Genomic DNA, 55697 nt, shown 5'->3' with positions numbered 1-55697 from the left:
CCGGCAGAGCCCCGCCGTAGACGCGCTGGCACAGCCCCTCGGAGGCGAGCTCGCGCAGGTCGCGCCGCACGCTGTCCTCGGAAATGCCCAGTTCGGCGGCGACATCCTTGGCGACGATCTTGCCCTCGCGGGCGAGCAGACCGAGCAGATGGTCACGCCGTTCAGCAGCCAGCATCCGCACTCTCTCCTGTTCTTGCACGTTTCTGCATGTATCTTAGCGCCCATGAACGACAAGCCCAAGCTCATCCTCATCGCAGGCCCCTACCGTTCCGGCACCGACGGCGACCCGCAGGCCATGGCCGCCAACCTGGCCCGCCTGGAAGCCGCCGCCTGGCCCGTCTTCGCCGCCGGTCACCTCCCCGTGATCGGCGAGTGGATAGCCCTGCCCGTCCTGCACTCGGCGGGCGCCGGCCCCACCGACCCCCTCGCCGACCAGGTGCTCTACCCGACCGCCGACCGCCTGCTCGCCCACTGCGACGCCGTACTGCGCCTCCCCGGCGACTCCGCCGGAGCCGACCAGGACGTGGCCACCGCCCGCCGCCGCGGCCTGCCCGTCTACCACGACGTGGCCGAGATCCCCCGCCGCACCCCGCATGAGTCCGCGTGAGCGGCCGCCCCGGCGCAGACACCACGGCCGACAACTGGACACGCCCCGGCGTAGACACCACGGCCGGCTCCCGCGCCCGCCCCGGCGTCGACATCCCCGACCACCGCGGCCGTACCGCCCTCGACCGGGCCGGACGCGGACTCGACCGCAACCCCGGTGTCCGGGTCCGCGACGTCGAACTCACCTCCCAGGGCTGGCACGTCCTGCGGCGCACCACCTTCGACTACCGCCGCCGCGACGGAAGCTGGGAGACCCAGCAGCGCGAGACCTACGACCGCGGCGACGGCGTCGTCGTCCTGCCCTACGACACGGAGCGCGGCCGCGTTCTGCTCACCCGCCAGTTCCGCTACCCGGCCTACGTCAACGACCACCCCGACGGCATGCTCGTCGAGGCGGCGGCCGGCCTGCTCGACGCGGACGACCCGGCCGCCGCCGTCCGCCGCGAGAGCGCCGAGGAACTCGGCGTCACCCTCGGCCCGCTCACCCACGTCCTCGACGCCTACATGAGCCCCGGCTCCGTCACCGAACGCCTCCACTTCTTCGCCGCCCCCTACACCCCGGCCGACCGCACGGGCGCCGGCGGCGGACTCGAGGAGGACGGCGAGGACATCGAGGTCCTCGAACTGCCCTTCACCGAGGCCCTGGCCATGACCCGCGACGGCCGTATCACCGACGGCAAGACGATCCTGCTCCTGCAGTGGGCGGCCCTGGAGGGGCCCTTCGCCGCCACGGCGGTCGCCGGCCCTCGAACGGCGGGAACCTGATCCGTCGTCCACGGGCGGGACCGCCTGCGCCCGGGAAGATCCGGGGCCGCGACAGAGACGGAGACGTCGGGCGTGCAACCGTTCGAGATCGGCAGGAGTCTAGCCACCGACGAACCGTTCTCACGTACGTCGCCGCCCGTTCACGCGCGTCCCCCAAGAGGATCTCCCCATGCCGAAGTCCCCACGCAGTCGTCCAGCCGCCCGTGCCGCCGTCGCCGCACTCGGCGCGTCCGGCCTGATAGCGCTGGCCGCGGCCCCTGCCGCCTTCGGCCAGGAGGCGCCCGAGCTGGTCGTCGGCGGCATCGGGCCGGTCGACGGGCTGAAGCCCGGGAGCAGCTTCGAGCTGCCCGTCACGGTGGCGAACAAGGGGTCGGTGGCCGCCGAGGACGTGTGGGTCGCCTACACCGTCACCCGTGGCCTGGACTACGCCGAGGTTCCCTCCAACTGCGCGGTCCAGCACATCCGCCCCTACGACGAAATGCCCGAGAGGTGGCGGGCCGTGTGCTCCTACGACCAGGTGGTGGAGCCCGGCGTCGTCTACACGCCCGAGAAGCCGCTCCGGGTGACGGCTCTGGACCGGGCGCTCTACGACGAGGTGGGCGTGCGTGTGCAGAGGGGAACCTTCGGGGCTGACGAGAACGGTGACACGCCGGTGCAGGGAACCGCGCCGGCGGTGGACCTGGTCGAGGCGCCGGCCGGTGGCGAAGGGGCCGCGCGCTATCTCTTCGCGTCCGTCACCACCGACAACACGGCGGACTACCAGGTCACGGGCGCCGCGTTGAAGGGGAGCGTCGGTGACACGGTGACGATGAAGGCGAAGTTCACCAACGCCGGGCCCGCCTGGGTGAGGTACCGGGAAGGGGACCGGTCCGCCAACGTCAGGATCAAGATTCCCGCGGGCATGTCGGTCGTCAAGCATGCCTATTACTGCCACGCCGACGGCGACACGTACAGCTGCGGTATACGGCCGTTCAACGAGGGTGGCGGAGAGACCTACACCTTCGAGCTGAAGATCGACAAGCGGGTGCCGGACGCCAAGGGCTACGTGGCCCTGAGCACCGAACCGCGACCGTTCGACCCCGAGAAGTCCAACGACAAGGCCGACATCACGCTGGAGGTCACGGGAGGGGACACGACCGGCTCGACGGGCGGCTCCGGCGGCTCCGGTACCTCGGGCGGCACGGGCGGCTCGTCGGCAGGCTCGACCGGCGGCTCGTCCGGCTCGGCGGGTGGCTCCACGGGCGGCTCGACCGGCTCCACGGGCAGTACCGGCAGCGGCACGTCCGGCTCGGTCGGCGGCAACGGGTCGACGACGAGCGGCGGCAACCTGGCGGCGACCGGCTCCTCGGCCCTGCCGCTCGCGGGCGTCGCCGCTGCGGCCGTGGTCGCGGGGGCGGGCGCAGTCGTCATCGTACGCCGCCGCAGGGCTCAGCGCCTGGGCTGACGATGCTCCGAGTGCGGCGGTGGTACCGGCGCCGGGTTTCCGGGGCGAGTGGGGGTGACCGAACAGCGTCGTCCCGACCGAGTGTTACCACCGCGCACCGGGTTCACTCCGTGCGAGCGGGCACACCTCACCGATCATGCCCATGGCCGTCTCGCGATGCCGGCGTCGGCCGCTGGGCGCCCGCCCGTCAGACGGTTCTGACGTCGACGCCGGCGTTCCGCAGGGCGGTGACTTCGTCCTCGGGGGCTGCCGTGTCGGTGACGAGGGTGTGGAGGAGCGCGGCCGATCCGACGTGGGCGTGCGCGGTGCGGCCGAGTTTGCCGCTGTCGGTGGCTGCGATGATCCGCCGCGCCGAGGCGATGCCCGCCTTCTTCACCGCCGCGTCGTCGAGGTCGTAGGCGGTGATTCCCTCGGCCTGACTGAGGCCGCAGCAGCCGATGACCGCGGTGTCGAAGCGCAGGGCTGCCAGGGAGGCGAGGGCGAGCGGGCCGGTGAGGGCTCCCTCGCCGTCGCGGGGGCGCCCGCCGGGCACCATGAGCGTGGTCGGGCCGGGCGTGTCACTGAGGGCGTGGATGGCCTGGAGGGACAGGGGCATCACGGTGACGGGCCGTCCGCGCAGCAGGCCGGCGACTTCCAGGCATGTGGTGCCGCTGTCCAGAAGTACGCTCTCGCCGTCCTTGACGAGCGCGTTGACCTCGGCCGCGATGCGGCGCTTCGCCTCCGTCGCCTCATGGGCGCGCAGTACGAACGGCGGTTCCTCACCTCTGAGCTGGAGGGTGCGGGCGCCGCCGCGAACACGTTCCAGGACGCCGTGGGAGGCGAGCGCGTCGAGGTCCCGCCGGATGGTCATCTCCGAAGCTCCGGTCAGCTTCGCGAGGTCGCCCACTGTGGCCCTGCCGGACTCCTTGACTGCTTGAGCGATCAAGCGATGGCGATCAGCGTTATTCATACGTTGGATTGAAGCACCCCCCTGGCGAACACTCTATCTGTTCGAAAATGCGACTTCCGAACAGTCAATCTGTTCGTTATGGTCTTCGGCATGGCACCTTCGCTCAGCGCCGCCCGAGTGGCGACGTTCGTCTACTTCGTACTCAATGGCACGCTCCTCGGGATGTGGGTCGTGCAGATCCCCGCCGTCGAGGAGCGCGTCGGCATCAGTCACGCGACCCTGGGCGGCCTTCTCGTGCTGCTCGGCGGTGGAGCCTTCCTCGGCATGCAGGTGTCGGGGCGCCTGGTCGACCGCCTGGGGACGGGCGTCGTGGTTCCCGCCGCAGGCGTGCTGTGCAGCGCCACCCTGGCCCTGCCGGGGCTCGCGCCGGAACCCTGGACGCTCGGCGCCGCACTGCTGATCTTCGGCTTCGGTAACGGCTGCTTGGACGTGAGCATGAACGCCCACGCCGTGCACGTCGAGAAGGCGTACGCCCGGCCCGTCATGTCGGCCTTCCACGCGACCTTCTCCGTCGGCGGTGTCCTCGCGGCGCTCCTCGGCGCCGGAGCGGCAGGCGTCGGGATGACCACGGCCGCGACGCTCGGCACGGTGGCGGTCCTGGGTGTCGTGACCGCCCTGGTGGCCGCGCGCGGCCTGCTGCCGGGCGCTCCCGTCGACGACGCGGAAGTCCATGCCGCGAGTCCCGTCGGCAAGCGCGCGGTTCCGGCCCGGATCTGGGTCCTGGCCGGCCTTGCGCTGGTGATCATGCTGTGTGAAGGGGCCGCCAACGACTGGAGCGCGCTGCATCTCAAGAGCGTCCTGGGTGCACCGGAGGCCACCGCCGCCCTCGGCTACGGTGCGTTCGCTGCGGCCATGACCGTCGGCCGCCTGCTCGCCGACCGCCTGACGGCCCGGTTCGGTCCCATGGCCGTCCTGCGCTACGGATCGGCGATGGCCGCCGTCGGTATCACCATCGTGGCTCTCCTGCCCTGGGTGTGGGCCGCCCTCGCGGGCTGGGCGCTGTTCGGCCTGGGTCTGTCGGGATGTGTTCCGCAGCTCTTCAGCGCGGCCGGACACGCCGATCCTGCGGCTGCCGGCGCCAATGTCTCCCGTGTCGCCGGTCTCGGCTACCTGGGCATGCTCGCGGGCCCCGCCGTGATCGGCTGGCTCACCCATCTGGTGCCCCTCAACCAGACGTTCCTGCTGATGACCCTGCTGTGCGCCGTCGCGGCCGTGGCCGCCGGAGTGCTGCGCGCTCCCGGCCAGGACCGCACACGGGAAGCCGCGCCCAGCACCCCCTGACCGCCTGTGCAGCGTCGGCCTGACCCCGTGCTGCACAGGCCCTGGGGCCCGCCATGTGCCGCTGCGATCCGGCTCAGTCCGAGCCTGGGGCCGGTAGCGCGGCCGATGCCCCGGGGCAGGGGGCACGGAACGGCCGATAATGGGCCACCACGATACTCAGCAGCCCTGCAAATCCGTGAGGTGCCTGAGGTCGTCGCGTGCGAACTCCGCTTCCTCCGCGGTGAGGTGGACCGAGGCGGCCTCGGCGAGCGTGGACGCCGCCGTGTTCCGGTCGCCGAGACGGACGGCCACGTCAGCGCGCAGGACGAGAAGTCGGAGCAGTTGCAGGGGTGTGGGCCGCTCGTCCGTGAGGCCCAGCGCCCGGTCGATGATCTTCGCGGCGCCCGCCGGGTCGTTTTTGGAGTCCGCGAAGAGGGCGGCGTGGTGCAGGGCCCGGGCGAAGGTCTCCTTGGGGGCGGGCCGGTGGTGCTGGTCATCGCTCGTCGGCTGCCCCACGCGGATGCAGTTGCCGCCCGGATCGGTCATGAGGAACTGCCTCACGCCGTGCGAGGTGTTCTTCGGTTGCCCGAGTCGGGGCAGCCCCCGATTCGGCACTTTCCCGTATGCCGCCCTGAGTCCGGCGCGGAAGCTCTCGTACAGCGCGTCGACATCATCGGTCTGCACGATGCACGTACTGAACGACTGGGACGGTTCGTACTGCTTCAGCCCGAAGAAGTGCAGCTGTATGCCCCCGCGTTGGACGATCCCGTAGGGGTTGGGGCTCTTCTGCTGAAAGGTCACCTCGAAACCGAGGGCCGTGTAGAAGTCGAGAACCGGCTGGATCGTCCGGCACGGCAGGATCGGAACGGTCTTCTCATCCATACCACCCACTCTAGTCAAAGTTGAATAGATGTGTCAGGAGTGCGGCAGATGAAGCGACGTCCGTGTGGTGTCGACCTCGATGTCGTCTGTGAACGCGCCACCGAACGATGCCCCACCCAGGAGGGCGGCGGCCAACGCCGCTGCTGCGGCGAGTGCCCATCGAGGCCGCCGGAGCCTCCTGCGGTGCGGCATGGACGCGGAGCCGGCCGAAGGCCCACCGCACGCGATGGTCGACCGTGCCGTCAACCATGCCTCGGCCTCGTCCGCCTCCACCCCACAGGCCGTGACGAATGCGATGACCAGTTCCGCGCGGGGCAGCCGGTCCCTGCCGAGCATGGTGGCCGCGGTGGAGTACGGCAGATGGTGCCCGGTCCGAGTGGCGCGGCGCTCCAGTGCGCGGTAGCTGAGTCCCGACCATTCCTTGAGGCGGCGGAGTGCCGCCACGTAGGCGGCCGGGTCGGTGTCGGCCGGTGTGGGCGACGGAGTGGTCATGTGGGTCCCCCTGTTGACCTGGACGTACACGGTCTCGCACAAGCTCGAACACCATAGTGGCTTGAGCGGCGGTGGGCGTGGTGGTCAACCTCGGTGCGAGTTGCCGATGTTGGAGGTCACATGAGCAAGCCCCGGTCCCGCCGTCACCGCGACTGGTCCGCCCTCGCCGCTGTCGCCGCCGTCCTGATGGTCGGCGGGTGCACCACGGCACCCGATACCGGGGCGGCGGCGGTGCGCTCCCCGAAGGCGCAGCCCCGTGGCGGGGAGTCGGTCGCCGACTTCCTCGACCGGGTCCTGCCCGCCGGGCCCGGCGGCACGGTCGTCGCCGCCCACGGAGACCGGCTGGCGTACTGCGGCGGCTTCGGGAGCGCGGACCGGGCCGCGGGCACACCCGCGAGCTGCGGGACCGTCTACGACGTCATGTCGATGACGAAACAGTTCACCGCGGCGGCGATCGTGAAGCTGGAGTCGACGGGCCGGCTGAAGGTGAGCGATCCGATCGGCCGCCACCTCGGCGGGGAACGGCCGGTGCCGCGGGACAAGCGCGCCATCACGATCGAGCACCTCCTCACGCACACCTCGGGCCTCGTCGAGTCCCTCGGTGACGACTACGACCCGGTGTCGCGGGCGGAGTTGATACACGGAGCGCTGGCCTCGGAGCTGCGGTCCGCGCCGGGGAAGGAGTTCCACTACTCCAACACCGGCTACAGCCTCCTCGCCGCGATCGTGGAGGAGGCGTCGGGGGAGACGTACGAAGGGTTCCTGGCCCGGCACCTGTTCGCCCCGGCCGGCATGGAGCGGACCGGGTACGTGCTGCCCCGCTGGCCACGGCACCTGGTCGCGGTCGAGTACGACAGCGAGGGGCGCGCCAAGGGCAGGCCCTACGACCACCCCTGGGCCGCCGACGGGCCGTACTGGAACCTGCGCGGCAACGGCGGCATGCTCTCCACCGCCGAGGACATCTTCCGCTGGCACCGCGCACTCCTGGGGGACGACATCCTCCCGGCGCCGGCCAGGGACAAGCTCTTCGAACCCCGCGTCACGGAGCCGGAGTCGGAGAACTCCTACGGTTACGGCTGGACCGTCGGGGACACCCCGCACGGCCCCCTCGCCTGGCACGACGGAGGCAACGACTGGTCCCTGGGCCTCCTGAGCCGCTCCCTGACCGACGGCGTCCTCGTCTTCTGGATCAGCAACCACGCCTACCGCGACGGGAGATGGAACCTCGAGGAGCAGGCGGAAGCCCTGACGGTGGGCATCGCGGACCGAGTACGAGCGGAGGGCGACGACACGGCGACCCCTTGAACGCACCCACACTCCGGGGGATCCCTCAAAAGCGTAACCGATGGGTTACGCTTCAAGCGTGGACGGTCTGAGTGAGGTGGCGGACGCCATCGCCGATCCGGTGCGCCGGGAGATCCTGACCCTGCTGCGCCGCACCCCGCTGACCGCGGGCGACATCGCCGCCCGGTTCGCCATCAGCCGGCCCGCGGTCAGCAGGCATCTGCGCGTGCTGCGGGAGAGCGGGCTGGTCAGGGACGAGCCGGTGGGCCGCCACCGGCGCTACTCGCTCGTTCCCGCCCGGATGGCCGACCTCGCCGAGTGGGTCGCCCAATTCGACGCGGAGAGCCCCGTCTGGACGCAGCGGCTGGCGGCGCTGGACACCGAGGTCCACCGCACGAGACGGGACCGAGCCCGCACGCAGCCCGACGACATCCACCACTCCACGGAGGACACGGCATGACCCCCGACCCCAGCACACAACTCGTCCCCACCCCCACGGGATACGACCTGGTCCTCACCCGCACCTACCGCGCGGGCGCCGAGGACGTCTGGGCGAGCGTCACCGAACCGGAGCGCACCGCCCGCTGGTTCGGCCCGTGGCGCGGCGAGGCGGCACCCGGCCGGACCATCGAGGTCCAGCTGGCGTTCGAGGACTCGGCGCCCTGGTCCCCGATGCGGATCGACGCCTGCGAGGCGCCGCGCCGGCTCGCCGTCTCGACCAAGGACGAGGCCGGAGAATGGCTGCTGGAACTCCTGCTGACCGAAGCCGACGGCACCACCGAACTCCGCCTGGTCCAGCACCTCACCTCGGCGGAACAGATCGGCGAGATCGGCCCGGGCTGGGAGTACTACCTGGACATGCTCACCGCGGCCCGCACGGACGCCCCACGCCCGGACTTCGAGGACTACTACCCCGCGCAGAAGGCGTACTTCGAAGCCTTGGCCTGAGCCGCTCCACCAGCCGCGCGGAGGGCCGCCCCGTCTCGTGGCGCGGGCCTGCCGGGGCCGCCCTCAGTGGAGGCCCGCTGCCTTCATGACCCTCAGCGCGCCGGTCAGGAGGCCGGCCCAGGTCTTGGGGGAGACGCGGGCCGGCGGGTAGAAGCCCTGGAGGCGTTGGTGGGCCACCGTCTGGGGCTCGGTGTACTTGAGGATGCCCTCGGCGCCGTGGCGGCGGCCGAGTCCGGAGTCGCCCATGCCGCCCATGGGTGCGTCGATGCTGCCCCAGGCGGCGGCGAACGCCTCGTTGACGTTCACGGTGCCGGCGTGGACCCGGGCGGCTACGGCCCGGCCGCGTGCTCCGTTGCCGGTCCAGACGCTGGCGTTGAGCCCGTACGGCGTGGAGTTGGCGAGCGCGACCGCCTCGTCGACGTCGCGGTAGGAGTAGACGGACACGACCGGGCCGAAGGTCTCGTGGGCGTGCAGGGTCATGTCGGGCGTGACGTCGGTGAGGACGGTCGGCTCGTAGAAGAGCGGGCCGAGATCCGGGCGCGCCCTCCCGCCGGCGAGGACGGTGGCGCCCTTGCCGACCGCGTCGTCGACGTGTGCGCTGACGGTCCTGAGCTGGGACGGCGTGGTGAGGCTGCCGACGTCGACGCTGTAGTCGTACGCGGCGCCGATCTTGAGAGCCCGGGTACGGGCGACGAACGCGGCGACGAACCGGTCGCGGACGGACTCGGCGACGTACAGGCGCTCGACCGAGACGCACAGCTGCCCCGCCGAGGGGAAGCAGGCGTGCACGGCGCCCTCGGCGGCCTTGTCGATGTCGGCGTCGTCGAGGACGATCATGGCGTTCTTGCCGCCGAGTTCGAGGGACGCGCCGATCAGGCGCTTGCCGGCGTCGCTCGCGATGGTCCGTCCGGTGGTGGTGGAGCCGGTGAACATCATGTAGTCGGCGTTGTCCATCAGCGCGTCGCCGATGGAACTGCCCCGGCCGATCACCATCTGCCATACGTCGGCGGGCAGTCCGGCCTCGTACATCAGCTCCATGGACCACAGCGCGGTGAGCGCGGTCTGCGTGTCGGGCTTCTGCACGACGGCGTTGCCCGCCATGAGCGCGGCGATCGTGTCGCCGGCGGCCATGCTGAGCGGGTAGTTCCAGGGGGAGATGACGGTGACGACCCCCTTGGGGTGGCGCAGTTCGGTGGTGTGGGTGAGCAGCGGGATCGCCCCGCGGCGGCGCTTGGGTCCGAGGTGCTTGGCGGCGTTGCGGGCGTAGTAGCGGGAGACGATGCCGATGTCGACGACTTCGAGGAACGCGTCGCGGCGCGTCTTGCCGTTCTCGGCCTGCATGAGGTCGAGGACTTCTTCCCGGCGGGCGAGGACGAGGTCGTGGTAGCGCAGCAGGATCCTTTTGCGGTCCGGGATCGGCGTGGCCGCCCAGGTCCGCTGCGCCGTCCGGGCGCGGGTGAACGCGGCCTCGACCTCGGCGGGCGTCGAGACGGGCAGGTCGGCCAGGGGCGCACCGGTGTAGGGGGCGGTGGTGGTGACCCGCTCGGCGTCCGGCGCGGCCGAGACGCGTGCGGTGAGCCGCTGGAGCAGGGCCGGGGTGAGGGACGCGGGCAGTGCCGGGCCGCTGGTGGCAGCGGGGCGGACGGCGTGGTCGGCGTGGTCGGTGACCATGTCGGAGGGCTCCTTGCTGCTTACTTGTTCCGGCTCGGGACCGAGGTGGGGACCGGCATGTGCAGGGCGACCTGGCCCTGGGTCATCACGTCGAACCGGAGGGTCCGGCGGGGCTTGAGGGAGCGCAGGTCGTCGGCCATGCGGCCTTCGCCGATCTCCAGGCTGACCCCGCGGGCCGAGCGCGTCGCCCCGGCGCGGAGCACGTTGGTCTGGCTCAGGGTGGAGTGCCAGGCGCCGCCGATCGTCGTGTAGGAGGTGAGGGAGGTGACGCGCTTGCCGCTGGGGTGGGCGGACTGCTTCGGGGTGGCCGCCAGGAGCGCGAGGTCGACTCCGCCGGCGTCGTTGGTGACGCGGGCGGAGGTGCGGTCGACGTCGATGTCGACGTCGAGGCCGGTGACCCACTTGGGGAAGCCGTAGCCGTCGTGGCCGCGCACCTGGGCGATCTCCGAACTGACCGGCAGGGACAGGACGTAGGAGTCCAGGTGCTCGTTCTTGAGGCCGGAGACGAGGTCGAAGAAGCCGAGCCCGCCGTGGCGTGCGGGCTTCACGGCGATGCCGACGGCGGCCTCGGTGTAGAAGTCGATGTCGCACACGTCGTAGCGGAAGAACATCACGGAGACCAGTCCCAGGCCCGGGGCGAGCTCCAGCGGCGCGAGCTCCTCGGGCAGACGGGCGCGGATCGCCCGGGACGGGGCGAGCATCGTGAGCCGGGCGGTCGAGACGCTGTAGTAGAAGTTCGGGGTCAGGGTCGGGCCGATGGGCGAGTCGACCTTGGTCTTGGGCAGTCGGCGGAAGAAGTCGACGCCGCCGACCCGGGGGTCGCGGGCGATGGCGTCCAGATCGGGGTCCATGCGGTAGCGGTCGTACAGGCCGCCCCTGGGGACGGTGACCGCGCGGCCGCCCAGGTCGACCTTGACCGTGTCCTGCTGCGACGAAGACATACGAGGGCTCCCCACCTTCATGTAAGCGATGTATACATGACTGTAGAGCGGCAATGTAAGCACCGTCAACAATGAAGGTGGGTTCCCCCGGGGCGGCGCCGGGCGTCAGCCGCGTGAAGGCGCGTTCAGGCCCGCGAACTGCGCCGCCGCCTCCAGCAGGCGGGGGACCCCCGCCTCCAGGGACGGCCCGAACACCGTGTCGTGCGGGCGCTCACCCCGCAGCCAGCGCGTGTGGATCGCCTCGCAGAAGATGGCCGCCTTCCACAGCGCGAGCGTCTGGTACCAGGGCAGCGGAGTGAGATCGAGACCCGTACGCCCCTGGTACCGCCGCGCCAGTTCCTCCCGGGTGGGGAACCCGGGCGCCCGGGTCACCGGAGTCAGCTCCAGAGGGGTGCCGGGGACGCCCGCCTGGGAGTAGGTGGCGGTGAGATAGCCCAGGTCGGCAAGGGGGTCGCCCAGCGTGGCCATCTCCCAGTCCAGGATCGCGAGAATCCTGGCGGGCGCCTGCCGGGCGAACATCAGGTTGCCCATGCGGTAGTCGCCGTGCACCACCGACGCCGCCTGGCTCGCCGGCAGGTTACGGCCCAGCCAGTCCGCGATCCGCTCCACCTCGGGCAGTCTCCGCGCGCTGTTGACCTCCCACAGTCCACGGAACCGCTCCACCTGCCGCCGCAGATACCCCTCCGGCGAGCCCAGCGCGGCGAGTTCACCCGTGGACACGTCGATGGAGTGCAGGGCCACGAGCGCGTCGACGACCGCCTCACCGGTCGCCCGCCGCTGCCCGGCGGGGGAGAGGTGCGCCGGGACGGTGTCGGTGACGACGGTCCCGTCGAGGCGGGACATGACGTAGAAGGGCACGCCCAGGAGCGTCTCGTCCTCGCAGACGGCGATGATCTCCGGCACCGGCACCCCGCGCCCCTGGAGAGCCCGCTGGATACGGGCCTCCCGGACCATGTCGTGCGTCGACCTCGGCAGCGGCGGGCGCGGGCCGCGCCGCAGCACGACGGCGTCCTCGCCCCGCTCGATGAGATAGGTGACGTTGGAGTGGCCGTCGCCGATGCGCCGCCAGGCGAGCGGGCCGCGCCCGACGCCGTGCGCGTCCAGGAAGCCGGTGACCGCGTCGAGCACCAGCAGCGGAGCGCTCGTGCCGGCCCGGTCCCGGCTCGCGACGACCTCCACCCCGTCGGGGACGGTGTGCATCACACGCCCCCGTTCCGGCCCGTGACGGCGTGGCCCCGGTACGGCTCACCGGCTCGCACCGCCGCGCTCCGGCCGGCCGAGGCGCGACGGGCGATGGCCCACCGGTGGGTCTCGTTGGGGCCGTCGTAGATGCGGAACGGCCGGACCTCGTTGAGGTACTGGGCCAGCGGGAGCCCGTCGGACACACCGTCCCCGCCGCAGATCTGGACGGCCCGGTCGATGATCCGGAACACCGCCTCGGAACAGTGCACCTTCGCGATCGAGGACATCGCGGAGCCCGCCCTGGGATCGGAGTGCAGCAGCGCCGCGGTCTTGGTGATGATCGCGTCGGACGTCTCGACGTCGATCACCGACTCGGCGATCAGATGCTGCGCCAGCCCCAGCGACTCCAGCCGCCCGCCGAACAACTCCCGCTCCCCGGAGCGGTCCAGTGCGATGTCGAGCGCCCGCCGGGCCAGCCCCAGCCACCGCATGCAATGCGTCAGGCGCGCCGGACCCAGCCGCACCTGGGCGTACCGGAAGCCGAGCCCGACCTCCCCGAGCACCGCCTCGTCGGGGACGAAACAGTCCTCGAAGTACAGATGCGGGTGACCGCCGTCGATGGCCCGGTCGACGGTGTGGATCGCCTCGCCGACCCGGACGCCGGGGTTGTCCATGTCGACGAGGAACATGGTGGCGCCCTCGGGGGCGCCGTCCGCGGCCGGCGTCCGTGCCATCACGATGCAGAACCCGGCGCCGACGGCACCGCTGGTGAACCGCTTGTGCCCGTCGACGGTCCAGCCGCCCGCGGTGCGTACGGCCGCGGTCCGCAGGGCCGCCGGGTCGGAGCCCGCACCCGGGTGCGGCTCGGTCATCCCGAAGCAGGACCGGACCTCCCCCGCGGCCAGCGGCACCAGATAGCGGTGCTTCTGTTCCTCCGTCGCGATCAGGTTGAGCATGTGCATGTTTCCCTCGTCGGGAGCCATGCAGTTGAGCGCGCTGGGGCCGATCGGCGAGTACCCGGCCTCCTGGAGGATGGGGGACCAGTGCTCGATGGGCACGCCCTGGCCGCCGTACTCCTTCGGCACATGCGGAGCGAAGACGCCGGCCTCCTTGGCGGCCGCCTGGAGCCGTGCACGGGTGGCCGGTTCGAGCCGGCCACCCGGAGCGGGTTCGGCGTCGATGACGACCTCGCGGATGAACCGGCGGGTGCGCTCCCGCAGTTCGGCGACGTCGGGAGGCAGAGGGGTGAAGGTCATGACGGTCCTGTTCTTCTGGGTGAGGTGATCGGACCCGGTCGTCCAGCCCGGGAGGCGGCAGGCCGACGGCTCAGCCGGTGGACGGGGCGGGGCCCGCACCGCGGAGTTCGGCGCGCCGGATCTTGCCGCTCTGCGTCTTGGGCAGGTCGGCGACGAAGTGGATGCTCCGGGGGGGCACTTGTAGGCCGCCAGCCGCTCACGGGTGAACGCGATCAGCTCCCCCGACGTGGCACTCGGCCCCGCCTTGCACGACACATGGGCGACGACGATCTCGCCCCGGTAGTCGTCCGGCTCCCCGATGACGGCGACCTCCAGCACGGACGGATGCTCGTACAGGGCGTCCTCGACCTCACGCGGCCAGACCTTGTACCCGGAGACGTTGATCTGGTCCTTGAGCCGGTCCACCAGATACACCCAGCCCTGCTCGTCGATGACGGCGACGTCACCCGTACGCAGCCGGCCGTGCGGCATCGCCTGTTCGGTGGCCTCGGGACCGCCCCAGTACCCCGGCACCAACTGCGGTCCCGTCAGCTCCAGTTCGCCCTGCTCCCCGCTGGGCACCGGGTCGCCGTGGGCGTCCACGACCCGCGCGGTGAGATGCGGCAGCGGCAGTCCGACGGACAGCGTCCCGCTCGGCCCGTGCACCGGCGCCCGGCGCCCCACGGGCACGGCGATCACGGCGGAGGTCGTCTCCGTCATCCCGTAGGCGTTGTGGAGGTAGACGCCGAACCGCTCCTCGAACCGCTCGACGGTCGCCGGCGGAATCGGCGCGCCCCCGGAGTACAGGGCCTTCACCGAAGCGAAATGCTCCGCCCGCGCCTGCGGCAGTTCGTGGAGCGCGTTGTACGCCGTGATCGACCCGATGGTGAAGGTGACCCCGTGCTCGGCGAACGCCTCCAGGACCACCTCGGGGTGGAAACGGCCCGTCAGGACGAGGGTGGTGTCCCCGAGCAGGGAGATCGCCGCGCTGATCACCGCACCGGTGATGTGGAACAGCGGGGCGACGGCGAGTACGACGTCCCCGTCGCCCACACCGGTCCACGCCGCGCAGGACGTCACCACGGAGAGGACGTTGCCGTGGGTGTGCATGGCACCCTTCGGCGGCCCGGTCGTGCCGGAGGTGTAGGTCAGGAACGCGATGTCCTCGCGGTTCAGCCGCCTCGGCGCGGGCCGCCGGCCGGCGAACTCCTCGATCAGGGCGACGAGATCGCCGTCCGGTGCGGGGGCGGCACGCGTGGTCGTGGCGAAGACCCGCGGATCGTCGCGGGACTGGAGGTCCAGCGCCGACGTGCTGACCAGCCACCGGACCGTGCCGCCCGACAGGGTGCCGAGCGTCTCCTCGACGTCGGTGTCGGCGCAGACGACGCCGACCGCGCCGGCGTCGTCGACGATGCGGCGCAGCTCGTCGCGCCGGTACATCGGGTTGAGGCCGAGCGCGGTGGCGCCCAGCTTCCACAGGGCCAGCAGCACCAGCGCGTACTGCGGCACGTTCTGCAGGTACACGCCGACCCGGTCACCCCGCACCGTCCCACGGGCCTCGAACGCGGCGGCGAGGGCGTCCGAGGCCGCGTCCGCCTCCCGTGCGGTCAGGGAGCCGTCGAAGTACCGGAGCGCCGTTCCCTCCGGATTCCCCGCCACCCGCGACGCCCAGGCCGCGACGAGTGAGTCGTGTCCGGCGGCCGGCCCGGCAGGGGAGTGCGTGGGCCCCGAGTGCTCCTCGTCCACCGTCAAGTGCCGTCCTTCCCGCCCGCGTCAGTCCTCGGGCGCCACGGATACCGAGCGGTTGCTCGGTTACCGAGCGGCCGCTCGGTAAAGTGAAGAGGTGGGCCCGGGACATGTCAAGAGGTCCGCCCGCCGCACGGGCGGACCGAGGCCGCATACTGTGCCGACGCGACGAAGATCCGGGGGCGGCCGGGGAAAAGGGGAGCGCAGTGACGAAGACCGACGCCGGGGCGGACTGGAGGACGTACACCGGCACTGGGCTGCCGCCGATCCTCGAGACCGCGCTGGCCTGCTTCATGGAGCACGGCTACCACGGGACCACCATCCGGACCGTGGCCGCGCGCGCCGAACTCTCGGTGCCCGGGCTGTACTACCACTACCCCTCCAAGCAGGCCCTGCTCGTCGCGCTCGTCTCCCACGCCATGGACGACCTCTGGCGGCGCAGCGCCGCGGCCCTGGAGGAGGCCGGCGACGACGTCCGCGGGCGGCTGGACCTGCTCGTGGAGTGCCTCGTGCTGTTCCACGCCCACCAGCGCGACCTCGCGTTCATCGCCTACAGCGAGATCCGCAGCCTCGTCGGGGAGACCCGGACCACCTACATCGGAGCGCGTGACCGGCAGCAGCGTCTGATGGACCGCGTCATCGAGGACGGCGTCGCCCGGAAGGTGTTCACGGCCCCGTATCCGCGCGACGCCAGCAGGGCGATCGTCACCATGTGCACCGGGGTGGCCCAGTGGTACCGCGCCGACGGCGAACACTCCCCGCGCGAACTGGCGGACCGCTACCGCGCGATGACGCGCATGACCGCGGGAGCCGTGTGAGCCGTGTGAGCTTTGCGATGTGACGGTCGCCCCCGGGCGTGCGCGGGGTGGGCGTGCGCGGATGGGTGTGCGAGCCCTTGTGGTGTCGTTTTATCCACATATCGAACCTTCTGGGTCGCCAGTGCCGCACGCTCCCCTTCGGGTGCGCAGTGCGATGCAAGTTTGCTACTCGCGGCTAATTTACAGCGCACTGCAAAAATGCCGTATGGTGCAGGCAGTGGTGAGGTGTGCGTTCCGCGATCCACCACGCATCCCTTGGCTCTCCCTCGGTCATGGCTCTGACCAGTTAGGAATGCTCCGATGGCCTCACGCCTGTATGCCTGGGCGCGCTGGATGGTGCGCCACCGCCGCCTGGTGATAGCGACCTGGATCCTCCTCCTCGCCGTCGTCGGCGGCCTCGGAGCGACTCTGCACGGCAAGACCTCCACCGAGTTCACCGTCCCCGGCGTGGAGTCCCAGAAGGCCCAGGACCTGCTGAAGGAGAAGTTCCCCCCGGCCGCCGGCGGCGTCGTCCGCGTGGTGATCGCGGCCCCCGAGGGCCGGACCGTCACGGACCCGGCGCAGCGCGAGGTCATCGACGGCGTCCTGCGCGACGCGGCGAAGGTGGAGGGTGTCGTCGACGTCTCCCAGCCGTCGTCGTCCGGCGCGGTGTCGGCGGACCGGACCATCGCCTTCTCCGACGTCCGGTTCTCCGAGGAGGCCTCCGAGGTCCCGGAGGAGGCCAGGGAGGAACTGGCGGCCACGGTGGAGCCCCTGCGTGACGCGGGGATGCAGGTCGAGCTGGGCGGCTCGGCCATGCTGCCGCAGACCGAGGCGGGTGGCCCGGCCGAGGTGGTCGGCGTCGTCCTCGCCTTCGTGATCCTCGCCGTCGCGCTCGGTTCCGTCGTCGCGGCCGGACTGCCGCTGCTGACCGCGCTGTTGGGCGTCGCCGTCGGTGTGCTCGGCACGATGTTCGTCTCCGGCTTCGTGGAGATGACCGGTACGGCGACCACGCTGGCGCTGATGATCGGCCTGGCGGTCGGTATCGACTACGCCCTGTTCGTCATCTCCCGCCATCGAGAGCAGCTCGCCGACCCGGAGGCCGACTGGGAGGAGTCGATCGCACGCGCCACGGCCACGGCCGGCAGCGCGGTCGTCTTCGCCGGCGCCACCGTCGTCATCGCCCTGGCAGCCCTGGCCATCACCGGCATCCCGTTCCTCACGATCATGGGGCTCGCCGGCGCGGCGACCGTACTGATCGCCGTCCTGGTCGCCATCAGCCTCCTCCCGGCCGTCCTCGGCGTCTTCGGGGAGCGGATGCGCCCGCGCAAGCGCGGGACCAAGGCCGAACGCCCGCAGCGCACCGCCGGGTCCTGGGGCCTCGCCTGGGCGCGTACGGTCACCCGCGCGCCGGCGATCGTCCTGCTGGCCGGAGTCCTCGGGCTGCTGGCCATCGCGCTGCCCGCCCGCGACCTCCGTCTCGGCCTGCCCAGTTACGCCTCCCAGCCCGAGGCCACCACCCAGCACAAGAGCTACGACCTGCTCACCGAGGGCTTCGGCCCCGGTTTCAACGCCACCCTCATCACCGTGGTGGACACCGAAGGCATCGCGCGGGACGAGCGGCAGACCACCGTCACGGAACTACGTGACGAGCTGGCCGCAGACAAGAACGTGGCTGCCGTCTCACCGCCGGTGGCCGGCCCCTCCGGCGGCCTCGTGGTCATGTCCGTGGTGCCCAGGTCGAGCCCGGACGCACAGGCCACCACCGACCTGGTCCACCGCATACGCGACCAGGCTCCGACCGTCACCGATGCCGGCGGTTCCCTCTACGTCACCGGCCAGACGGCCATGGCGATCGACGTGGCGGGCAAACTCAGCTCCGCACTGCCCCTGTTCATCGGCGTGATCGTCATTCTGGCCCTGTTCCTGCTGGCCATCGCCTTCCGCTCGGTGCTGGTGCCGCTCAAGGCGGCTCTGGGCTTCCTGCTCTCGGTCGGCGCCAGCCTCGGCGCCTCGGTCTGGGTGTTCCAACAGGGTCATCTCAACGGCGTCCTGGACGTCGCGGCCGTCGGACCGGTCACCAGCTTCCTTCCGGTCCTGCTGACCGGCGTCCTCTTCGGACTCGCCATGGACTACGAGGTGTTCCTCGTCAGCCGGATGCGCGAACACTACGAGCACAGCAAGGACCCGGCCGAAGCCATCGCCGAGGGCGTCTCGCGCAGCGCACGGGTCGTCGTGGCGGCAGCGCTGATCATGGTCGCGGTGTTCGGCGGGTTCATCTTCAACGACGACCCGATCGTCAAGTCCATCGGCTTCGCCCTGGCCTTCGGCGTGTTCGTCGACGCGTTCGTCGTCCGCATGATGCTCGTGCCGGCCGCCATGTCCCTGCTGGGGCGCCGCGCCTGGAGCATGCCCCGGTGGCTCGACCGCGTCCTGCCGGACGTGGACATCGAGGGCGCACGCCTGCCGGCCGCGGCCGGCCCGGCCGCCGAGGCGGAGGTCGACCTGAAGAAGGGCGACTCCCCGACGAAGGGCGACCGGACGACGGACGACGACCCGACGAAGGACGACGACAGAACGGCCGTACGGGCCTGACGCGTCCGTCGGGACGACGACCGTGAGGAGGGGAACCGCCGCCGAGGCGGTTCCCCTCCTCCGTCTCCAGATCCCGGTCAGACCGCCCGAGCGGGCTCGCGGGACGTGCGCGAACCCCTGGTCATCAGCATCCCCGCGAGTGCCGCGACGGGATACATGAGCACCCCGTAGACAGCGGCCGGCACCGCCAGACCGACGCTCCCGAGCACACTGATCGCCAGCGTCATGGCCACGGCACTGTTGTGCACGCCTATCTCCATGGAGCAGGCGATGGACTGCGGCTTGTCCAGCCTGACCAGGCGCGGCACGAAGTACCCGGTCGTCAGGCTCAGTACGCAGAAGACCACCGCCACCGGCCCCACATCAGTGAGGTAGTCGACGATGTTGTCCCGCTCCGACACCAGGGCGCCGACGATGACCGCGAGCAGCACCGCGACGGACAACAGCCGGACCGGACGGTCCATGCGCAGCGCGAACGCCTCCGAGCGGCGGCGCACCGCCATGCCGATCGCCACCGGCACGAGCACCAGGGCGAAGACCTGGAGCACCTTGCCGAACTGCAGCCCCATCCCGCTCTCCCCGATGTCCGGTTCGAAGTGGTGCAGCGCGAGATTGGTGATGACCGGCAACGTCACGATGGCCAGCACCGCGTTGACCGCGGTGAGCGTGACGTTCAACGCCACGTCGCCGCCGAAGAGATGACTGAAGAGGTTCGCCGTCGTCCCGCCGGGCGAGGCGGCCAGCAGCATCATGCCGACGGCCAGGACGGGGGAGAGGTCAAAGGAGAGGACGAGGCCCAGACAGACAACGGGCAGGAGCAGGAGCTGGCAGAGCATCGCCACGATGACCGCGCGGGGATGGCGTCGCACCCGGCGGAAGTCGTCGACGGTCAGGGACAGGCCCAGCCCGAACATGATGATCGCGAGCGCTAGCGGGAGGAACACGGTGGCGAGGGGAGTGTCCATGCGCGGCTTCGTCTCCAAGGGCGTGGATGACGTCGAGGGATGCGCAGGGCGACTCCCGCGTGAAGGCCGTACGTCGGACCGATGACGGCTGCGCTTGAGTGGCCGCTGCATCGCGCACAGTAGGTGCACGCGTGAGCACTGTCAACATCCCAGGTCGGGCCGGTTTTCCCGACGGGACGAACTCGTCGCGCGCCGGTACGGCGACCCGCACGCCCCCATGCCGAACAGCTCCCGCCACGCGCGGTGACGGGAGCTGTGTGCGGGCCGGGGTTCAGTCGTTCACGAGGAGGATCTTGCCGGTGTGGCCGCCCGCCTCCATCAGGCGGTGGCCCTCGGCGGCCTCGGCCATGGGGAGTGTGCGGTCGACGACCAGCCGCACGGTGCCGTTCTCGATGAGGGGCCAGACGTGGTGCTGGACCTCGGCGACGATGGTGGCCTTGTCCGCCCCGGAGCGGGTGCGCAGGGTGGTGCCGTGCACGGAGAGCCGCTTGAACACCAGTTCCGCGAGGTTGAGTTGGGCCTCCAGGCTCTTCTGGAGGCCGATGACGACGAGGCGGCCGTCGGCGGCGAGCGAGCGGATGTTGCGTTCGAGGTAGTCGCCGCCCACGACGTCCAGGACGACGTCGTACGGGCCGTGCTCGGTGAAGTCCTCGGTGCGGTAGTCGATCGCCGCGTCGGCACCCAGTTCCAGGGCCCGGGCGGCCTTCTCCGGGCCGCCGACGGTGGTGACGACACGGGCGCCGAGCGCCTTGGCGACCTGGATCGCCATGGTGCCCACGCCACCGGCGCCGCCGTGCACGAGGAGGGTCTCGCCCGCCTTCAGCCGGGCGGTCATGACGAGGTTGGACCACACCGTGGCGGTGATCTCGGGCAGCCCGGCCGCCTCGACCAGGCCGATCCCCTGGGGAATCGTGAGGAGTTGCCCGGCGGGCACCGCGACCTTCTGGGCGTATCCGCCGCCGGTCAGCAGCGCGCAGACCTCGTCGCCGACCTGCCAGCCGGTGACCCCCTCGCCGAGTGCGCTGATCCGGCCGGAGACCTCCAGGCCCGGGTAGGGCGACCAGTCGGGTTGCAGGGGGTAGAGGCCCCAACGCTGCATGACGTCGGCGCGGTTGAGGGCGCCGGCCACGACGTCGACGACCACTTCGCCCGCTGCGGGAACCGGGTCCTCGACGTCGGTCCACTCCAGGACCTCGGGGCCGCCGTGTTCCGTGATCGATACAGCCTTCATGGCACTTCCTGTTTCTGGCCGAGTGAAGGGTTCTCCCGCTTTCGAGGCAAACACGATGACCAGCGCCTGGCAAAAGGTGCGGCACCTGTCGCGAGGGCTGCGCCGATGGGTGTGGGTCGCAGCGGTCGAGCGGGCCGGGGCCGTAGGCGGAGGTGCTCGGAACCCGGGTCGGAGCTGAGGAGAACCCAATGTGTGCAGCGTTTACATTACGCCGGGAAGTGGACGGCGTCAACATGAAGAGGCGGCTCGCGGAGTGCTGTTGCAGTCGGGTGCCGCCCCCTCCGCAGGGCCCGCCGAAGTGCGCAGTAACAACTCATATTGCGCATATCGGGCAGTTCGCGAAGGATGGGGACCGGTCCTGCGCCGCGCGGGGGCTGGGGGGAGGCAGCGGTCGCGGCCGATGGGGCCCGGACCAAGGGCACGCACACACTCGCTACATGGAGCGGACATGACTGAGCTTCCCCCTCCGATCACTCCGTACCTCGAACCCGCCGCGAAGGAGCTGTGCGAGGCGACGGACCCGCACCCCCGCATCTACGAGGTCCCGCCGGAGAAGGGCCGGGACATCCTGCTCAGCCTCCAGGTCGACCCCAGCGTGCCGCGGCCGGACGTCGACGAGGAATGGGTGGACGTCGACGCCGGCGAGTGGGGGACGGTCCGCACCCGCATCATCCGCCCCAAGGGGGCGACGGGCGCGCTGCCGGTGCTGTTCTACATCCACGGCGCGGGATGGGTCTTCGGTGACGACCGGACACACGACCGGCTGTTCCGCGAACTCGCCGTCGGCGCGGGCGCGGCGGGCGTCTTCCCGGTCTACGACCGGGCGCCCGAGGCCAAGTACCCGACCCAGGTCGAGCAGAACTACGCGGTGGGCCAGTGGGTCCTGAAGCACGGCGCCGAGCACGGCCTGGACGCCTCGCGCGTCGCCGTCACCGGAGAGTCGGTCGGCGGGTGCATGTCGGCGGTGTTCGCGCTGATGAACAAGGAGCGCGGCGGCATTGACCTCAAGGCCCAGTGCCTGCTCTACCCGGTCGCCGACGCAGACTTCGACACGCCGTCCTACCTGCAGTTCGCCGAGGGCTACTACCTCACGCGGGACGGCATGAAGTGGTTCTGGGACGCGTACACCACCGACCCGGCCCAGCGCGCCGAGCACCACGCCTCCCCGTTGCGGGCGAGCCTCGACCAGCTCAAGGGCCTGCCCGTCACGCTGGTCATCACCGACGAGGCCGACGTCCTGCGCGACGAGGGCGAGAAGTACGCCAACAGGCTGCGCGAGGCGGGCGTGGACGTGACCTCGGTCCGGGTGGCGGGCATGGTCCACGACTTCCTGCTGCTGGACAGCCTGCGTGACACGCGCGCCGCCAACGTCGCACGCAAGCTCGCCGTCGACTTCCTCGGAACGGCACTGCAGGACGGCTGAGTCGGGCGCCCGCCCGTTCCCTCGGGAAACGGGCGGACCTGGCTGCCGTCCCGGCTACGCGGCGCGCCGGGACGGCAGCCAGGCCCGGTAGCGCCGCAGGGCCTTGCGCTGCCTGCGCTGCTCGGAGATCAGCGCGATCGCGGGGTGAGTACCCGGCTTGGACACGCGACCGCGGGCGATACGGCGCAGCTGCAGGCGGACCTGCGCCATGCCGGCGGCGGAGGCCAGCGCCTTGTCGGACCAGGTCACGGCCCGCATCTGCCGATCGGCCTCCAGCCCGCGGAGCCAGCGGTCGGGCAGATCGGGGGTGACCGCGAGCGCGGTGCCCATGCCGATGACCGCCACACCGCTGTCGAGGACCCGGTCCGCGGTCTCGCGCCGGGTGATCCCGCCGGTGAGCATGAGCGGCAGCGGGCTCGTCCCGACCAGGTCCTTCGCCAGGTCCAGGAAGTACGCCTCGCGGGCCTGCGTACGGGAGTCCGTGCGGCGGCCGGTCATCGCCGGGCTCTCGTAGCTGCCGCCGGAGAGTTCGACCAGGTCCACACCGAGGGGTTCGAGCATGCCGATGACCTGCCGTGCGTCGTCGGCGTCGAAGCCGCCTCGCTGGAAGTCGGCCGAGTTGAGCTTCACGGCGACGGCGAAGGACGCGGAGACGGCGGCGCGGACGGCCCGTACGACGTCCAGCAGCATCCGGGCCCGGTTCTCCAGCGAGCCGCCCCAGGCGTCGGCGCGCGTGTTGACCAGGGGAGACAGGAACTGCGAGAGCAGGTACCCGTGCGCGGCGTGGATCTCCACCCCGTCGAAGCCCGCCTCCTCGGCGCGCCGGGCGGTGACCGCGTACCGGGCCACGGTGGCCCCGATCTGCTCGGCCGTCATGGCGACCGGACGGCCGAACCGGCTGCTGTGCCTGCCCAGGTCGACGCCGACGTCGGAGGGGCCCCACACCACGCCCGGCATGTCGGACCCGATCTGGCGGCCGGGGTGGTTGATCTGCATCCAGATCGCCCCGCCGCCGGACTTGCCTGCCCTGGCCCACTCGGCGAACGGCTCCAGCGGGGCGTTCTCGTCGAGTACGACGCCTGCGGGACCCGTCAGCGCCTCGGCGTGGACCATGACGTTGCCGGTGATCAGCAGCCCGGTGCCGCCCTCGGCCCAGCGCCGGTACAGCCCGAACAGCTCCTGGTCCGGGAGCTGGCCCTCACCGGCCATGTTCTCCTCCATGGCCGCCTTGGCGATCCTGTTGCGCAGTACCTGCCCGGAGCGCAGGGACAACGGCGAGAACAGCTCGCTGGTCATCCGGCTTCCCCTTCCCATCTCGGAACGCGGCACGATGTGTGCAGTGTTCACATTAGGGCAGTGATGTAATCACTGTAAACATGGGTGGGTGTGTGAAGCGGCACAGGAGTTGCCGGTGGGTGCGACGCAGGGCGGGCCCGATCCTGCTGCTGGTCAGTTCTGGGGCAGGGAGGCGGCCGCGGCGCGGATGAAGGTCATCGCGGTGTCGAGGTCCCCCGGCTCGGACCGGTGGGTCAGTTCACCGATCACGCTCGCCACCGTGGCGGCCAGGATCCGGGGTGCGAAGTCGTCCGCCCGCCAGCCCCGCTCCTCCGCCAGGAGTCGCGCGCCGTCCTGGATCACCTCGGTCAGGCGGCTCCCGCACAGGCCCTTGAGCTGCGGGTTGGCCTGCATCATCCGGTCGTGCAGCTCGTCGAACTTGCCCTGCGTGCCCGCCTGTTCGCGCAGCCATCGCTCCACGGTGTCGATGATCCCCTGCCCCTTCGGCCGGGTGTGCAGGGTGTCGGCCAGGTGGTCGACGAACTCGGTGAAGTGCGCCATCGCGAGTTCGAGCTTGGAGGGGAAGTAGAGGGTGACCGTACGCGGTGAGACCTCGGCCACCTCGGCGATGTCGGCGATGCTCGTGGCGTCGAAGCCCCGCTCGGCGAACAGTTCGTAGGCCGCGGTGAGGATCGCCTCCCTGCGCCGCGCCTTGCTCCGCTCTCTGAGGCTGTCACCTGTCATGACGGCAACTTTACCAGCAGTGGCTAATTTACATCCGTGTGTAAAAATATGGGAAGGCCGGTCGCCCGGACTCCCCCTGGGACAGATGATGGTTTCGGGCCGGTTGCGCCGGATGACAACGGATGTGCGCGCCGCCCGACGGCAGGCGGCCCCGTCCGGGCCCATCCGGGCAGCAGAGAGGAACATCATGACCAGGGTGTTGTTTGTCGTATCCGCGGCGGATCGCTGGACCTTGCGGGACGGAGAGGTGCACCCGTCGGGATTCTGGGGCGAGGAACTGGCGATGCCGCACAAGATCTTCTCGGCGGCGGGCTGGGAGATCACGATCGCGACGCCCGGCGGGAAGGTCCCGACACTGGACCGGCAGAGCATGTCGCATACGGCGGGATGGCCCTCGAAGCTGCGTGAGGTCGCCACCTACCTGGTCTCGATCAAGCACGAGCTGGCCAACCCGCGCGTGCTGGCGGAGATGGACCCGGACGACTTCGACGTCGTGTTCTACCCCGGCGGCCACGGTCCGATGGAGGACCTGTCGGTGGACCCGGTGTCAGGAGCGCTGCTCACCCGGGTACTGCACTCGGGCAAGCCGCTCGCCCTGCTGTGCCACGCCCCGGCCGCGGCCTTCGCCGCACAGAACGAGGACGGGTCGTGGCCCTTCACCGGGTACCGCATGACGGGGTTGTCCAACCTGGAGGAGAAGTTCAACAGCTTCGGCCGCAAGGCGCTGTGGCTGCTGGAGGACCGGCTGCGGGAGAGCGGGGCCGAGTACTCCAAGGCGCGGTTCCCGCTGCGGCCGTACGTCGTGGTCGACCGCAACCTGTACACCGGCCAGAACCCGCCGTCCTCCGAGCGCCTCGCCGAACGCCTCGTCGCCGACGTGAACGCGGCGGCCGCGGTCCGATAGCCGCACCCCACCCCACCGTCCGGAAGGCACGCGCCCATGACCGGCACCGCCGCCCCCGCCGTACAGCAGGACCAGCACATCCCCCAAACCGTCGCAGGACTCCGAGCCACCTTCGACACCGGACTCACCCGGCCCGCCGCCTGGCGCCGACGCCAGCTCCGCGCCCTGCGGCGGCTCCTCCTGGACCACACCCCGGCCATCGAGGAAGCCCTCTACGACGACCTGCGCAAAGGCCGAACCGAGTCACACCTCACCGAGATCGGCCAGGTCCTCACCGAGATCGAGCACGCCCTGCGCCACCTCGACCGCTGGATGAGGCCCCGCAGGGTCGCCGTCCCCCTCAACATCAAACCCGCGACGGCCCGGATCCACCCCGAACCCCTCGGCGTCTGCCTGATCATCGCGCCCTGGAACTATCCACTGACGCTCACCCTCAACCCCCTCGTCGGCGCGCTGGCCGCGGGCAACGCGGCCGTCGTCAAGCCGAGCGAACTCGCACCCGCCACCAGCGGACTCCTCGCCGACCTCCTGCCCCGCCACCTGGAAGCCGTCGCCGTCGTCGAAGGAGCGGTGGAGGAGACCACCACCCTGCTCGCCCAGCGCTTCGACCACATCTTCTACACCGGCAACGGCACCGTCGGCCGCGTCGTGGCCGCCGCCGCGGCGAAGAACCTCACCCCCACCACCCTCGAACTCGGCGGCAAATCACCGGTCTTCATCGACGAGACCGCCGACATGACCGTCACCGCGCGCCGACTGGCCTGGGGCAAGTTCACCAACGCCGGCCAGACCTGCGTCGCCCCCGACTACGTCCTGGTCACCCAGGCCGCCCGTGACGCCCTGCTCGCGGCGCTCCCGGCAGCCGTCCACCAGATGTACGGCGCCAACCCCCGTACCAGCGCGGACTACGGACGGATCGTCAACGACCGCCACTTCCACCGGCTGACCGCACTCACCACCGACGGCGACCTTCTCATCGGCGGCACGTCCGACGCCGCCGAACGCTACATCGCCCCCACGGTACTGACCGACGTACCGCCCGGCGCCCCCGTCATGACCGAGGAGATCTTCGGCCCGATCCTCCCGATCCTGACCGTACGGGGCGTCGACGACGCCATCGACTTCATCAACGCCAGGGACAAGCCCCTCTCCCTGTACGCCTTCACCCGCGACAAGTCCGCCCGCCAGGCCCTGCTGGAGCGAACCTCCTCCGGAGGGCTCGTCCTCAACGCTCCGATGATCCACCTCGGCGTCCCGGACCTGCCCTTCGGCGGCGTCGGCCCCTCCGGCATGGGCGCTTACCACGGCAAGGCATCCTTCGACACCTTCACCCACCGCAAACCGCTCCTGTCGAAACCCACCAGACCGGACACCCTGCGCCTGATCTACGCCCCTCACACCACCCGCTCCTTCGCCCTCATCGCCAAGGCGGTATCCCGAACCCACCCACTCCTGGGAAGAAGACGCTGAACGACCGAGTGCGCCTCCAACGCAGCGATGCGCGCGGCCTGACACCGGAGTGACCGCCGGAGCGGAAGAGGTCCGCCCTTCGCATGCGTGACCTTCGGGCACCGCCCGCCGCATCAGGTCGGTGCCCCGGTGTGCGGGTTGGGTCGGGCGGGTGGATTCTGGGTTCATGAGCGGGAACGACGATCCACCGTCGCCGTCCGGTGCGCCGACCGTCAGGGCGCCGCGCAGCCGGAGACGTGTCGTCATTGCTGTCACCGGGGCGGCTCTGGCCGGTCTCCTCGTCGGCTCGGCCGTCGTATGGGCGGCGTTTCGGGACGGCGGTGAAGCGGCACCCGCTCCCACCGTCACCCAAACCGTGATGGAAATCGCCTCCGCCGACAGCCAGGGCGTGTTCGACCTGACGGGGACCTTCGCACTCACCGACGGGGCAGTGAGCGACGGAGCCGGCGGCTGTGAGGGATCCGGTGGGTATACCGACATCTACGAGGGTGCCTCCGTCACCGTGTACGACGCCTCCGGCACCGTGATCGCCACAGGCGGTCTCGGGGAGTCCTCTCTGGCGGGTGGTACGTGCTCCTTCGAGGTGTACATCGCCGGCGTGCCGCGCGGGGAGTCCTTCTACCAGGTTGAGGTGTCCCATCGAGGGACCGTGCACCTCACCCGGGAGGAAGCCGAGTTCGGGCAATTCGGCGCCACGCTGGGCTGACGCGGCGCCTGTCGGCGCTGTGTTGGCTTTCGTCCCGGGCCTTCGCGATCACGTCGACACGAACGGCTCCGTCAAATGTGGTGTCGCCAGGTGCAGTTCGGCGCCGGTTTCGTGGCTGAGCATGCGCTGCCTGGAGAGCCTGGCCACGTCGGGGTCGGTCTCGTGCGCATAGGCCAGCTCGGGGTGGAGGAGTTGGAGCGCGTGCACCAACAAGTCGCCTGTGATGAGGGCCCGTTCGCGGCCGGCGTCGACCAGCACGCTCTGGTGTCCGGGGGTGTGGCCGGGCGTGGCGACCACGCGGCCCGTGCGCAGCGGCGTGTCCCCGTCGAGGAGCCGGAGTCGGCCGGCGGCGGCGAGGGGGCCGGTGAGGCTCTCGCGGAGTTGTGGGTTGAGCGCGTCGATGGCGTCGAACTCGGCCCGCTGGAGCAGGTATTCGGCGTTGGGGAAGTAGGGGCGGCGGCTGTCCGCCGAAGGGGAGTCGTTCTGGGTGCCGCCCGCCCACGGGACGGACGCCTCGGTCACGACCGCCCATCCGACGTGGTCGGTGTGGAGGTGGGTCAGTACCACGGTGTCGACATCGGCCGGGTCGATCCCCGCCGCGGCGAGCGACGCCGGGAGCGCACCGGGCACCGGCGCCCACGAACTGGCAGGGCTGTCCGCCGGGCCGATCCCGGCGTCCACGACGGTGAGGCCCTGGTCGCCGCGTATCGCGAACGCGCGGAACTGCAGCCGCCAACGGCCCTCGGTGTCGACCGAGCCCGGGTCGTAGCGGTCGGCCTCGGCCCATTGGGCAGGTGTGGCCTCGGGGAAGGCCTCGGTGCGCGGTGAGAAGAAGGGGCCTTCCGCGTCGGCGAGGGCGATGATCTCGGCCGAGCCGATCCGGAGGCGAGGAACGCTGAGAGACATGGCCGGGATCCTGCCATGTCCTGACCGGACTTCTGGCGGGTCCACGGTCACGCTCGCGTCCGGCGTCCCGGCCGTGACGAGCGCAGCCAGGCGGTCTGCTGCTGCCGCGGCTCCCCGTTCCGCCCTGGCCCAGGTCGATTGTCAGAGGGCCGTGGGAGAGTGCGCGGTCATGGAGATCGACACGTTCTGGGACATCATCGAGGCCGCGCGAGCCGGGGCCGCCGAATCGGGCGAGCCGTTCGACGAGGTGCTCGTCGGACAACTCGCCGCCAGGCCACGACAGGAGATCCTGGAATACGCGGCGCGCTTCGACACCCTGCACGACGCCCTCTACCGCTGGGACGTGTGGGCGGCCGCCTATCTCATCGGAGGCGGATGCTCCGACGACAGTTTCATGGACTTCCGCGCCGGAGTGATCGCGTCTGGACGCCGGTGGTACGAGCGCGTCGCCGCCGACCCCGACAGCCTCGCCGAGCACCCCGAGGCCGTGGCGGACGCGAACGCCCGCGACCGTTCCGAAGTCCTCTTCTACGAGGACGTGAACTACGCGGCCGCCGGGGCCTTCGAACGGATCACCGGTGATGCCGACGCCTTCTACGAGGCCTGGCGCGAGTTCCGAGGCGCGCACAACGAGGACCGCACCTCGGTCGACATGGGTGAGGACTTCGACTTCGACGACGACGACGAGATGCGCCGGCGCCTGCCCCGCCTGGCCGCCCTGCTGCTGGGCGCCGCCGTGTGAGCGATGTGCCGCCCCGGGGCGCTACACCGTGGCTGACGCGTGCGGGGAGCGCAGGACGAGGAGAGTGATCTCGCTGGGGGCGAAGACGCGGAACGGCGGGCCCCAGAAGCCGGTGCCGCGGCTGGTGTAGAGGAGGGTGCGCGGGCCGTGGCGGGTCAGGCCGGCGAGGGCGGGCTGGTCGAGACGGACCAGTTGGTGGAAGGGCCAGATCTGGCCGCCGTGGGTGTGGCCGGAGAGCTGGAGGTCGACGCCGCCGGCCGCCGCCCGGTCGATGAACTTGGGCTGGTGCGCGAGGAGCAGGACGGGCAGCTCCGGGTCGGCCCCCTCCAGGGCGCCGTCGAGGTGGGCGCGGTGGCCCGCGAGGCCGGAGGACTCGGCGGTGACGTCGTCCACACCGGCGACGACCAGGGTGTCGCCGCCGCGTTCGAGCAGCAGATGCCGGTTGCGCAGTGGCTCCCAGCCCAGCTCGTCCATCAGGTCGACCCAGCCCTGGGCCTCGCTGTAGTACTCGTGGTTGCCGGTGACGTAGACCCGGGCGTGGGTGGCCCGCACGGTGCCCAACGGGGCGGCCTGGGCGCGGCGGCGTTCGGCGGTGCCGTCCGCGATGTCGCCGGTGTGGCAGACGAGGTCGGCCTCCAGGGTGTTCACCGTCTCGCAGACCCGCTCCGACCAGCGGGCGCGGTCGAGGGGGCCGTAGTGGGTGTCGGTGATGAGGGCGACGCGTGTGCCGTCCAGTCCGGCGCCGAGCCGGGGGAGCAGCACGTCGAGCCGCCGCACGCGTGGCACGCGGCGGGCTTCGGCGTACCCCCACGCGAGGAGTACGGCGGTCGTGCCGAGGACGGCCCAGGTGACGGTACGGGCCCGGTCCTGACCCTCGCCGACACCGGCCACGGTCAGGACGAGCCACAGGGGGACGCCCAGGAGCAGGGACCAGGTGAACAGGACCCAGCTGGAGCCGAGCAGGGTGTCACCGACGATCGCCGCCGCGTCCTGCTGGCGTCGGCCGTGGCCACGCGCCATCGCGAGCGGCATCACGACGAGACCGAGGACGAACAGGGCGGTGCCGCCGAGGGCGACGGGCAGCGGCCAGTGCTGGCCACTGTGCAGGAGCACCCAGCAGGGGACGGTCCACAGGAGGACGGGGGCGACCAGGGGCAGGTAGCGCATCACACGGTGCAGACCGCTCGGCCGGGGCGCCGGAGCGTCGCTGTCGGCGGGTCGGGTGTTGCTGGTGTCGGTCACGAACGCCCTCTCTGGCCAGGCTGCCGTCCTGGGCACTGTATCCGGTGCCCTTCGGGCCGACCGGACCGGCGTTCATGGCCGGGAGGGGACTGGATGCCTCCGTGAGGATCTGCCGGAGAGCGTGCGGTGCCGGTGGTCAGAGGGTGAACACTCGCGCCAGGAAGAAGGCGGCGACCAGCGCGGAGCCGATCACGATCAAGGAGAGCCACCAGAAGGGGTGGTCCCAGACCCCGCCGTCCGGTCGTTCCTGATGGGCCTCGGCCGTCGACCCTTCCACCGCGGGGGTCTCGCCGGGAGCAGGCAGCTTCTCAACCATGGTCACACCTCCGGATCGTCGCCGGTCGTGCGGATTCCTCGTCCCTCGGAAGCTACGAACGTTTCCGATACCAGGGTTCTTTCGGATGCCGTTGGACGCAAATTCGCACTGTGTGCCTCCGGAGATCCGTACGGTGACCGATTACTGTCCTGCCCGTGTGAATGCCGACGGCCGCCGCATAGGAAATGCGGCGGCCGAGACAGGCCGGACCACGGTTCCTCTTCCCGCGAATGGACGCAGAGGCCGGGCGGCGGCTATGAATTCCTGGGCGCAATTCCCCGAGGATGACGGAAGTCAGGGCTTCGCGGAGTAGACGACCCCGGGCAGGTTCTGGGCCGTCGGTCCCCAGACCTGGTCGTACAGAGCCGGATCACCCGCCAGCGTGTGCAGCAGCCAGGCCGTGGTGACGCCCTGGGTCAGCTTCTGCTGGGCCGCGCGTGTGATGCCGCCGCTGTCGCAGCCGAATCCGGAACTGTCCTCGAAGCCGCAGTGGAACCCGCCGGTGATGACCCGGAGTTGGGCGGGGGCCGGCTTGGCGTCGTACATCTTCCGCTGGTGGTCGGCCACCGAGGCGATGCTGTCCGCGCTGCCGCCGACGTACTGCGCGGGGACGGTCAGTGTCCTGGAGGCGCTGACGGCCGACGGGTTGGTCTCGGCGGCGGCCAGCGTGGAGACGCTCCTGACCGCCGGGTTGAGGCTCGCCGCGACCAGGGCCGCGCCGCCGCCCATGGAGTGGCCGGAGACGCCGAGTCGGTTCGTGGCGATCGCGCCCGCGAAGCGTGAACCGGCGGTGGTGTTCTGGGCGGTGAGCCAGGTGAGTGCCGCGTTGAGGTCCGCCGCGAAGGCCGAGTGGCTGGGGAACAGGCCCCCTTGGGACTTCGGCGTGACCGTGACGAAGCCCCACGAGGCGTAGTGCCTGAGCAGGCTCTCGTACTGGTTGATGCTCTGGAAGAAGCCGTGGCCGAAGGCGAGGCCGGGATGTGCGCCGGCGGCGACGGGCTTGTCCGCACCGGCACTTGTGCCGGGATACCAGACGCGTGCGCTGTACGAGCGGCCCGAGGCCGACACCGTGAGATCCGTGTAGGCGACGGCGAAGGAGCCGGGCGCCGCGGGATCCACGACCGCTGCCGGCCGGGCCGGGGCGGTGATGCTCAGGCTTGCCGCGAGGGCGAGTATCGCGGCCGCGGCGAACCGCAGTGAGTTGCGGAGCACGTGATCACCTTTTCTGTGGGGAGGCAACGGTGACTCCTGGCGGACTGGTGCTGGTGCTTCCTGTGCGTATGCAAATGGGCATGGGGCATCTCGGGCTGGTGCTGGTGTCGGCCGGCTCGTCTCAGGCGAGGAAACCGGCGAGCAGGGGTGTGATGAGTCGCTCGATGTTGCGGCGGCGGACTTCCGGCGCCACGTTGACCAGGGGTACGGGACCGCTCAGTGCCGGTGCGTGGGTGAGCAGGGCCAGGTGGGGGAGGAGCACGAGGAGCAGGGACAGCAGGGCGTCCAGGTCGGCTTCCTTGTGCAACCGGTTCGCCTCGACCGCCTTGACGAGCAAGGGGTGCAGGGCGGCCGCGTAGAGATCGTTCACGGGTGTGCGGACGGCGGTGCGGACCGCCGGGTCCATTTCCATGTTGGTGGCCGCGGTGATCCCGCGTTCGAGTGGATGCTCGGCGAAGTAGGTGATCCAGGCTTCGACCGACTCCGTGAGATGGGCGCTGAAGTCACGGGAGCCGTCGTAGGCGTCCAGCCATGGCTGCATGTGCTGGTAGACGCGTACCGAGGTCTGCTCGGCCACGTACGTGAAAAGGTCCAGCTTTCCGGCGAAGTACTGGAACAGGGAGCCTTTCGCCACACCGGCTTCGCGGGCGATCACGTTCAGGCTGCCTGTTGAATATCCGTGCGTGCCGAACTCGTCCATCGCGGCGATGAGTACGCGTTCCCGACGCGCCGGGGACAAACCGTGCCAGGTTGCCGTGGGCATGAATGCTCCTACTGATGACCGGGCGGTCATGTCGTCGCCTGGCCATAGTGAGTTGAGCCTGACGGCCTGTCAATGCCTCTTACCAGTACGGTATTTGGCCTCCGATTTCGGAGCGCTTAGCGCCGGTGGGGCGGAGCGCGGGTTCCAGGCCCTCCCGGACCGCGTCGACGGTTGCGGGAGGAGCCTGCGTCCCTCCGCTGCGCCCGCCGTGCGTAATCGATTGCGCGAACTGTCTTGGTCGGCCTCCCCTCATGGCTTGCGGGGTAATAAGTCCAGCTCAGAGCCTGTTTTGTAACTTTAAGTAATGTTACGAAACGATTTCGAAACGGAATCCGGATGGGCCAATGACGCCAGGACTGTTGACTTCCTTCACGTCGTGCTGTTCTCGTTTGCGCACCGCTTCGTCGGAGCGGACCTCGGGACAAGGAGCACCCTCATGGCGATGCGTGGTCGCACTTCACACGTCAGACGCTTCACGATCGGCGCGGTGGCGCTGGCCCTCACGGCGGTGACCGCCTGCGGCGGCGGCGACGGTGACGACGGGAGCAACGGCGCGGCCGCCTCGTCGTGCGAGCCCGCCTCGGGCAAGGTGACGCTGGACTACTGGTCGTGGGTCCCCGGCATGCAGGAAGCCGTCGACCTGTGGAACAGCGAGAACCCCGACATCCAGGTCAAGCTGAAGACGACCCCCTCGGGCAACGCGGGCACCTACCAGAACCTCTCCAACGCCCTGAAGGCCGGCAAGGCCCCGGACCTCGGGCAGATCGAGTACGACTCCCTCGCCAGCTTCCGGCTCAAGGAGGGCCTGCGGGACATCTCCGCCTGTCCCGGCGTGAGCGAAGCGGGCTCGGAGTTCGTCGACTGGACCTGGTCGCAGGTGGAGTTCGGCGCCGACGGCGAGGACGGCGTCTGGGCCGTCCCCCAGGACACGGGTCCGATGGCCCTGTTCTACCGCAAGGACGTCTACGACAAGCTCGGCCTCAAGGCACCGACGACCTGGGAGGAGTACGCCGAGCAGGCACGCACCGTCAAGAAGGCGGGCAAGTACATCACCCACTACTCCCAGACCGACCCGAACTGGTTCACCGGCCTGCTCTGGCAGAACAAGGCCACCATGTTCGAGCGGGACGGCGACACCTGGGCCGTCACCGTCGACCGGCCCGAGAGCCGCAAGGTCGCCGACTACTGGCAGGAGCTGATCGACGACAAGCTCGTCGCCACCGACCTCCAGGGTTTCTCCCCCGCCCTGTACAAGGCGTGGAACACCGGCGAGGTGGTCACCTGGATCAGTGCGGCCTGGGGATACAGCACCATCCGCGACAACGCCAAGGCGACGGACGGCAAGTGGGCCGTCGCACCCATGCCGCAGTGGAACGCCGGTGAGAAGCAGGCCGGCAACTGGGGCGGATCCACCACCGCCGTGCTCGGCAAGACCGAACACCCGGCGGAGGCCTCGAAGTTCGCCCTCTGGCTCAACACCGACCCCGAGGCGCTGGAGATCCTCAACCGCGAGGGCGGCCTCTACCCGGCGGCCGCGGCGGGACTCGAACTGCCCGCGCTGAAGCAGCCGGTCGACTTCTACGGCGGGCAGAAGGTCTTCGACGTCTTCGCCGAGGCCTCCGCCAACGTCGACACGGGCTTCACCTGGGGGCCGACCATGACCGACACCTACCGCTTCCTCAGCGACGGAACGGCCGGCGTCATCGCGGGCAAGACGACACTCGGCGACGTGCTCAAGGACACCGGCGCACAGAGCGCCGACTCCCTGCGCAAGCAGTCCCTCGAAGTGACCGGCGGCTGACCCTCCCCCCTCCTGCCTCTCCCTGCCGCCCGCTCCCGGGCGGCAGGGAACAGCACCGCAAAGGCTGCCCGTGACCCCCAAGACCACACCGGCCCCGGCACAACGCCGCAGACGCCGGGCCCTCACCCCCTACGCCTTCCTCACCCCCTTCCTCATACCGTTCGTCCTCTTCACCCTCGTGCCGGTCGGCTACGCGTTCTGGCAGAGCCTGCACAAGACCGAGCGGACCGGCGGCACGTTCGGCCGGACCCAGTCGGTGTTCGCCGGATTCGACCAGTACGCCCAGGTGGTGAAGGAGCCCTACTTCACCGAGAGCGTCCTGCGCGTGACCGGGTTCGCGCTCGTCCAGATCCCCGTCATGCTGCTGCTGGCCCTGACGCTCGCCCTGCTGCTGGACTCCGCGGTCGCCCGGGCGAAGCGGTTCTTCCGGCTGGTGTACTTCGTGCCGTACGGCATCCCCGGCGTGGTCGCCGCCCTCATGTGGGCCTTCCTCTACGACCCGAGGCTGTCCCCGGTCGTGGACCTCCTCGAATCCCTCGGAGCCCACGTCGACCTGCTCGGCCCCGACGCGATCCTGTGGTCCATCGGCAACGTCGTGACCTGGACGTACACCGGCTACAACATGCTGATCATCTACGCCGCCCTGCAGGCCATCCCGGCCGACATCGGGGAGGCGGCCCGCGTCGACGGCGCGAACGGCCTCACCACCGCCCTGCGCATCAAGATCCCGATCATCCGGCCCGCGCTGGTCCTCACCGGTGTGTTCTCCATCATCGGAACCTTCCAGCTCTTCACCGAGCCGCAGGTCTTCCGCGCCATCTCCACCAGCGTCACCAGCACCTACACACCCAACCTGGCCGCGTACTCGCTCGCCTCGGGCGACAGCTACAGCGAGGCGGCCGCCCTGTCGGTCATCCTCGCCGTGGTGACGTTCGCGCTGTCGTTCGCGTTCCTGCGCTTCACCTCCAGGAGGCAGGGATGAACCTGCTCACCCGTACCGAAGGCGCCCACGCGGTGCCGAACCGGCCCCGCAGCGCACCGCGGACGACCGCGTCCGCCGTGGCGGCGAGCGTGTTCATGGTCCTGGTGGCCTGCTACATGCTGCTGCCCGTGTACTGGCTGCTGGTCTCCTCGACCAAGAGCCAGGGCGACCTGGTCTCGACCCCCGGTTTCCTCCTCGCCGACTGGCACCTCGGCGACAACCTCTCGGCCCTCTTCACCCAGCAGGACGGCGTCTTCGCCCGCTGGCTGGTCAACAGCCTCCTCTACGCCGGTGCCGGCGCAGCGGTGGCGACGCTGCTGGCCGCCGCGGCCGGATACGCCCTGGCCAAGTACACCTTCCGCGGCCGTGAGGTGGTCTTCTCGATCATCCTGGGCGGTGTCCTGGTGCCCGCCACGGCACTCGCGCTGCCGCTGTTCCTGCTCTTCGCCGAGGTCGACGCCACCAACACGTTCTGGTCGGTGTTCCTGCCCAGCATCGTCAGCCCGTTCGGGGTCTACCTCTCCCGCATCTTCGCGGCCGCGTCCGTCCCCGACGAGGTGATGGAGGCCGCCCGCATGGACGGGGCCGGCGAGTTCCGCATCTTCCGCACCATCGCGCTGCGGCTGATGTCGCCCGCCATGGTCACCGTGTTCCTGTTCCAGTTCGTCGTCATCTGGAACAACTTCCTGCTCCCCCTGGTCATGCTCCAGGACGAACGCCTCTACCCGGTCACCCTCGGCCTGTTCACCTGGCAGTCCCAGACCAGCCGGCTGCCGGAACTCCAGACCCTCACCATCGTGGGCGCCCTCGTCTCGGTCGTGCCCATCGTCCTGACCTTCCTCCTCCTGCAGCGCTACTGGCGCGCCGGACTCGCCGCTGGAGCCGTGAAATCGTGAACCACCCCCTCGTCGACGTGAACCGCCGACTGGGCGGCATCGCCTACGGAGGCGACTACAACCCCGAGCAGTGGCCCCGCGAGACCTGGCACGAGGACGTGCGGCTGATGCGGGAGGCGGGCGTCAACCTCGTCACCGTCGGAGTGTTCTCCTGGTCCCGCATCCAGCCGCGGCCCGGCACCTACGACTGGTCCCTGACCGACGAGATCCTGGACCTGCTGCACGAGCACGGCATCGCCGTCGACCTCGCCACCCCCACGGCCGCCCCGCCCCCCTGGTTCACCCGGCTCCACCCCGACTCCCGCCCGGTCACCGCCTCGGGCACCCGGCTCGCCCACGGCAGCCGGCAGGTCTTCTGCCCCAGCAGCCCCGACTACGCCGACGCCTCCGACGCCGTCGTGGAGGCACTGGCCACCCGCTACGGCAGCCACCCGGCGGTCGTGATGTGGCACGTCCACAACGAATGGGGCAACCACAACGCGCTCTGCTACTGCGACGTCAGCGCGGAGGCCTTCCGCGTCTGGCTCCAGGAGCGCTTCGGGTCGCTGGACGCCCTCAACGAGGCCTGGGGCACGGACTTCTGGAGCCAGCGCTACGGCGCCTGGGACGAGATCGACCCCCCGCGCGAGACGACCGCGTTCCGCAACCCGGGGCAGGAACTCGACTACCGCCGCTTCTCCTCCGACGCCCTCCTCGCCCGGCACCGGGCCGAGACCTCGATCCTGCGCCGGATCGCCCCCCACCTGCCCCTCACCACCAATGTGATGGGCACCCTGGAGAAGAAGATCGACGGCTTCGCCTTCGCGGCCGCAACCGACTTCGTCTCGGTCGACCACTATCTCCCCGCCGCCGACGAGGACGGCCACATCGACCTGGCGCTCAACGCCGACCTCGCGCGCGGCATGGCCGCGGGCCGCCCCTGGCTGGTGATGGAACACTCCACCTCCGCCGTCAACTGGCAGGGCGTCAACATCGCCAAGCGGCCCGGCGAGACCCGCCGCAACAGCCTCACCCACCTCGCGCGCGGCGCGGACGGACTGATGTTCTTCCAGTGGCGTCAGTCCCGCGCCGGAGCGGAGAAGTGGCACTCCGCGATGCTGCCGCACGGCGGAACCGGCAGCCGGGTCTGGAAGGAGGTCAAGGCACTCGGCGCCGAACTGGCCACCCTGGGCGAGGTCACCGGCAGCCGTGTGACGGCCGAGGTGGCGATCCTCTTCGACTGGCACAGCTGGTGGGCCCTGGAACTCCAGGCCCGCCCCTCGGACCGGCTGAACTACCTGGACGCCGTCCGCGACTGGTACGAGGCGCTGTGGACGCTGAACATCACCTGCGACCTCGTCCCGCCCGGCTCACCCGACCTCGCCCGCTACCGCGCGGTCCTCGCCCCCGGCCTCTACCTGCTCTCCGACAACGATGCCGCCCACCTGACCCGCTACGTCGAGCAGGGAGGCCACCTCGCCGTCGGCTGCTTCAGCGGAGTCGTCGACACCCACGACCGGATGCATCCCGGAGCGCACCCCGGCGCCCTGCGCGAGGTGCTCGGCCTGGTCGTCGACGAATACCTCCCGCTTCGCGAAGGCGAACATGCCCTGACCGAGGACGGGGCGCGGGTGCGCCGACTGACGGAACGCGTCGAGCCCCGGGGCTGCGACACGGTGCTCCGCTTCGCCGACACCCCGGACGGCGGACCGGCCCGGGGCGGCCCCGCCGTCACCCGGCACGCTCACGGGCGGGGGACGGCCTGGTACACCGCCGGGCGTCTGGCCGTACCGACGCTGCGGGAGCTGGTGCGTACCGTGTGCGAGGAAGCCGGCGCCGCACCGGTCCTCGACGCCGGGCCCGGCCTGGAGGCCGTGCGCCGCACCGGCGGACAGCACGGCTACCTCTTCCTGATCAACCACACGGAGGAACCGATGAGCGTGCCCCTGCCGACGGCCGCGGTCGCCCTGGCCGGCACCGAGGTCGTGGCCGGCCAGGCCCTCGTACCGCCCGGAGGGGTGGCGGTGGTCCGCGAGGACCTCGCCGCCGCCGTACCGGCCCACACCGCCCGCGACGACCGCCAGGGAGCCTCCGCGTGACGCCCTCGCCGACCGACGCCGTCCCGGCGCACACCGGCCCCGGACGGCCGATCGAGATCGACGGACCCTCCGGCACCGTACTGATCCGCACACCGCACAGCGTCTACGTCCTCAGGGTCGACCGGGCCTCCGCCCTGGTCCGGCACATCCACTGGGGCGCTCCGCTTCCGCTCGCGGACGCGGTCGCGCTGCCCACCTGGGAGGAGCACGACGACAGCTTCGCCGGCCGCTGGGACGGCACCGAGGAGTTCCCGGTCGAGGGCGGGGCCCGCTTCGGCGCCCCCGCCCTGGAGGTGCGCTTCGCCGACGGCTCCAACCACCTCGAGGCCGAGGTCGAGGAGGTGGCCCTGGCCGCCGACGACCACCTCGTGATCCGGCTGCGGGACCGCGCCCGGCCCCTGTCCTGGCAGCTGCACTACCGCGTCCGTCCGGACACCGACGTGCTGGAGCGGTGGACGGAAGTCACGCACACCGGCGCCGCGGACGACGGGGACATCCGGCTCCTGCGCTGCTCCTCGGCCAACTGGCCGATGCCGCTCGCACCCAGCTGGCGGCTCAGCTCCGTGCACGGCGGCTGGGCGGCCGAAGGCAGCCTGGAACGCGCGCCGTTGCCGGTGGGCGAAACGATCCTGGGCAGCCGCCGCGGCCACACCGGACACCACGCCAACCCCTGGGCGGCACTGGACTGCGGTGACGCGGGCGAGGAACACGGCGACGTGAAGGTCATGGCCCTCGCCGCCAGCGGCAGTTGGCGCATCACCGCGCAGCGCACCGCGGCCGGCCGGACCGCTGTCCTCGTCGGCGAGGGACACGAGGGCACCGAACTGTGCCTCGCCCCGGGCGACAGCCACCGCACCCCGGTCAGTCTCGCCCTGCACACCGCGCACGGTTTCGGCGCGGCGAGCCGAGCCTTCCACGCCTACCTCCGCGCCCACGTCCTGCCCCGCCCGCGGGAACTGCGGCCGGTGTTGTACAACTCCTGGGAGGCCACGTCCTTCGAGGTCAGCGAGGACAACCAGATCGCGCTCGCACGCCGGGCGGCCGAGATGGGCGCCGAGCTGTTCGTCCTGGACGACGGCTGGTTCCACGGCCGCGAAGACGACCGCTCCGGGCTCGGCGACTGGACACCCCACGAGCGGCGCTTCCCCCGCGGACTGCGCCCGCTGAGCGACGAGGTCCACCGCCTCGGCATGGCCTTCGGCCTGTGGGTGGAACCGGAGATGACCAACGCCGACAGCGACCTGTACCGCCTGCACCCCGACTGGGTCCTGCACGTCCCCGACCGCACCCCCACCGAACTGCGCAACCAGCTGGTCCTGGACTTCTCCCGGCCGGACGTCACCGAGTGGGCGCTGAGTTGGCTGCGCCGTACCGTGACCGAGGCCGATGTCGACTTCCTCAAGTGGGACTTCAACCGGTCGTTCACCGAGGCGGGCGCGCACGGCGGGGGACAGGACGCACGACGCGTCCAGGTCGAGCACGCGCGGGGCCTGTACCGCGTACTCGACGAGTTGCGCGCCGCATTCCCGAAGCTGCGGATCGAGGCGTGCGCGGGCGGCGGCGGCCGCGTGGACCCGGGCATCCTGGCCCGCACCGACCAGGTCTGGACGTCCGACAACACCGACGCCGTGGACCGTCTGACCATCCAGCACGGTTTCAGCCAGCTCTACCCCGCGAGCGTGATGTCGGCGTGGGTCACGGACAGTCCCAACCCCCTTACCGGGCGGGTCGTTTCCCTGCCCTTCCGGTTCCACAGCGCCATGGCCGGGGTGCTGGGACTGGGCGGCGACCTCACCCGCTGGACGGACGCCGAGCGTGCGCAGGCGGCCGAACTGGTCGCGGTGTACAAGGACATCCGGCCCGTCGTGCAGCACGGACGCCAGTACCGCCTCCTCGCACCGGGGGAGGGCCGGTCGACAGCCGTGCAGTACGTGGGCGAGCGGGGCGACCGGACGGTCGTGATCGTCCTGCGGCCCAGCACGTCCTTCGTGCACGGCCTCGACCAGGCGCCCCTGCGGCTGCGCGGGCTGGAACCGGAAGCCGTGTACCGCGACGAGGACACCGGCGACGAATGGTCCGGGCGGACCCTCGCGGCCTTCGGCCTGCCCGTACCCCGGCTGCCGGCGGGCGACTGCGCCAGCGCACTGCTGCGCCTGCGACGGGTGGACACCTGACACCTGACACCGGGCGCCTCGGTGCGGCCGGGCACCTGACACCGGCTGCACCGGCGCGCCCGGAGACCTGATACCCCTCGCGCCGCGCGGCCGGAACCTGACACCGGCCGTGTCGGTGCGGCCGGACTCCTGGACACCCGGCCGCACCGGTGTCGACGGACTCCTGATGCCGCCCGTGGCGGTGCCAGGAGTCCGTCGGCGCGAACGGGGTCAGGGGGCGGAACCGGCCTGAAGTAGGGTTGGCCCACGAAGGGAGCGTGTGCAGTGCAACAGCGGGTCACCATGGCCGATGTCGCCCGTGCGGCTGGTGTGTCCTCCGCGACGGTCTCCTACGTACTGTCGGGCAAGCGCCCCGTGGCCCCCGAGACCCGGGCCGCGGTGGAAGCCGCCATCGAAGAGCTGTCCTTCACCGTCAACGCCACCGCGCGCAGCCTGCGCACCGGGCGCTCCAGCCTCGTGGCGCTGATCGTGCCGGACATCGCCAACCCCTTCTTCGCCCAACTCGCCGGAACCCTCCAGGAGGAACTCCGCGGCCTGGGACTGCATGTCGTCGTCTGCAGCACCCGCGCGCGCCGGGACGAGGAGAAGGCCCTGCTGGAGGAGGCGGTCAACCAGCGGTTCGCGGGCGTCGTCATCACCCCCTTCCGGCTGAAGCCGCAGGACTTCCAGCCCGCCGTCGACTCCGGACTCCCCCTGGTCGTCAGCGCCGACGTCTCCTTCGGCCCCGTCGACCTGGTGACCCCGGACGCCCGGGCCGCGACCCGGCGCGCCCTGGAGCAGGTGACGGCCGCGCGACGGCGGCGTATCGCCATGATCGCGGGCCCTAGGGACGCCACCGGGGGAGACCCGCGCCTCGAACACATCCGGGCGCTCGCCCTGCAGTTCGGCATGTCGCTGCCCCACGAGATGGTGGTCCGCGGCGAGCACACCCGGGAGGCCGGAGCGGAGGGGTTCGGCACGCTCATGAACCGCCGCTACCGCCCCGACGCGGTCTTCTGCGGCAACGACGTGATCGCCGTCGGCGCCCTGGACAAGGCGCACGACCTCGGCATCGGCATCCCCGACGACGTCGCCCTGATCGGCCACGACGACGCCTCCTTCGCCTCACTGGTCCGCCCTCAGCTGACTACGATCCGCTATCCGGCCGCCGAGGTCGGCCGGGCGGCCGCGCAGCTGCTCACCGAGCGTCTGGGCGGCCGCGACGTCCACAGGACCGTGCACGTCAAGGCCGAGTTCGTGGCCCGCGCCTCCGTCTGACTCAGGTGGCGGCCGTGCTCGGGAGGAGCCGGCCGAGGGTGGTGGCGATGGCGGCGAAGGCCGCCGCGTGGCCCCGGGCGTTGGCGTGGATCCGGTCGGCGGCGTAGATGGCCGGGTCGGCGGCGAGGGGATGGTGGTGGGTGTCGACGTGGACGCCCTCCAGCGTCCGGGTGAGGTCGGCGGTGATCCGGTCGAGTGCGTCGAAGCGGCGGGCCATGCCGTCGGCGTGTTCCGGCGGGACGAGCCCCGAACGGGCGAGGTCGAACAGGCCGATGGTGATGACGAAGGCGCCGCTCTCGGCGAGGGGGCCGAGGAGGGCGGACAACCGGGTGCGCAGTTCCTCCGGTTCGAAGCTGCGGAAGGCGTCGTTGCCGCCCGCGCTCACCATCACCACGTCCGGCCCGAACTTCAGGGCCGGGCCGAGCTGCCGGTGGCGTATCTCGTCGAGCAAGAGGTGGGGCGCGGCCAGGTTGACCGAGGCGAAGCCGGGGCGGGTGGCGGCGAGGGCGTCGGTGAAGCGGTCGGCGAAGGACCGGGTCCGGTAGCCGGGCAGGGGGTCCATGACCCCGGCGGTGACGCTGTCGCCGAGCACGGCCAGCCGCTGCCAGGGGAGTTCGCGCAGGAGTTCGGCGGCGGTGTCCGCGCTGATGCAGTGCGGGTCGGACGACTCCGCGCTCAGGTCCACGCAGGACGTCATCGCTGGTCTCCTTCCAGGACGCGGGGCGCGTCGGTCCGGGTCGGGGCCGGCGCGGGCGGGGCGGGGGATCGCAGGGCGAGTCCGGCGAGCGCGGCGGCCACGTTGACGGCGGTGGCGAACCAGTACACGGCGACGTACGGCTGAGCGCCGGTGCCCGTGCTCTCGGCGATGATGACGGCCGTGGCGGCGATGCCGAGGCCGCCGCCGATCTGGCGGGCCGCCATGACCGTGCCGGTCGCCGCGGCGAAGTGCTGGGGCGCCACGGACAGGGCCGCCGCGCTGGAGATGCCGACGGTGACCAGGCCGATGCCGACTCCCATCACCGTTCCGGTCGGCAGCCACAGCGTCCAGAAGTGCGGCTCGGTGTCGGCGAGGAGGGCCAGGGTGACGGTCGCGGCGGCGACCAGGACGGAACCGGCCGAGACCATGGTGCGGGGCGCGAGCGCGACCGGGAGCCGTCCGACACCGATGCCCACGACGGCCGTGACCAGCGCCGCGGGGCTCATCGCGAAGCCGGCCTGGAGGGTGGAGTAGTTCCAGGCGTCGGTCATGAAGAGCACGCCGAGGAGCATCGTGGCGAACAGCGCGGCCCCGTACAGGACGGAGACGGCGCCCGCGACGGCGAAGGTGCGGCTGCGGAAGAGGTCGAGCCGCAGCGCGGGCCGCTGGTGCCGCAGCGCGCGCAGTACGGTCGCCGCGCCCGCGAGCACCGTCACGGCGGCGGCGACCAGGACGTGCGGCGAGGACCAGCCGTGCTCGGGGCCCTGCGTGAGCCCGTACACCATCGAGCCGACGCACAGGGCGAGCAGCAGGCCGCCCGCGAGGTCGGGTGCCCTGCCGGTCCGGGACTCGCCCGCGAGGAGCTTCCGGCCGGCGAAGAGCACCCAGACGCCCACCGGCAGGTTGAGGCAGAACAGGGCCCGCCAGTCGACCGCCTCGACGACGACACCGCCGAGCGCGGGCCCCGCGGCGGCGGCCAGGGCACCCGCCGCGCTCCAGGTGCCGATGGCGGCGCGCCTGCGCTCGGCCGGGACCTCGGCGAGGACCAGCCCCAGGGAGGCGGGCACGAGCAGGGCCGCCGCCAGACCTTGCAGCGCGCGGGCACCGAGCAGTACGGGCAGGGTCGGGGCGACGGCGATCAGCAGCGAGGACGCGGTGAAGACGGCGACGCCGATCAGGAACAGACGGGCCCGGCCGACGGCGTCGGCCAGCGGCCCCGCCGGGGCGAGCAGGGCGGCGAAGGGGATCACGTAGGCGGTGGCGACCCAGGAGACGGTCGTCAGCGGGACATCGAAGTCGGCGGCGATCGGCGGCAGGGCGAGGTTGGTGACGGTGGCGTCGAGAAAGCTCAGGAACGTGCCCGCACAGGCCAGTAACAGCGCCTGGGAGGCACGGGATACGGATGCGCGGGCAGGGGTGGGCGGGGAGGCGTTCGATGTCATGGCGAGGATTTAAGAAGACGAACGTTCGTACGTCAATACCGTACGGTCGTTTGCTAAGCTGCCGGACATGGCAGGACGCGCATCGGCTCAGGCAGCCCTCGAAACCCGGCGGTCGGTGCTGCGCGCCGCCGCCGAACTCGCCTCCATGGAGGGCCTGGACAGCGTCACCATCGGCCGGCTCGCCGAGCGGCTCGGGATGAGCAAGGCGGGCGTCGTCGGGCAGTTCCGCAGCAAGGAGAACCTGCAACTGGAGACCGTGAACCTGGTCCTGGACGACTTCCGCACCCAGGTCTGGCAGCCGGTGCGCCACCTCGAAGCCGGACTGCCGCGCCTGCTCGCCGTCTGCGCGTCCTGGGTGCGGTACGCCGCCGATCCCGGCTACTCCGGGGGCTGTCTGCTCACCCAGGTCACCTACGACTACGACGCCCGTACCGGCCTCGTGCACGACCGGATCGCCGAGGGCCGCACCCGCTGGCGGGACGCCCTGCGCCACGACGTCGACGCGGCCGTCGCCGCCGGAGACCTCCCGGCGTCCACGGACACCCCGCAGGTCGTCTACGGCCTCGAAGCCCTGGCCGGCGGGATCACCCCGGCCCGGCTCCTGCACGGCGACGACCGGCCCGAGGACTGGGCGCTGCGGGGCATGCGCGCGATCCTGGGCGTGGGTCCGGTCGCCTGATCGTCTCGTTTCGGCGCTGCCCCCGCGCGATTCACCGGCCGGCGAGCAGCTCCGGCAGCCGCCGCATGTCGTCGAAGACGACGGTGCCCGGGCCCTCCAGCCGCGCGGCCGGTGTCGGGCCCCCGGCATAGCCGAAGGACCGCATCCCCGCCGCCCGCGCCGCCGCGACCCCGGGACCGCTGTCCTCGACCACCACGCACGCCTCGGGGTCGACGCCCATGCGCCGGGCGGCGTGGAGGAACAGATCGGGCGCGGGCTTGCCACGGGGTACCTCGCTCGCGCTGAAGATCCGGCCCGCGAAGTGGTCGTACAGGCCGGTACGGCCCAGGGTGTGGCGCATCTTCTCGTGCGGACCGCTGGAGGCCACGCAGGTCGGCAGGGTCAGGGCGGCGATCGCCTCGGGCAGTCCGTCCACCGGGTCGAGTCCGAGATCGACGGCGTCGCGGTGCCGTTGGATGAGCAGGCTCCACCAGAGCGCGGCGGTGCCCGCGCCGAGTTGCTCGGCGATCTGCCCGACGATCGACTCCTTGGAGCGCCCTATGAAGCGATCGACCACGTCCTCGGCGGTGAGCGGCCAGCCCAACTCCGCTCCCAGGGCGACCTGGAGGCGCACGGCGAGGCGTTCGGTGTCGACCAGGACGCCATCGCAGTCGAAGATGACGAGCTCCACCGGCCTCGTCGCCGCCGCGGCCCGGGTGTGGGGGTGCGCGAAGGTCACCGGCTCACCCCTGGTCCGCGGCGAAAGGTGACAACGGCCGTTCGAAGAAGGTCTCCAGCACCACCGTGGCCTGCGTCCCGCTGACCCCCTCGATGGCATGGATCCGGCGCAGCACGTCCTGCAACCGGCCTGTCGTCGCGGTCCTGACCTTCACCAGTACCGAGGCGCTGCCGGCGATGACATGCGCCTCGACGATCTCGGGCACCGCGGCGAAGTCCTCCGCCGAACTCCCCATCCAGGACGTCGAGTCGACCATCACGTACGCCAGGACGGCACTGCCGACGGCAGCCGGGTCCACGTCGACGGTGGTACGGCGGATGACGCCCCGCTCGCGCAGCTTCCGCACCCGCTCGTGGGCGGCACCGGCGGACAGGCCCACGGCCCGGCCGAGAGCGGAGTAGGACTGGGTGGCGTCCAGCTGGAGTTGGTCCAGCAGCGCCCGATCAATGTGATCCACAATGCTCCGTTCGGAATCAACTGGCCAGAGCAGTATGGCATCTTGCATGATGCCGCTGAGGCCGATTCAAATTCGGCATCCGGTTGGTTTCGTTTCGTGAGGAGAAGTCCATGAGCGGCGAGCACCACGGTCTGTACGAGCAGTTGGACGACCGGTTCCGCGCGGGCAAGTGCATGAACGGCGACGACGCGCTGGAGGTCCTGTTCACCGGCTGCCGCTGGGCCGAAGGCCCCCTCTACGTGCCCGCCTGGCGCCAGTTGGTCTGGAGCGACATCCCCAACGACCGCATGCTGCGCTGGGACGAGGAGACCGGCGCCGTCGCCGTCTTCCGCCGCTCCGCCGGCTACACCAACGGCAACACCCTCGACCGCGAAGGCCGGTTGATCACCTGCGAGCAGGGCAATCGGCGGGTCACCCGCACCGAGCACGACGGCACCGTCACCGTGCTCGCCGACCGCTGGCAGGGCAAGCGGCTCAACAGCCCGAACGACGCGACCGTGAAGTCCGACGGCTCGATCTGGTTCTCCGACCCGGACTTCGGCATCACCAGCGACTACGAGGGGTACCGCGCGGAGAGCGAGATCGGCGCCAACAACGTCTACCGGATCGACCCCGGCAGCGGTGAGGTGCGCCTCGTCGCGGACGGCTTCGGCGCGCCCAACGGTCTTGTCTTCTCCGCCGACGAACGGCAGCTCTTCGTCTCCGACACGCGGGCGGGGCTCATCCGGGTCTTCGATGTGCGCGAGGGCGGCACGCTCTCCGACGGCAAGGTCTTCGCCGAGGCGGCCGCGCGGGAGAAGGCCCGCTTCGACAACATCCGCTTCGATGACGGGGGTCGGTTGTGGGTCGCCGCGATGGATGACGGCGTGCACTGTTACGACCCCGACGGCACGCTCATCGGGCGGCTCAATGTTCCCGAGGCGGTCGCCAACGTCGCCTGGGGCGGGGCCAAGCGCAACCGGCTCTTCATCGCGGCGGAGACGAGCGTGTACTCGGTGCTCATGGGCAACACCGGCACGCACCCGACGGGCCCGGGCCACCGCCCCTGGCAGTAGCCCGCACCTCGTCTCCGGGCGGGTGGGGGCCGCCCGCGCAGTTCCCCGCGCCCCTGGGAGGTGAGGTCGTACCTCGTCTGCGGGTGGGTGGGGGTTGTTCGCGCAGTTCCCCGCGCCCCTGGGAGGTGGGGCCGTACCTCGTCTGCGGGTGGGTGGGGGCCGCCCGCGCAGTTCCCCGCGCCCCTGGGGGGTGCGGGCCGGGGTGGGTGGGGTTGTTCCCGCATCAGGGGCGCGGGGAACTGCGCGGCCGGGCCCCACCGGGCCGCGCGTGACACGCAACCGTTCAGACGGTCGCCGGCGCGGTCGTGCCGCGGAACGTGCGGCGGTACGCCATCGGCGTCACCCCGATCGCGGCATGCAAATGCTCCCGCAGCGACGTCCCCGTCGCGAACCCGACCTGCCCGGCGATGTCGTCGACGGCCAGATCGGTCGTCTCCAGAAGAAACTGCGCCCGGGACACCCGCTGCTGAATCACCCAGCGCCCTGGACTGATCCCCACCTCCTCGCCGAAGCGGCGCGCAAACGTGCGCAGGCTCATCCGCGCATGCCCGGCGAGCTGCGCCAACGTCAGCGGCTCGTGCAGATGCTCCAGCGCCCACTGCCGAGTGGCCGAGGTGCCGTTCGCGGACACCGGCGGCACCGGGTGCTCGATGTACTGGGCCTGACCGCCGTCCCGCCAGGGCGGCACGACACACACCCGAGCCACATGGTTGGCCACGGCGGCACCGTGATCACGCCGTACGAGGTGCAGGCAGACGTCCACCCCGGACGCGGCACCCGCCGAGGTCAGCACATCGCCGTCGTCCACGAACAGCACGTCCGGATCCAGCGCGACCTCCGGATACCAGGACCGGAACACCGCGGCGACGGCCCAGTGGGTGGTAGCCGGCCGCCCGTCCAGCAGCCCTGCCGCGGCGAGCACGAACGCCCCCGTGCAGATCGACACGATCCGGGTGCCGGGCCGCACCCACGACAGGGCCTCGGCCGCTCCCGCAGGCAGCTCCCGCGAGATCCGGGAGAGGTCGAAGGGCGGCAGCAGCACCGTGTCCGCCGTCGCCAGCACCTCGGGACCGTGCCCCACCGTCACCGAGAAGTCGGCGTTCGTCGCGACGGGCCCGCCGTCGACGGAGCAGGTCACGACCTCGTAGCGGTCCCGGAGCGCGCCGAAGACGCGGCTCGGGATACCCAGCTCGAAGGGGTACACGCCGTCCAGCGCGAGGACGACGACACGATGGACACTCATGGCACGATCCCGTCGGAAGTTGGCATTCATGCCATGGTAAGCGTTCGCGTCTCCGGCAAAGCTGGAGCACATGACGAACAACCCCGCCACGATGTACGCCATCAGCCAGGACACCCACGGCACCCCCGACGTCCTCACCCGGGTCGTCCTTCCCCGGCCCACCCCCGCCCCCGGACAGGTCCTCGTCGCCGTCCGCGCCGCGGGCGTCAACCCCACCGACTGGAAGCACCGCGCCGCCGGCCTCTTCCTCGACCGGCTTCCGCTCGTCCTCGGCTGGGACGTGTCCGGCGTCGTCGAGGCCGTCGGCTTCGGCGTCACCCTCTTCAAGCCCGGCGACGAGGTCTTCGGGATGCTGCCCTACCCGCACGGCGTCGGCTCCCACGCCGAGTACGTGACGGGCCCGGCCCGCGCCTTCGCCGCCAAGCCCGCCGAACTCGACCACGTCCAGGCGGGCGCCCTGCCGCTCGCCGCGCTCACCGCCTACCAGGCGATCGTCGACACCGCCCAGGTCCGCCCGGGACAGCGCGTCCTCGTCCACGCGGCGGCCGGCGGAGTCGGCCACCTCGCGGTCCAGATCGCCAAGTCCCGCGGCGCCCACGTCATCGGCACCGCCAGCGCGCCCAAGCACGACTTCGTCCGCTCGCTCGGCGCCGACGAGGTCGTCGACTACCGCACCACCGACTTCCGCGACGCCGTCCAGGACATCGACGTAGTGCTCGACCCCCTCTCCGGGGAGACCCGCGCCCGTTCCCTCGACGTCCTGCGCCCCGGCGGCGTCCTCGTCTCCATCCTGCCGGGCACCGACCCCGAGGAGGCGGCGAAGGCCGCGGCCCGCGGAGTCCGCGTGGCAACCCTCCTCGTCGAGGCCGACCACGCCGGCATGAACGCCGTCGCCGACCTGGCCGCCTCCGGCGCCCTGCGCGCCCACATCGAGGCCGTCTTCCCGCTCGCCGAGGCGGCCAAGGCCCACGCCCTCGGCGAGACGGACCGCACCACCGGCAAGATCGTGCTGACCGTGTCCTGAGCACCCTCCACGCCGACGTTCAGCCCGGCCGGGCAGGTCGGCCGGTCGTCGGGGGCCCGGAACGCCGCCGAGCGGGTGGGCCCGGCCAGGTTCGGCGACACCCTGCCCACGGCGCCCTCGCCGCCCGGGGCGACGGTGGCCGCCAGGAGGACCGAGGCCCGGCCCCACCCGCACCATCGGCACACGGAGCACCTGTTCGCGGGCGGGGCGCATGCGTCCACGCAGCGCGGGCAAAGAGGCAGGGGCGGAACACCCCGGCCGAGCCCGGACTCCGGCCAGGGGGCACACAGGGTGCGGGACGCCGTCGAGGGGGCAACGCGTGACCACCGATCAGCCGGCGACTGCGCCGGCCTCCCGTGCGGGCGGCACCACGGTGCGGGACCGACGTGACTGGTGGCCGGCCCTGCGCAGGACACCGAGGGCCCTGTGGCGGGAGGACGCGACGGACTGGGCCGCGGCCCTGACGTACTACGCCGTGCTCACCCTCTTCCCCACCCTGCTGGTGGCGCTCTCGCTGCTCGGTGTCGCGGGCCGTCCGGGAGGCGGGCACGTCGTCGACCAGGTGGCCGCCGTCGTGCCGGGCCAGGCCCGACCCGCCGTACTGAGCGCGCTGGACAGCATGTCCCACCAGAAGACCCCGGCCCGGCTGCTGGCCGGCTTCGGCACCGTCGCCGCGCTGTGGTCGGCCTCCAGCTACCTGAGCGTCTTCCGCCGCGCCCTGCACGCCATGAACGGGGTGAAGGACCGCCGCCCGCTGTGGAAGAAGGCTCCCCTCACCATCATCACCGCGCTCGCCCTGCTGGCCCTGCTCGTGTCCAGCGTGCTCGCCCTGGTCCTCACCGGCGACGCCGCCCGCGCCGCGGGGCGGATCATCGGCGTGGACGCCGTCGGTGTCGCGGCCTGGAACATCCTCAAGTGGCCCCTGCTGGCGTGCCTGGCCACCGTCATGGTCCTGGTGCTGTTCCGCTCCGGCCAGGCCACCGCCTACGGCCTGCGGCACCGGGCCGTCGGCGGCCTGCTCGCCGTCGTGCTGTGGCTCCTGGCATCGGTCGGCTTCACCGTGTACACCGCCAACTACGCGGGCACCTACGACCGCCTGTACGGCTCCCTCGCCGGCATCGTCGTCTTCCTCGTCTGGCTGTGGATATCCAACCTCGCGCTCCTCACCGGAGCCCAGTTCAACGCGGAACTCGCCGAGATCCGCCAGGCGTGGCCCGCCTAGTCCGCCGTCGGCCGCAGCACGGAGGGATCGGTGTACGCCGGATCCAGCGGAGTCTCCGTACGGAAGCCCCGCCCCGAGTCCGCGTCCCAGTCGTCCTCCTCCTCGGCGAGCCGCTCCACCATGTCGAAGAAGAGGCTCTCGACCGGCCGCAGCCCGGCCACCGTGCCGGTCAGATCCCGATCCGCGACGAACCGCGCCCCGTCCCTGCCGACGGACAGCGCGGCCAGCCACCCGTCGTCGTCCGCGTCCCACAGTCCCGCACCGGTCTCCGCCCAGAACAGCACGGTGTCCTCAGCGGCCTCCGACTTGAACTCTCCGGCCGCGGCGAGCAGCAGCAGCGCCGTGTGAACACTCCACTCGCGGTACCCGAGGTGCAGGAGGTACACCTCCAGCGCCCCCTCCCGGTACACCAGCACCCCGGTCCCGGCCGCCCCGGAGCAGGCGTCCTCGGCCCGCTCCGCGAAGAACGCGCGGGGCGTCGTACCCGTCCCGACGGAGTCCCACCCGGTGTCCGCGCGACGGCCGTCCCAGTACCAACCGTCAAACATGTCAGCCGGGTTGGCGATCCGGCCCAGGTCCACCACCGGCGTGCTCAGCCACCGCTCGAACCCGTCCCGCGTCATCGGGACACGGGCGGCCACCAAGAAGCTGTCGGACACGCGTTCCCCCTTGCTCACGCCCCACGATCACGCCATGATCCCCCGTGATCGCTCCCGGGTGAAAGGGCGAGAGGACGTCCGCTGCCGCCGAGCCCGCGCGCCCGGCCCCCGACACCGGACTGTTTCGGCGCCGTGCCTGGTTCGCCGAGGACGACCCGCTCGCACCGCGCCCGATCGACGCACTCGTCGGCGACCGGATGGGCGACTTCCGGGGCCAGGATTTCGCCTGGCCGGCCGCGCACCTGCCCGAGTGCTTCCCGCTCCCCGGCGGCTCGGACTCCCGGCGCGTCCTGGCCGTCACCGAGCCGGCCGCATGCGCCCAACTCCACCCCGAACGGGCCGAGTAGAGGGCGTCCCCGGGCACCGTGACCGGCCCTCGCCCCGGTCCGCCGGGCGGGGCGGGCCGCACCCGTGTCGCCCGCACGCGCCGGTCGGGGTGCGGACAGCCACGGCCGGGGAGAGGCTGAGGCCATGCTCTGCGCCATGCCAGGTGGTGTATCCGCGGGATGAGGGCAGCGGCCGAAGGCTTCGGAGTGAGTACTGGGAGGCAGCCATGTCCGTGCGTACCTATGTGTCGACGACCGTTGTGAACGACCGACTCGACGACGTCCTGAACGCACTGGAGGATCTGGACCCGCAGGCGATCGTGGGCGCCGCCCACCGCTCGGACGACCCCGACGTCCCGCCCGGAGTATCGGTGTCGCTGGCCGGAGACGTCCGGGAAGCGGTGCAGGAACAGCTCAAGGCGTTCCCCGACGTGGAGTGCGAGGTCGAGGTCCGCGACACCGAGGGCCGGTGACCGGCCCACCCCTACGAGCCCGCGCACGCGATGCGCCCGCCCGGCCTCACATCCGGGACCGCAGTACGTCGACCTCGCAGCCCGGTGCGAAGGGGTCGAAGCCGTGTTCGCTCAGCCAGCGCACCACCAGGAGGCTGCGCAGCGACCACCAGGCGTGGATGACGTCGAGGTCGACGTCGGCGCCGTAGCCGGTGAGGACGTCGGTGAGGTGCTGCTCGTGGCCCAGCGTGAAGGTGGCGAGGTCGTACAGGGCGTCGCCCCGGCCCGCCTCGGACCAGTCGATGACGCCGGTGACCTCGCCGCCGTCGAGGAAGACGTGTGCGATCTGCAGGTCGCCGTGCGTGAACGCCGGGGCCCACGGCCGGAGCGCCGCCTCGGCGACCCGGCGGTTGCGGGCGACCAGGTCGGCGGGCAGAACGCCGCTGGTCACGAGCCACGCGCACTCGCGGTCGAGCTCCGCCGCCAGCTCGTCGACGCTCCGCCCCGCTCCTCCCGTACGGGGCGGCAGGGGCGCCTCGTGCAGCTTCCGGACGGCGGCGCCCGCCGCGGCCCACTCGGCCGGCGAACCGGTCGAGGGTCCGCCGAGGCGCCCGAGCGTCCTGCCCGGGACCGCCGTGAGCGCGAGCACGGGCGGCCTGCGCCACAGGACCTCCGGGGTCGGGACCGGCGCGAGGGACAACGCCTCGACCTCTGCGTCGATGCGTGCCTGATCGGCGTCCACCTTCAGGAACACGTCACCGACGCGCAGAGTCGCCCGCTCGGAATGGGCGACGACGACTTCGACCTCATCCATGGACGACCACTATCCCGGGGACGATCGCCGGCGTCGCCGGGATTTGTCGCCGGCGCACAGGGGGTCGACCTGCCCACTCGATGAAGCGCTCCGGGACGGCTCGTCACCGTCGCTCGTCGCGTGCTTCCTCGCGCACGACCCGGCGGTCCTCCCCGAGGACCGACGGCGCCGTCGGGCCGGTGTCGTCGAGACGGTAGGTCAGGCTGTTGACCAGCCCCACCACCCCGTCCACCCGATAGGCGAGCCGGAGCAGGAGCGGGATGTCGCTCCGGTGCTCCAGCCGCCCCTCCAGGCTCACCATGCCGTCACGGACCGAGACGATCACGGTGTGCGGCGCCAGGCCCATGGCACGACCCGCGACGTCGTCCTCGATCTCCCGGCGGATCTCGTCGTCCGTGCGAAGGAACACGCTCAGCAGATCGCGCCGCGTGGCGATGCCGATCAGCCGGTCCTCCTCGTCCACGACCGGAAGGCGCTCCACACCGTGGCGCTCCATGAGGCGCGCCGCGTCGGCGACGCGCTGCTCGGGGTGGACGGTGATCGCGGGCGTCGACATCAGATCCCGGGCAGTGGTGGCGCGCGCGAGCGCCGCCGCACGCCGGGCGGAGCGGCGCAGGGGCGGAAGACGCCGCGACGCGCGGCCCCCGTCGGCCCGTGCCGCCTGGCCGCGGATCAGATCGGTCTCGGAGATCACTCCCACGACCTTGTCGTCGCCGTCCACCACGGGCAGTCCGCTGACCCGGTTGCGGTACAGCAGCTCCGCGACGTGCTTGAACGATGTGTCCGGGCTGGCCTCGACGACCTCGTGGGTCATCACCTCGCCGACGATCCGGGGCATCGCACTCACTCCCTTCCCTGCGCGGGCCCGCCGGCCGCCGAAGCGCGGATTTCCGGCGGTGGCGGCGAGCCGAGTGCCGGCCTCGGGGCATCCGTACGTCGGCCCGCGCATGTCCTCCAGGCTGCCTCAGCCACTCGGCCCACGGCAGGGGCCGAACGACCCGGGAACCGGGATGTACCGCCCCACCAGTCTCTGTCACCTCGGCGCATCCCGACGACCGGGACCGGCCCCGGCGTCCGGGCACCCGTACCGGATGCGCCTGCCGCACCTCCCCGGGGTGCGGCAGCGCCCTTGATCGAGCAGCGTTGAAGGAGCACATCGGTACGGAAGAGGTGAGACGGATGGGTGAGAATGCCGGGACGCGCCGGGTCGTGGTGGGTGTCGACGGTTCACCGTCCTCCGGCGCGGCCCTGCGCTGGGCGGTCCGCTACGCCGCACTGGTCGACGCTCGGGTGGACGCGGTGTCGGCCTGGAACCTGCCCGGTGCGGACACCTGGTCCGCACCCGCGGTGGACGCCGACGTGGACGAGGCGGCCGCGCGTCAGGCGCTGACGCAGGAACTCGACGACGTCCTCGGCGCCGAGTCCGCAGGCGCGGTCCACGCTCGGCTGGCGCGCGGCAACCCTGTGGAGGTGCTGCTCAGGGCGGCCGAGGGGGCCGAGATCCTGGTGGTGGGCAGCAGGGGGCGCGGCGGTTTCGCCCGGGCCCTGCTGGGGTCCGTCAGCCACCATGTGGCCCAGCACGCGCAGTGTCCCGTGGTGATCGTCCGGGCGGAGTCCGGCAGGGGGTCCGGCGCGGAGTCCGGCTGAGGGTCCTCACCCCGTGCGCCGAACACCGCGCGCGCGGATCACCGAGGCCGAAGCCTGAGTGAAGGCTCCGCGAGGTCTGCGCGAGGGCTGCGGCGGGCCGCGACCCGAACCCGATGTCAGTGCGCGACAGGCCAGTTGAGTTCCGTACGCAGCTCCGCGGGGTCCATGTCCGGAGTCGGCCGCGTGACGTAGGTTTCCCAGCGGTCCTCGCCCGCAGACAGCCCCCGCGCTGCCATCCAGGCGTGCAGCCGCTCCCAGGAGGCGCCGAGACCGTCGAAGGAGCCGCAGTGCGTCAGCCGTGCGACCCGCCCACCCGGAAGCGCACCCGGCACGACCACGTCCTCCGGGGTCACCGCGCGGTCCGTGACGAACCCGACCTCCAGGTCCAGGGTCGCTTCCGACTCCCCGTGGTAGAGCCCGAACGCGGGGCCCAGCAAGGTGATCCGCTGCGCCTCGACGGTCCGGGCCAGGGCGCTGAACGACGCGTCGAAGAACTCCCGCAGTTCGAACACCGGGACGACGCCCCGGACGACCGCTGTCGTGGCCGGGTCCAGCGTCACAAGCTCCGGCTCGGAGGCGGGCGCCTCGCCGACATTTCCACGACTGTTCATGTCGCTCCTCATCCGTTTACCCGGCTTCTCGGGCTTCTCAGGACACGAAGACCGGGTGTTCGTCGAGGAATCATCGCTCCCACGCACGCAATTCGGAGGGAAGGCACGAAGGGCGCCGGCCCGATGTTGGCCGGCGCGGACGACGGGGCAGGAGTCGACCGGAAGGTCCCGGTGTCCTGCCGCACCCCAGGGCGGTGGGCGAACGGGACAAGGGGGAGGCCGGGATGGAGCCGCTGGAACTCCGCCGAGCGGTACGGGCGGGGCGGGAAACCGCATCGGAGCTCGGCCTGGAGGTCGACGACGTCGCCGTCGTCCACAACTCGGACCGCGTCGCGCTACGCATGACCCCGCGCGAGGTGCTGGCCCGGGTCGCGCCTCTGGGACATCTGCCCGAGTCCGAGTTCGAAGTCGAGGTCGCCGTGCGTCTCGCCGCCACCGACGCCCCGGTGGCCGGGCTCGATCCGCGGGTCCCGCCTGGAGTGCGGGTACGGGATGCCTTCGCCCTCTCGCTCTGGACCTACTACGAGCCGGTGACTTCGCGGACAGCGCCGGCCGATTATGCGGACGCGCTCCTGCGACAGCATGCGGCCCTGCGCCAAGTGGACCTGAAAGCACCTCACTTCACGGATCGAGTCGCCGCGGCCCTCCAAGCGGTGACCGACCGGGCCCGGTCCCCCCATTACCTTCTTGATCAGCCCCGCAATGGGGTTCCCGGCCTCCGGGACGGCATGACTGCTCCCCCCTGTAGTTCGCATGATCTGGGGGGT

At 71.4% G+C, this 55697-nt stretch carries 53 protein-coding genes and 1 pseudogene (1 of these 54 running past the window's edge); 28 read left to right on the top strand and 26 right to left on the bottom strand.

The window, feature by feature from the left end; all coding sequences use genetic code 11:
* Positions 1–175: the start of a DeoR/GlpR family DNA-binding transcription regulator gene (locus ABT296_RS30365; protein WP_351931877.1), read on the bottom strand. 608 nt of this gene lie to the left of the window's left edge; the window shows 175 of its 783 coding nt (coding positions 1–175); its start codon is at positions 173–175; the stop codon falls past the left edge of the window.
* 48 nt (positions 176–223) lie between these two features.
* Between ABT296_RS30365 and ABT296_RS30360 the strand changes: the two genes are divergently transcribed.
* The 3 genes from ABT296_RS30360 (at position 224) to ABT296_RS30350 (ending at position 2815) form a co-directional block, all read left to right on the top strand.
* The gene (locus ABT296_RS30360; RefSeq protein WP_351931876.1) at positions 224–607 is read left to right on the top strand and encodes a DUF4406 domain-containing protein; all 384 of its coding nucleotides are present in this window, start codon (positions 224–226) and stop codon (positions 605–607) included.
* Positions 608–699: 92 nt separating this feature from the next.
* Positions 700–1371: an NUDIX domain-containing protein gene (locus tag ABT296_RS30355; protein ID WP_351931895.1), complete on the top strand. Its 672-nt coding sequence runs from the start codon at positions 700–702 to the stop codon at positions 1369–1371.
* 169 nt (positions 1372–1540) lie between these two features.
* A complete protein-coding gene (locus ABT296_RS30350; RefSeq protein WP_351931875.1) occupies positions 1541–2815 on the top strand; it encodes a hypothetical protein in 1275 nt (424 codons plus the stop codon).
* Between the two features lie 187 nt (positions 2816–3002).
* Here ABT296_RS30350 and ABT296_RS30345 read toward each other — a convergent pair whose 3' ends face one another.
* Positions 3003–3764: a DeoR/GlpR family DNA-binding transcription regulator gene (locus ABT296_RS30345; protein ID WP_351931874.1), complete on the bottom strand. Its 762-nt coding sequence runs from the start codon at positions 3762–3764 to the stop codon at positions 3003–3005.
* 90 nt (positions 3765–3854) lie between these two features.
* On the opposite strand from ABT296_RS30345, the gene ABT296_RS30340 reads away from it, so the two are divergent.
* Positions 3855–5045: an MFS transporter gene (locus tag ABT296_RS30340; protein WP_502977358.1), complete on the top strand. Its 1191-nt coding sequence runs from the start codon at positions 3855–3857 to the stop codon at positions 5043–5045.
* Between the two features lie 156 nt (positions 5046–5201).
* Here the strand turns inward: ABT296_RS30340 and ABT296_RS30335 are convergent, their stop codons facing one another.
* Entirely contained in the window at positions 5202–5906 is a 705-nt protein-coding gene (locus ABT296_RS30335; protein ID WP_351931872.1) for a bleomycin resistance protein, read from the bottom strand.
* A gap of 33 nt (positions 5907–5939) precedes the next feature.
* Complete coding sequence (locus ABT296_RS30330) at positions 5940–6398, bottom strand: helix-turn-helix domain-containing protein (protein ID WP_351931871.1); 459 nt, start codon at positions 6396–6398, stop codon at positions 5940–5942.
* Between the two features lie 120 nt (positions 6399–6518).
* On the opposite strand from ABT296_RS30330, the gene ABT296_RS30325 reads away from it, so the two are divergent.
* Genes ABT296_RS30325 through ABT296_RS30315 form a run of 3 tightly spaced genes read left to right on the top strand, consistent with a single transcriptional unit; the run spans position 6519 to position 8630 of the window.
* Positions 6519–7703, top strand: coding sequence for a serine hydrolase domain-containing protein (locus ABT296_RS30325; protein WP_351931870.1), 1185 nt, complete (start codon positions 6519–6521; stop codon positions 7701–7703).
* Between the two features lie 58 nt (positions 7704–7761).
* Positions 7762–8142 (top strand): ArsR/SmtB family transcription factor, encoded by a 381-nt coding sequence (locus ABT296_RS30320; RefSeq protein WP_351931869.1) that lies wholly within the window; start codon positions 7762–7764, stop codon positions 8140–8142.
* Positions 8139–8630 (top strand): SRPBCC family protein, encoded by a 492-nt coding sequence (locus tag ABT296_RS30315; protein ID WP_351931868.1) that lies wholly within the window; start codon positions 8139–8141, stop codon positions 8628–8630. Before ABT296_RS30320 ends, ABT296_RS30315 begins: the two co-directional genes overlap by 4 nt.
* A gap of 63 nt (positions 8631–8693) precedes the next feature.
* On the opposite strand, the gene ABT296_RS30310 is transcribed toward ABT296_RS30315, so the two are convergent.
* The 4 genes from ABT296_RS30310 to ABT296_RS30295 form a co-directional block, all read right to left on the bottom strand.
* On the bottom strand, positions 8694–10301 hold the full coding sequence (locus ABT296_RS30310; RefSeq protein WP_351931867.1) for a succinic semialdehyde dehydrogenase: 1608 nt from the start codon (positions 10299–10301) through the stop codon (positions 8694–8696).
* A gap of 20 nt (positions 10302–10321) precedes the next feature.
* On the bottom strand, positions 10322–11242 hold the full coding sequence (locus tag ABT296_RS30305) for an acetoacetate decarboxylase family protein (protein ID WP_351931866.1): 921 nt from the start codon (positions 11240–11242) through the stop codon (positions 10322–10324).
* 105 nt (positions 11243–11347) lie between these two features.
* Complete coding sequence (locus ABT296_RS30300) at positions 11348–12442, bottom strand: phosphotransferase family protein (protein ID WP_351931865.1); 1095 nt, start codon at positions 12440–12442, stop codon at positions 11348–11350.
* Positions 12442–15405, bottom strand: a complete 2964-nt coding sequence (locus tag ABT296_RS30295; RefSeq protein ID WP_351931894.1) for an AMP-binding protein — start codon at positions 15403–15405, stop codon at positions 12442–12444. Before ABT296_RS30295 ends, ABT296_RS30300 begins: the two co-directional genes overlap by 1 nt.
* A 206-nt stretch (positions 15406–15611) precedes the next feature.
* Between ABT296_RS30295 and ABT296_RS30290 the strand changes: the two genes are divergently transcribed.
* Complete coding sequence (locus ABT296_RS30290; RefSeq protein ID WP_351931864.1) at positions 15612–16223, top strand: TetR/AcrR family transcriptional regulator; 612 nt, start codon at positions 15612–15614, stop codon at positions 16221–16223.
* Between the two features lie 300 nt (positions 16224–16523).
* Positions 16524–18797, top strand: coding sequence for an MMPL family transporter (locus ABT296_RS30285; RefSeq protein WP_351931863.1), 2274 nt, complete (start codon positions 16524–16526; stop codon positions 18795–18797).
* Positions 18798–18874: 77 nt separating this feature from the next.
* On the opposite strand, the gene ABT296_RS30280 is transcribed toward ABT296_RS30285, so the two are convergent.
* The gene (locus ABT296_RS30280; protein WP_351931862.1) at positions 18875–19762 is read right to left on the bottom strand and encodes a bile acid:sodium symporter family protein; all 888 of its coding nucleotides are present in this window, start codon (positions 19760–19762) and stop codon (positions 18875–18877) included.
* Positions 19763–20033: 271 nt separating this feature from the next.
* Positions 20034–20993 (bottom strand): NAD(P)H-quinone oxidoreductase, encoded by a 960-nt coding sequence (locus ABT296_RS30275; protein ID WP_351931861.1) that lies wholly within the window; start codon positions 20991–20993, stop codon positions 20034–20036.
* Positions 20994–21441: 448 nt separating this feature from the next.
* Here ABT296_RS30275 and ABT296_RS30270 point away from each other — a divergent pair, with 448 nt between their 5' ends.
* On the top strand, positions 21442–22416 hold the full coding sequence (locus tag ABT296_RS30270) for an alpha/beta hydrolase (protein WP_351931860.1): 975 nt from the start codon (positions 21442–21444) through the stop codon (positions 22414–22416).
* A gap of 54 nt (positions 22417–22470) precedes the next feature.
* Here the strand turns inward: ABT296_RS30270 and ABT296_RS30265 are convergent, their stop codons facing one another.
* Both ABT296_RS30265 and ABT296_RS30260 read right to left on the bottom strand, forming a co-directional pair.
* Positions 22471–23712: an NADH:flavin oxidoreductase/NADH oxidase family protein gene (locus ABT296_RS30265; protein ID WP_351931859.1), complete on the bottom strand. Its 1242-nt coding sequence runs from the start codon at positions 23710–23712 to the stop codon at positions 22471–22473.
* Positions 23713–23865: 153 nt separating this feature from the next.
* Positions 23866–24435, bottom strand: a complete 570-nt coding sequence (locus ABT296_RS30260) for a TetR/AcrR family transcriptional regulator (protein WP_351931858.1) — start codon at positions 24433–24435, stop codon at positions 23866–23868.
* Between the two features lie 187 nt (positions 24436–24622).
* On the opposite strand from ABT296_RS30260, the gene ABT296_RS30255 reads away from it, so the two are divergent.
* The 3 genes from ABT296_RS30255 to ABT296_RS30245 all read left to right on the top strand — a co-directional run bounded on the left by ABT296_RS30255 (position 24623) and on the right by ABT296_RS30245 (position 27515).
* Positions 24623–25339, top strand: coding sequence for a type 1 glutamine amidotransferase domain-containing protein (locus tag ABT296_RS30255; RefSeq protein WP_351931857.1), 717 nt, complete (start codon positions 24623–24625; stop codon positions 25337–25339).
* Between the two features lie 36 nt (positions 25340–25375).
* Positions 25376–26809, top strand: a complete 1434-nt coding sequence (locus ABT296_RS30250; protein ID WP_351931856.1) for an aldehyde dehydrogenase family protein — start codon at positions 25376–25378, stop codon at positions 26807–26809.
* 358 nt (positions 26810–27167) lie between these two features.
* A complete protein-coding gene (locus tag ABT296_RS30245; RefSeq protein ID WP_351931855.1) occupies positions 27168–27515 on the top strand; it encodes a hypothetical protein in 348 nt (115 codons plus the stop codon).
* 48 nt (positions 27516–27563) lie between these two features.
* On the opposite strand, the gene ABT296_RS30240 is transcribed toward ABT296_RS30245, so the two are convergent.
* Complete coding sequence (locus ABT296_RS30240) at positions 27564–28421, bottom strand: MBL fold metallo-hydrolase (protein ID WP_351931854.1); 858 nt, start codon at positions 28419–28421, stop codon at positions 27564–27566.
* Between the two features lie 169 nt (positions 28422–28590).
* Between ABT296_RS30240 and ABT296_RS30235 the strand changes: the two genes are divergently transcribed.
* Positions 28591–29163, top strand: coding sequence for a DUF4240 domain-containing protein (locus tag ABT296_RS30235; RefSeq protein ID WP_351931853.1), 573 nt, complete (start codon positions 28591–28593; stop codon positions 29161–29163).
* A gap of 21 nt (positions 29164–29184) precedes the next feature.
* Here the strand turns inward: ABT296_RS30235 and ABT296_RS30230 are convergent, their stop codons facing one another.
* The 4 genes from ABT296_RS30230 to ABT296_RS30215 form a co-directional block, all read right to left on the bottom strand.
* Entirely contained in the window at positions 29185–30405 is a 1221-nt protein-coding gene (locus ABT296_RS30230) for a metallophosphoesterase (protein ID WP_351931852.1), read from the bottom strand.
* A 136-nt stretch (positions 30406–30541) separates the two neighbouring features.
* Positions 30542–30721, bottom strand: a complete 180-nt coding sequence (locus ABT296_RS30225; protein ID WP_351931851.1) for a DUF6480 family protein — start codon at positions 30719–30721, stop codon at positions 30542–30544.
* Between the two features lie 294 nt (positions 30722–31015).
* Positions 31016–31933: an alpha/beta hydrolase family protein gene (locus ABT296_RS30220; protein ID WP_351931850.1), complete on the bottom strand. Its 918-nt coding sequence runs from the start codon at positions 31931–31933 to the stop codon at positions 31016–31018.
* Positions 31934–32054: 121 nt separating this feature from the next.
* A complete protein-coding gene (locus tag ABT296_RS30215; protein WP_351931849.1) occupies positions 32055–32696 on the bottom strand; it encodes a TetR/AcrR family transcriptional regulator in 642 nt (213 codons plus the stop codon).
* 436 nt (positions 32697–33132) lie between these two features.
* On the opposite strand from ABT296_RS30215, the gene ABT296_RS30210 reads away from it, so the two are divergent.
* The 6 genes from ABT296_RS30210 (at position 33133) to ABT296_RS30185 (ending at position 41884) form a co-directional block, all read left to right on the top strand.
* Positions 33133–34497 (top strand): ABC transporter substrate-binding protein, encoded by a 1365-nt coding sequence (locus tag ABT296_RS30210; RefSeq protein ID WP_351931848.1) that lies wholly within the window; start codon positions 33133–33135, stop codon positions 34495–34497.
* Between the two features lie 70 nt (positions 34498–34567).
* Positions 34568–35479: a carbohydrate ABC transporter permease gene (locus tag ABT296_RS30205; RefSeq protein ID WP_453168357.1), complete on the top strand. Its 912-nt coding sequence runs from the start codon at positions 34568–34570 to the stop codon at positions 35477–35479.
* Positions 35476–36375, top strand: coding sequence for a carbohydrate ABC transporter permease (locus ABT296_RS30200; RefSeq protein ID WP_351931847.1), 900 nt, complete (start codon positions 35476–35478; stop codon positions 36373–36375). The genes ABT296_RS30205 and ABT296_RS30200 overlap by 4 nt, the downstream gene beginning before the upstream one ends.
* The gene (locus tag ABT296_RS30195; protein WP_351931846.1) at positions 36372–38453 is read left to right on the top strand and encodes a beta-galactosidase; all 2082 of its coding nucleotides are present in this window, start codon (positions 36372–36374) and stop codon (positions 38451–38453) included. Before ABT296_RS30200 ends, ABT296_RS30195 begins: the two co-directional genes overlap by 4 nt.
* Entirely contained in the window at positions 38450–40627 is a 2178-nt protein-coding gene (locus ABT296_RS30190; RefSeq protein WP_351931845.1) for an alpha-galactosidase, read from the top strand. The genes ABT296_RS30195 and ABT296_RS30190 overlap by 4 nt, the downstream gene beginning before the upstream one ends.
* 264 nt (positions 40628–40891) lie before the next feature.
* Entirely contained in the window at positions 40892–41884 is a 993-nt protein-coding gene (locus tag ABT296_RS30185; protein WP_351931844.1) for a LacI family DNA-binding transcriptional regulator, read from the top strand.
* A 1-nt stretch (position 41885) separates the two neighbouring features.
* Here ABT296_RS30185 and ABT296_RS30180 read toward each other — a convergent pair whose 3' ends face one another.
* Both ABT296_RS30180 and ABT296_RS30175 read right to left on the bottom strand, forming a co-directional pair.
* A complete protein-coding gene (locus ABT296_RS30180) occupies positions 41886–42581 on the bottom strand; it encodes an SGNH/GDSL hydrolase family protein (RefSeq protein ID WP_351931843.1) in 696 nt (231 codons plus the stop codon).
* On the bottom strand, positions 42578–44023 hold the full coding sequence (locus tag ABT296_RS30175; RefSeq protein WP_351931842.1) for a DHA2 family efflux MFS transporter permease subunit: 1446 nt from the start codon (positions 44021–44023) through the stop codon (positions 42578–42580). The genes ABT296_RS30180 and ABT296_RS30175 overlap by 4 nt, the downstream gene beginning before the upstream one ends.
* Before the next feature lie 67 nt (positions 44024–44090).
* Here ABT296_RS30175 and ABT296_RS30170 point away from each other — a divergent pair, with 67 nt between their 5' ends.
* Positions 44091–44702: a TetR/AcrR family transcriptional regulator gene (locus ABT296_RS30170; protein WP_351931841.1), complete on the top strand. Its 612-nt coding sequence runs from the start codon at positions 44091–44093 to the stop codon at positions 44700–44702.
* A 31-nt stretch (positions 44703–44733) separates the two neighbouring features.
* On the opposite strand, the gene ABT296_RS30165 is transcribed toward ABT296_RS30170, so the two are convergent.
* Positions 44734–45420 (bottom strand): HAD family hydrolase, encoded by a 687-nt coding sequence (locus ABT296_RS30165; RefSeq protein WP_351931840.1) that lies wholly within the window; start codon positions 45418–45420, stop codon positions 44734–44736.
* 4 nt (positions 45421–45424) lie between these two features.
* Entirely contained in the window at positions 45425–45877 is a 453-nt protein-coding gene (locus ABT296_RS30160) for an Lrp/AsnC family transcriptional regulator (RefSeq protein WP_351931839.1), read from the bottom strand.
* A 110-nt stretch (positions 45878–45987) separates the two neighbouring features.
* Here ABT296_RS30160 and ABT296_RS30155 point away from each other — a divergent pair, with 110 nt between their 5' ends.
* Positions 45988–46932: an SMP-30/gluconolactonase/LRE family protein gene (locus ABT296_RS30155; protein ID WP_351931838.1), complete on the top strand. Its 945-nt coding sequence runs from the start codon at positions 45988–45990 to the stop codon at positions 46930–46932.
* A gap of 283 nt (positions 46933–47215) precedes the next feature.
* Here ABT296_RS30155 and ABT296_RS30150 read toward each other — a convergent pair whose 3' ends face one another.
* Positions 47216–48175: a GlxA family transcriptional regulator gene (locus ABT296_RS30150; RefSeq protein ID WP_351931837.1), complete on the bottom strand. Its 960-nt coding sequence runs from the start codon at positions 48173–48175 to the stop codon at positions 47216–47218.
* A gap of 91 nt (positions 48176–48266) precedes the next feature.
* Between ABT296_RS30150 and ABT296_RS30145 the strand changes: the two genes are divergently transcribed.
* A complete protein-coding gene (locus tag ABT296_RS30145) occupies positions 48267–49199 on the top strand; it encodes an NADP-dependent oxidoreductase (protein ID WP_351931892.1) in 933 nt (310 codons plus the stop codon).
* 319 nt (positions 49200–49518) lie between these two features.
* The gene (locus tag ABT296_RS30140) at positions 49519–50421 is read left to right on the top strand and encodes a YihY/virulence factor BrkB family protein (RefSeq protein ID WP_351931836.1); all 903 of its coding nucleotides are present in this window, start codon (positions 49519–49521) and stop codon (positions 50419–50421) included.
* Here ABT296_RS30140 and ABT296_RS30135 read toward each other — a convergent pair.
* Positions 50418–51080: a hypothetical protein gene (locus ABT296_RS30135; RefSeq protein ID WP_351931835.1), complete on the bottom strand. Its 663-nt coding sequence runs from the start codon at positions 51078–51080 to the stop codon at positions 50418–50420. The genes ABT296_RS30140 and ABT296_RS30135 overlap by 4 nt on opposite strands.
* A gap of 197 nt (positions 51081–51277) precedes the next feature.
* Between ABT296_RS30135 and ABT296_RS30130 the strand changes: the two genes are divergently transcribed.
* The gene (locus ABT296_RS30130) at positions 51278–51427 is read left to right on the top strand and encodes a hypothetical protein (RefSeq protein ID WP_351931834.1); all 150 of its coding nucleotides are present in this window, start codon (positions 51278–51280) and stop codon (positions 51425–51427) included.
* Between the two features lie 206 nt (positions 51428–51633).
* Positions 51634–51879, top strand: coding sequence for a nuclear transport factor 2 family protein (locus ABT296_RS30125; RefSeq protein WP_351931833.1), 246 nt, complete (start codon positions 51634–51636; stop codon positions 51877–51879).
* Between the two features lie 46 nt (positions 51880–51925).
* Here the strand turns inward: ABT296_RS30125 and ABT296_RS30120 are convergent, their stop codons facing one another.
* Together ABT296_RS30120 and ABT296_RS30115 are read right to left on the bottom strand one after the other, a co-directional pair.
* Positions 51926–52672, bottom strand: coding sequence for a phosphotransferase family protein (locus ABT296_RS30120; RefSeq protein ID WP_351931832.1), 747 nt, complete (start codon positions 52670–52672; stop codon positions 51926–51928).
* Positions 52673–52775: 103 nt separating this feature from the next.
* On the bottom strand, positions 52776–53510 hold the full coding sequence (locus tag ABT296_RS30115; RefSeq protein WP_351931831.1) for a CBS domain-containing protein: 735 nt from the start codon (positions 53508–53510) through the stop codon (positions 52776–52778).
* A gap of 341 nt (positions 53511–53851) precedes the next feature.
* Here ABT296_RS30115 and ABT296_RS30110 point away from each other — a divergent pair, with 341 nt between their 5' ends.
* Positions 53852–54319: a universal stress protein gene (locus ABT296_RS30110; RefSeq protein WP_351931830.1), complete on the top strand. Its 468-nt coding sequence runs from the start codon at positions 53852–53854 to the stop codon at positions 54317–54319.
* A gap of 116 nt (positions 54320–54435) precedes the next feature.
* On the opposite strand, the gene ABT296_RS30105 is transcribed toward ABT296_RS30110, so the two are convergent.
* A complete protein-coding gene (locus tag ABT296_RS30105; protein WP_351931829.1) occupies positions 54436–54930 on the bottom strand; it encodes a GyrI-like domain-containing protein in 495 nt (164 codons plus the stop codon).
* A gap of 224 nt (positions 54931–55154) precedes the next feature.
* Between ABT296_RS30105 and ABT296_RS30100 the strand changes: the two are divergent.
* Positions 55155–55697 (top strand): annotated as a pseudogene (locus ABT296_RS30100) (aminoglycoside phosphotransferase family protein); the annotation flags it as partial.

Source organism: Streptomyces sp. NPDC000983 (assembly GCF_040299205.1).
Classification (GTDB): domain Bacteria; phylum Actinomycetota; class Actinomycetes; order Streptomycetales; family Streptomycetaceae; genus Streptomyces.
This window is presented reverse-complemented; position numbering and strand designations above follow the sequence as displayed.

What these genes read in the sequence shown, in the direction of transcription:
- ABT296_RS30280 (WP_351931862.1), bottom strand. Translation starts at nt 19,762, where the DNA reads ATGGACACTCCCCTCGCCACCGTGTTCCTCCCGCTAGCGCTCGCGATC.
- ABT296_RS30265 (WP_351931859.1), bottom strand. Translation starts at nt 23,712, where the DNA reads ATGACCAGCGAGCTGTTCTCGCCGTTGTCCCTGCGCTCCGGGCAGGTA.
- ABT296_RS30150 (WP_351931837.1), bottom strand. Translation starts at nt 48,175, where the DNA reads ATGAGTGTCCATCGTGTCGTCGTCCTCGCGCTGGACGGCGTGTACCCC.
- ABT296_RS30325 (WP_351931870.1), top strand. Translation starts at nt 6,519, where the DNA reads ATGAGCAAGCCCCGGTCCCGCCGTCACCGCGACTGGTCCGCCCTCGCC.
- ABT296_RS30260 (WP_351931858.1), bottom strand. Translation starts at nt 24,435, where the DNA reads ATGACAGGTGACAGCCTCAGAGAGCGGAGCAAGGCGCGGCGCAGGGAG.
- ABT296_RS30175 (WP_351931842.1), bottom strand. Translation starts at nt 44,023, where the DNA reads ATGACATCGAACGCCTCCCCGCCCACCCCTGCCCGCGCATCCGTATCC.
- ABT296_RS30145 (WP_351931892.1), top strand. Translation starts at nt 48,267, where the DNA reads ATGTACGCCATCAGCCAGGACACCCACGGCACCCCCGACGTCCTCACC.
- ABT296_RS30170 (WP_351931841.1), top strand. Translation starts at nt 44,091, where the DNA reads ATGGCAGGACGCGCATCGGCTCAGGCAGCCCTCGAAACCCGGCGGTCG.
- ABT296_RS30255 (WP_351931857.1), top strand. Translation starts at nt 24,623, where the DNA reads ATGACCAGGGTGTTGTTTGTCGTATCCGCGGCGGATCGCTGGACCTTG.
- ABT296_RS30275 (WP_351931861.1), bottom strand. Translation starts at nt 20,993, where the DNA reads ATGAAGGCTGTATCGATCACGGAACACGGCGGCCCCGAGGTCCTGGAG.
- ABT296_RS30115 (WP_351931831.1), bottom strand. Translation starts at nt 53,510, where the DNA reads ATGCCCCGGATCGTCGGCGAGGTGATGACCCACGAGGTCGTCGAGGCC.
- ABT296_RS30345 (WP_351931874.1), bottom strand. Translation starts at nt 3,764, where the DNA reads ATGAATAACGCTGATCGCCATCGCTTGATCGCTCAAGCAGTCAAGGAG.
- ABT296_RS30350 (WP_351931875.1), top strand. Translation starts at nt 1,541, where the DNA reads ATGCCGAAGTCCCCACGCAGTCGTCCAGCCGCCCGTGCCGCCGTCGCC.
- ABT296_RS30285 (WP_351931863.1), top strand. Translation starts at nt 16,524, where the DNA reads ATGGCCTCACGCCTGTATGCCTGGGCGCGCTGGATGGTGCGCCACCGC.
- ABT296_RS30330 (WP_351931871.1), bottom strand. Translation starts at nt 6,398, where the DNA reads ATGACCACTCCGTCGCCCACACCGGCCGACACCGACCCGGCCGCCTAC.
- ABT296_RS30120 (WP_351931832.1), bottom strand. Translation starts at nt 52,672, where the DNA reads ATGGATGAGGTCGAAGTCGTCGTCGCCCATTCCGAGCGGGCGACTCTG.
- ABT296_RS30340 (WP_502977358.1), top strand. Translation starts at nt 3,855, where the DNA reads ATGGCACCTTCGCTCAGCGCCGCCCGAGTGGCGACGTTCGTCTACTTC.
- ABT296_RS30130 (WP_351931834.1), top strand. Translation starts at nt 51,278, where the DNA reads ATGGGCGACTTCCGGGGCCAGGATTTCGCCTGGCCGGCCGCGCACCTG.
- ABT296_RS30180 (WP_351931843.1), bottom strand. Translation starts at nt 42,581, where the DNA reads ATGACGTCCTGCGTGGACCTGAGCGCGGAGTCGTCCGACCCGCACTGC.
- ABT296_RS30315 (WP_351931868.1), top strand. Translation starts at nt 8,139, where the DNA reads ATGACCCCCGACCCCAGCACACAACTCGTCCCCACCCCCACGGGATAC.
- ABT296_RS30215 (WP_351931849.1), bottom strand. Translation starts at nt 32,696, where the DNA reads ATGCCCACGGCAACCTGGCACGGTTTGTCCCCGGCGCGTCGGGAACGC.
- ABT296_RS30125 (WP_351931833.1), top strand. Translation starts at nt 51,634, where the DNA reads ATGTCCGTGCGTACCTATGTGTCGACGACCGTTGTGAACGACCGACTC.
- ABT296_RS30105 (WP_351931829.1), bottom strand. Translation starts at nt 54,930, where the DNA reads ATGAACAGTCGTGGAAATGTCGGCGAGGCGCCCGCCTCCGAGCCGGAG.
- ABT296_RS30335 (WP_351931872.1), bottom strand. Translation starts at nt 5,906, where the DNA reads ATGGATGAGAAGACCGTTCCGATCCTGCCGTGCCGGACGATCCAGCCG.
- ABT296_RS30110 (WP_351931830.1), top strand. Translation starts at nt 53,852, where the DNA reads ATGGGTGAGAATGCCGGGACGCGCCGGGTCGTGGTGGGTGTCGACGGT.
- ABT296_RS30245 (WP_351931855.1), top strand. Translation starts at nt 27,168, where the DNA reads ATGGAAATCGCCTCCGCCGACAGCCAGGGCGTGTTCGACCTGACGGGG.
- ABT296_RS30235 (WP_351931853.1), top strand. Translation starts at nt 28,591, where the DNA reads ATGGAGATCGACACGTTCTGGGACATCATCGAGGCCGCGCGAGCCGGG.
- ABT296_RS30360 (WP_351931876.1), top strand. Translation starts at nt 224, where the DNA reads ATGAACGACAAGCCCAAGCTCATCCTCATCGCAGGCCCCTACCGTTCC.
- ABT296_RS30225 (WP_351931851.1), bottom strand. Translation starts at nt 30,721, where the DNA reads ATGGTTGAGAAGCTGCCTGCTCCCGGCGAGACCCCCGCGGTGGAAGGG.
- ABT296_RS30155 (WP_351931838.1), top strand. Translation starts at nt 45,988, where the DNA reads ATGAGCGGCGAGCACCACGGTCTGTACGAGCAGTTGGACGACCGGTTC.
- ABT296_RS30200 (WP_351931847.1), top strand. Translation starts at nt 35,476, where the DNA reads ATGAACCTGCTCACCCGTACCGAAGGCGCCCACGCGGTGCCGAACCGG.
- ABT296_RS30300 (WP_351931865.1), bottom strand. Translation starts at nt 12,442, where the DNA reads ATGCACACCGTCCCCGACGGGGTGGAGGTCGTCGCGAGCCGGGACCGG.
- ABT296_RS30250 (WP_351931856.1), top strand. Translation starts at nt 25,376, where the DNA reads ATGACCGGCACCGCCGCCCCCGCCGTACAGCAGGACCAGCACATCCCC.
- ABT296_RS30310 (WP_351931867.1), bottom strand. Translation starts at nt 10,301, where the DNA reads ATGGTCACCGACCACGCCGACCACGCCGTCCGCCCCGCTGCCACCAGC.
- ABT296_RS30210 (WP_351931848.1), top strand. Translation starts at nt 33,133, where the DNA reads ATGGCGATGCGTGGTCGCACTTCACACGTCAGACGCTTCACGATCGGC.
- ABT296_RS30240 (WP_351931854.1), bottom strand. Translation starts at nt 28,421, where the DNA reads ATGTCTCTCAGCGTTCCTCGCCTCCGGATCGGCTCGGCCGAGATCATC.
- ABT296_RS30305 (WP_351931866.1), bottom strand. Translation starts at nt 11,242, where the DNA reads ATGTCTTCGTCGCAGCAGGACACGGTCAAGGTCGACCTGGGCGGCCGC.
- ABT296_RS30270 (WP_351931860.1), top strand. Translation starts at nt 21,442, where the DNA reads ATGACTGAGCTTCCCCCTCCGATCACTCCGTACCTCGAACCCGCCGCG.